The following is a 46470-nucleotide window of genomic DNA, read 5'->3' as shown; positions in this document are numbered from 1 at the left end:
CGGGCTTCGGGCTTCGGGCTTCGGGCTTCGGGCTTCGGGCTTCGGGCTTCGGGCTTCGGGCTTCGGGCTTCGGGCTTCGGGCTTCGGGCTTCGGGCTTCGGGCTTCGGCAGCAAGCTTAACCTATGGCTCGCAGCTCGTAGCCCGCCGCTCGTGGCCCGTCACTTACCCTTTCTTGCGGATTCCCTGCCCCGGCAGCCGTTCGCGGTCGTGCAGGCGCTCGAAGTCGAGCAGCGGCCCTTTCGGCACGATGCGAGTCGGGTTGATGGTGTCGTGGCTGTAGTAGTAGTGGCGCTTGATGTGTTCCATATTCACCGTCTCGGCCACGCCCGGCCATTGGTACAGCTCGCGCAGGTAGTTCGAAAGGTTGGGATAGTCCTCAATGCGCCTGAAGTTGCACTTGAAGTGGCCGTAGTAGACGGCATCGAAGCGCACCAAGGTGGTGAACAGGCGAACGTCGGCTTCGGTGAGCCACTCGCCGGCCAGGTAGCGGTTCTCGGCCAGGCGCGCCTCGACGCGGTCGAGCGACTCGAACAGCGCCGTCACATGCTTCTCGTAAACGGCCTGCTCGGTAGCGAAGCCCGACTTGTAGACGCCGTTGTTGATGTGCTCGTAGACATCCTCGTTGACCGCATCGATGGTCTTGCGCAGGTCTGCGGGGTAGAAGTCAAACCGGTTACCGGTCACTTCGTCGAAGGCCTCGTTGAAAATACGCACCAGTTCGGCCGATTCGTTGTTGACGATGCGTCCTTCCTGCTTGTCCCACAACACCGGCACCGTGACCCGGCCGGTGTAGTGCGGATCGGTCCGGGTATAGAGTTCGCGGTGGTACTCGATGCCGTTGACCGGATCACCGCTGGAGCCTTCCCCCTCATGGTAGGTCCAGCCCTGGTCGAGCATCAGCGGGCTGACGTAGGAAACACCGATCAACTCGTCCAGCCCCTTGAGCTTGCGCATGATCAGGGTGCGGTGTGCCCAGGGACAGGCCAGCGAGACATAGAGATGAAAGCGCCCCGCTTCGGCCGGCACGGCGCGCTGCCCGTCGGGACCCGGGCTGCCGTCACGGGTCACCCAGTCGCGCAGCTTGGCCGATTCGCGCACGAACTCGCCGCCATGCGTCTTGGTGTCGTACCACTGGTCGTGCCACTTGCCGTCGATCAACAGGCCCATCACGTCCTCCAATAGCGGGTCATGTAGCTAGCCAGGGTAAACCGACCAGCCTATCGCTCAAGCGCAGTTTTTCCGCCCTTCACATCGAAAAAAGCGAACGATCACTCCTGCCCCGGACAGGTACTGGCCACCGCTTCATGGAGTGCCCGGGCCATGGCATGGGTCGCAGGCCCCGCCCGATCGCGATCGCGAAAGATCATTTGCATGGGCACTTCGCGGACACCACCGGCCGCAAGCGGCAGCGGACGCAGCACGCCGCTTTCCAGGTCGTCATGGATGCGCGTCTCGGGCAGCCAGGCGAACCCCAGGCCACGCCGAACCATGTCGATGGAAGTCTCGAGATGGCTCACCGTCCAGCGCTGTTCCGCCTTGAGCCAGCCGGCATCCATCGACTGGCGCAGCGCCGAGTCGCGTACCACCAGCTGACGATGACGCTGCAGATCGCGCAGATCGAGTTCGCGATCGAGCGCGTGCAGCTCGTGCTCGCGATGGGCCACGGCAATGAAGCGAATCGTGACCAGCGGCTCACCGAGAAAGCCCTGCGCCGCCAGCCCCGAGATGGCCAGGTCGGCACGGCCGTCATAAAGCATTTCGATACCGCCATTGAGCACCGTCTCGTGGAGCTGCACGCGAACATAGGGGTAGTCGGCAGAGAAACGGCTCAACGCTGCCGCCAAGGCACCGGTGGGAAATATCTGATCGATCGACAATACCACTTCGGCCTCGAGCCCTTCGGCGAGGCGACCGGCAACGTCCTCCAGCGCCGCGGCGCTCTCGATCAGCTGGCGCGCCCGGCGCAAGAGCATCTCGCCGGCCTCGGTCAGACGCACCCGGCGCCCCACCGGCTCCAGCACTCTGACGCCGAGTTGTTCCTCGAGCTTGTGCACGGCATGGTTGAGGGTCGAGGGGCTCTTGTGGACCGCCTCGGCGGCCCGGGCAAAGCCACCATGGTCGACGACCGCCGCAAGCATCTGCCACTGGGCCAGGGTGACACGAGACATATTCGACTTCCTCGAATGAAAACTGCAAAACGTTGCGCTTCATCTTCGAAAAATACGGTCTAGAATGCCAGATATTATCCACTTCGGGAGACCAGACCATGGTCACCAGCCCCAGCCTTCGGCGCATCGAAGGCCTGATCCAAAGCCACCCCAGCCAGGATGGCGACGGTGTCCACATCCAGCGAATTCACCGCTTCGACGGTGAACTCGACCCCTTCCTGATGCTCGACGAACTCGGCTCCGACCGGCCCGACGACTATATCGGCGGTTTTCCGCCGCACCCACACCGCGGCATCCAGACGCTCACCTACATCATCCATGGCGGCATCACTCACGAAGATCACCTGGGGCACAGCAGCACCATCCAGGCCGGCGACGCCCAGTGGATGCACACCGGCCGCGGCATCGTCCACTCCGAAATGCCGCTGACCGACAGCCAGGGCCTGCATGGTTTCCAGCTGTGGCTCAACCTGGCGGCGCGGGAAAAGCTCAGCGAGGCACGCTACCGTGACGTACGCAGCGGCGAGATGCCGCGGCTGGAAGAAAGAAGCGCCGAACTGATTGCACTGGGCGGCAACTGGACGACGCAGCGTGGCGATAGTATCGCGGGTCCACTGGACTCTCTGGCGGGTGATGGCGCCGTGGCCCATGCTCGGTTCGGGGCCGGCGGAGAAATGACGCTCGTGGCAAGCAGTGAGACGCTGGCCGTGTACGTCTTCGAAGGCACACTGCAGATCGCCGGCGAGGATGTTGCGCCCGGCCAGCTGGCCCGACTGGGAAGCGGCGATACGCTGGCTCTCTCCAGCCGTAATGGTGCGCAGTGCCTGGTGCTTGCCGGCACACCCCATGGTGAACCGATTGTCCACTACGGGCCCTTCGTGATGAACCACACGCACGAAATCGATCAGGCACTGCGCGATTATCGCAACGGCACCTTTACCGGCTGAGCGTCCCCTTCACCCGACACTTTTTTACCAAAAGGGGTTGCCTTGCCCCTTTTCTTCACGTTCAATGAACAATTGTTGAACAGTGTTCGACAATGCAGTTACGGCCCAGAACCTAGCGAGAGAAGTTCTGGGCTGCACCTTGCTGTATGCATGTACAGTCTAGGCAGGCCATATATCATGGGTTAAGGTTCCCGTGCCTTTTTATATTCTTGTCATCTTTTTTTATGGCCGATACACATGTTGCGAATCCTCCATTCGCTGCCTCGCACACATAAGTTACTACTGTTACCCGTCGCCACCATGGTGACCGTGCTAGGCGTGCAAAAGATCGTTACCGTCGTCGAGAATACCCAGCGACAGGGCCAAGTGCCCGAAACCGTTCTCTTTCCCCTGTCGCCAGAGGCCCATCCCGGCCTCCCCGCTCTCAACAGCGAACGCTACTCCGTCGCCGATGCCATCGAAATCGCCACCCAGGCCATCGACGCCACCCGTGACTACATTCCTCTCTCTCAGCTGAAGCCGAGCGAGATCGTCGACCTTTCCGGGGTCACCGTGGCCCAGGCAGGGCCAACGGCGACGCCCGCTCCGGCCGCTATCGAGCTCGATGCCGCTACCGCTCGCCTTCCCGCCACAACCAGCGATGACAGCGGTATCGAACTGGTAACGGAGCTGGATCCTGGCGCACTGCACATGGCCATGGTGATCGGCACCCTGGCCAGCGGCATGCTCGACGATACCTATACCGACGATGAGGCGCTGGCTGCCGACGCGACCTCCTACGAAGATTATCCGGACGAGGAGCTGGCGCTGTTCGAAGATGGGCCGATCCATTTCGACCATGAGATTGCCGCCGCCGAACCCTACGTGCCGGAGTGGCGCACCTACACCGTACAGCAGGGCGATACCTTCGCCGTGCTGGCCCAGAACGAACTCGGCCTGGGCTACAGCGAGGCGATGCGCCTGCTCGACAGCATGCCCGACAAGCGCCTGCTTACCCACTGGCGAGTCGGCAATACCTTCGAATATCAGCTCGACGAGCAGGAACGCCTGCTCGCCATGCGAATCATGAAGAACGCCCGCGAGGGCTTCATGCTCGAGCGTGACGAGGATGGCTTCGACGTTGCCACCATCGAGCGCGCCGGCGAGGCCACCCAACGCCTGTTCGCCGGCAGCGTGAGCGGCAGCTTCGCTCGCTCCGCCCAGGCCACCGGCCTCTCCAGCACCGAAGTGGCACAAGTGTCACGCCTGCTGGAGAAGAAACTCGATTTCCGCCGCGACACCCGCCGCGGCGACGAATTCCAGGTGCTGATCGAATCCGACATCATCGACGGAGCGAGCTTCGACGCCCGTGTGCTGGCCATCCAGTATCAGGGCGCTCGCATGGACCTGACGCTGGTGCGCAACAGCGCCGACAACAATTTCTATACCCCCGATGGCCAGAGCCTCGACCCCGCCTTCAGCCGCTATCCGTTCGAAGGCAGCTACCGCATGAGTTCCAGCTTCAACCCGCGCCGTACCCATCCGGTGACCGGTCGCGTGAGCCCGCATCGCGGTACCGACTGGGCCATGCCCATCGGTACACCGGTCATCGCCCCGGCGGACGGTCGCGTCGAAAAGGTCGGCAACCACCCGGTGGCGGGTCGCTATATCGTGGTGCGCCATGACAACGGGTATCGCACGCGCTACCTGCACCTTTCGCGTGCGATGGTGAATCGCGGCGATCGCGTCTCGATGGGCGAGCGCATTGCCTTGTCGGGCAATACCGGGCGCAGCACCGGCCCTCACCTGCACTATGAAGTCATCGTCAACAACAACGCCGTCGATGCCATGAAGGTCGAGCTGCCGGAAAGCCAGAGCCTCGAAGGCGAACGCCTGATGGCTTTCCAGCGCGAAGCAGAGCCGCTGCTCGCCGCACTGCGTTCCGGCCAGACCGGGCCGGTAGTGGCCCAGGCCTCGGCCGACGACGAACGCGACGACGACTGATCAGCGCGGCTACATCGCAGCATGCCACATGACGCCCTGCTCTTCAGCAGGGCGTCGTTTCTTGAACGGAGCCCTTGCCCACCCAACCCATGCGCCGCACCTCTCCTGCTCCACCGCCGCCCAACGGCAGCCGCATCGCGGCCTTCTTCGGCGTATTCCGCTACAGCCGCCGTGCGCTGACGCTGGTATGGCAGACCTCACGCGCGCTCACCCTCGGGCTTGCAGTCTGCACCTTGATCGCCGGGGTACTGCCGGCGGTGGCCGCCTGGCTCGGCCAGTTGATCGTCGACTCGGTGGTCGAGGCCATGGCCTATCACCGCGAGACCGGTGCCGCATTGACCTTCGAGAGCGCCTGGCCGGTGATGCGCTACGTGCTGGCGGAAGCCGGCGTTATCGCCGCCATCGCCCTGGCCCAGCGCGGGCTCTCGGCACAGCAGTCCTTGTTGAGGGCGCTGCTGGGGCAGAAGGTCAACGTCATGATCCTGGAGAAGGCGGGTACGCTCTCGCTCACCCAGTTCGAGGACTCCGAGTTCTACGACAAGCTCACCCGGGCACGCCGCGAGGCCTCGATTCGCCCGCTGGGCCTGGTCAACAAGACCTTCGCGCTGCTGCAGAACGCCATCTCGCTGGTCAGCTTCGGCGTGCTGCTGGTGCAGTTCTCACCCTGGGCGATCCTGATCCTGGTGCTCGGCGCCCTGCCGGTGTTCGTCTCCGAGGCCAAGTTCTCCGGCGATGCCTTCCGTCTGTTCCGCTGGCGCTCGCCCCAGACCCGCATGCAGATCTATCTGGAAACCGTGCTGGCCCGCGAAGACAGCATCAAGGAGGTCAAGCTGTTCGGGCTGGAGCCGCTGCTACTCGAGCGCTACCGCAAGATCTTCGATACTCTCTACGGCGAAGACCGCCGCTTGACCATCCGCCGCGAGACCTGGGGCTTCCTGCTCGGCCTGCTGGGCACGCTGGCATTCTACGGCGCCTATGCCTGGGTCGTGGTGGAGACGATCACGGGTACGCTGACCCTGGGCGAGATGACCATGTACCTGATGGTGTTCAAGCAGGGCCAGGCAGCACTCTCCGCCAGCCTCACCTCGATCAGCGGCATGTACGAGGACAACCTCTACCTGTCGAACCTCTACGAATACCTGGAGCAGCCGGTGGCACCCGAGGGTGGCACCCTGAGCGAAGGCGCACGGCCCGGCGACGGCATTCGCTTCGAGCGGGTCGGCTTCACCTATCCCGGTGCCGAACAGCCGGCCCTGCATGACATTTCCCTGCATGTGGCGCCGGGGCAGAGCCTGGCCCTGGTCGGCGCCAACGGCTCCGGCAAGACCACGCTGATCAAGCTGCTGACTCGCCTCTACGAACCCAGCGAAGGCCGCATCCTGCTCGACGGCAGCGACCTGCGCGAGTGGGACCTGGCCACCCTGCGCCGGCGCATCGGCGTGATCTTCCAGGACTTCGTGCGCTATCAGCTCAAGGTGGGCGAGAACCTCGGTGCCGGCGACGTCGAGGCCTTCGCCGACGAAGCACGCTGGCGGGAGGCCGCCGAGCGCGGCCTGGCAGACGAATTCATCCGCACCATGCCCGGCGGCTACCACACCCAGTTGGGGCGCTGGTTCAAGGGCGGCCAGGAACTCTCCGGCGGCCAGTGGCAGAAGATCGCCCTGGCGCGGGCCTACATGCGCGAGAGCGCCGACATCCTGGTGCTCGACGAGCCCACCGCAGCGATGGACGCCGCCGCCGAAGCGGCGGTCTACGCCGACTTCCGCGAGCATCGCCGCGACAAGATGACCATCCTCATCTCGCACCGCTTCTCCACGGTGCGCGCCGCCGACCAGATCCTCGTGATCGACGACGGTCAAGTCATCGAGCGCGGCGACCACGACAGCCTGATGGCCCAGAACGGGCGCTATGCGCGGCTGTTCCGGCTGCAGGCCGAGGGCTATCGCTAGGCTCTACCCGAATATCGCCTCCATCCGTTGACGCTTGTTGAGCGATTGGCTATAACGGAAGAGTCGCATCGTCGATGCGGCACAATCCCAACCAATCCCCTCAATCGAGACGCGTTCCTCATGCGGCTACTTCCAGGCAACAAGGCAAATTGGCAACATCGCGTATTCATTAACGCGATGCGTACCTGTTTGCTGCTGCCGTGGGCCGGCCGTCGAAACGACGACATTTGAAGGACGCTGGCCGCGGCACTTGTCGCGGCCAAGCCTGGATAGCACTTTTCCCACCCGTCGCGCACAAGTTCCCGGCCTCCACTCAAGGAGACCGAGATCATGGCAGCACTACACATTACCCGTCGCCTGCTTCGCGCCGTACGCAGCTTCTACGCCAATCGTCAGCGCGATGCCCTGCTGCGCGACTGCGACCCACGCATGCTCAAGGATATCGGCCTGCGCTGGGAACGCGGCAAGCTGGTGCCGATCAACCCGGAACGCTTCACCCCCAAGAGTAGAGCCGTTGCGGCTTCCAGCACCGCACCCGGTGAAAGCGAAAGTCCCGGCGAGGTCTGCCCGCGCTGTGGAGCGCGCCTGGCTTAGCCAAGGCCCCGGTCACAGGAAGTGACCGGGGCCCGCCCCCTTGCCCGCTGGCTCAAAGTGCCAGCGGGCGATCCAGCTCGCGCAGCAGCGCATCGTCACGCTCGTAGATGTCGGGACGAAACGAGAGTTCTCCATCGTCGCCGGGATTCACCGTCCAGTAGTGGATGATGATGGGCATGCGATGGGTCAAGCGCACGTTCTGTGTTTCCTCGCTCTCTATTCGCCGTTCGACGTCATGGCCGCTGCGGGTGTCGTCGAACAGCAGTTGGCCCAGCTCGCGAATGTTCTCCACACGGATGCAGCCGGAACTGAAGGCGCGCTGCTCGCGAGAGAAGAGACTCTGGGCAGGCGTGTCGTGGAGGTAGACCATGTGATCGTTGGGAAAGCGGATCACCAGGCGGCCCAGGGCGTTCTGCGGCCCCGACGCCTGGCGCAAGACGATGTTGCCGGGGTTGTTCCAGTCGACTTCCCAAGGATCGAGAGGCGCGCCCGACGGGCTCAGCACCTGAATCCTCTCGCGCCACAGATAACCGAGATCCTGCCGCACCCGGGGCAACACGTCCTCGCGCTTGATCGTGGGCGGTATCGTCCAGGTGGGGTTCACCGTCATGTGGGTGATTTCCGAACGTAGCGAGGGCGTGCGCCGATAGGGCTGACCCACCACGATACGCGAACGCCAGATCTGTCCGTCAGGGCGATAGTAACTGAGCCGGTAGCCGGCAATGTCGACCAGCACGAAAGACTCCGGCAACCCGTGCAACAACCAGCGTGCACGCTCCATGTTGAGGCGGATCTGGTCGATACGCCGCGCCACCGGAACATTGAGTGCAGCCTGGGTCCGGCGCCCGACGATGCCATCCGGTTCCAGCAGATGCCGACGCTGGAAGCGCTTTACCGCGGCCTCGAGGCTGGCATCGTAGCGGCGCGGGTCAGGCGCCTCGAGCACCCCGCCGGGTAAGATGTCGGTAGCGGCGACCATGATCTCGAGCTCACCGATGACCGCCAGACGCTCACGCAGCAGCAGGACATCATCGTCGACGTCTCCGGGACGCAGTGCCCCCTCGCGCGCCGGCAGGCGCGTCCAGCCACCTAGCCTCTCAATGTTGCGATAGCGCGCCAGCCCCGAGCGCAGCCGCTGGTAGGGGACGAAATCCGGCCGCACTTGGCCGATCAGCGCCTCGAAGCGCTGTTGGTCCACGGCCCCGGATACTGCTGCCAGGGAAAAGTCGGGGGGCGCCACCGGCACTTCCCAGCCGGTATCGAGCGCTTCGGGGTCGACCTTGCCGCGCTGCAGATGATCGAGTGCCATCAGCAGCATGCGGGTGGCAAACAGATCGTACTGCGCCTGCACTTCGTCATCGGCGCCATCCTCGTAGGCCACTCGATGCCGATTCCGCAACTCATCCGGGCGATAATCCTGGGGGTGGAGCCCATCGCTTTCGAGGGTATGCAGTGCCGAAGTGAACGCCGCCACGGCGTCGGCATCCTGCCATGCCGGGCGATAGTCACGCAGGGCATAGAAGTCCTGTATCCGCGGCGCCTCCGAAGCCACCTGACGAGCCAGCTCTCCCACCACGCCCGGCTCGTCTTCCCATGTTTTTGCTGCCTCGCCCTGTTCCGCCCAGGCCAGTGGCGCGAGGCCGAGCAGCAGCAACATCCCCATCCTTGCAATAAGCCGCATTTCAGACTCCTGATCCGTTGATAGCCGGTCTGGCCTTCCTGGCCACTCTCTTCATAATAGTGCCTGGCAAATGGCTGTAAGCCAGCCGGGTCCGTTCACCTTGTTTACGATCATCTTTTTCCGCGGGCGGCGCCTGCCGCATGCGGTGTCAACGTCATAGGCATGCCGATGCGCTTTCTACCGACCCTGCGACTTCCGCTATCGACCCTGACCGCTTCCTTGCTGGCCGCCCTGCCCGCCGCCCTTTCCACCACCGTTCACGCCGGGAATTTCCTCGCCCAGGCAGGCCTCTCTTACCCGGCCTCCGCCCCATTGAGCCAGACCCTGACCCGCCTCGCGCCTGGCGCCGACCCGCAGGTGCTGGCGCTTGCCGCCAGCGCCCTGGCCTGCGCCGAGCCCAACGCCGAGCGGCTGGCTGTCATCGACTTCTCGCGACCTTCCACCGAGCCGCGCCTGTGGGTCTTCGACCTGGCGGAAGAGCGGCTGATGTTCGAGGAGTTGGTCTCCCACGGCCGTGGTTCGGGCGACGCCGAGGCGACCGTATTCTCCAACACGCCGGAGAGCTACCAGTCGAGCCTGGGGTTGTTCCGCACCATGAACAGCTACTACGGGAGCAACGGCTACTCGCTGCGCCTGGAAGGGCTGGAAGCCGGCGTCAACGACCTGGCCTACCAGCGCGCCATCGTGATCCATGGTGCCGACTACGTCAGCGAGGCGTTCATTCGCCAGACCGGCAGACTGGGACGCAGCCACGGTTGCCCTGCAGTACGCCAGGAAGTGACCTATCCCCTGATCGACAGCATCAAGGAAAATCATTACCTGTTCGCCTACTACCCCGACCCCGAGTGGCTGGAGAGTTCCGCTTTCCTCAGCTGCGACCGGGCTCCCGCGCAGCTGGCCATGTACTGAGCCTTCGCACCCTTCATTCTGCGCCTCCCTGGCACCATCCTTTGCATTATCCTTCCGTACGCCTCGCATAGCGCCTGTCGCCCCCTGAGCACCAGCAGGGGGCATGTTTCTGCCGCGCTGCACCATTCTCGCCATGCCAGCGACCTCGACCAGCCACTCTCTACGCCATCACTCAAGCCACAACGCTATGTTTTGAAATAATAAATGAAAAATATGGCAAACAGATTGCTTGATATGAACCAATTGCCGGGTAGGCGTGGACCAGGCTTCTCGAGAGAAGTACGAGTGCGTCAGACCTGACCTTCAACGGAGAAGGGCGAACTCATGTATCGACAATCCGTACGAGGTCACACACCATGGAAATTCTCAACAAGGCGAACCGCATTCGCCTCCTGAGCCTGCGCACGCCCCAGATGCGCGCCTTCCACTTCTCCTGGTTCGCCTTCCACATCTGCTTTTTCGGCTGGTTCGGCATTGCCCCGCTGATGGCGGTGGTACGCGAGGACCTGGCCCTGACCCAGACCCAGATCGGCAATACCATCATCGCCTCGGTCTTGATCACCGTGATCGTGAGGCTGCTGATCGGCGTGCTGTGCGATCGCCTCGGCCCGCGCAAGACCTATACCGGGCTGCTGCTGCTCGGCTCGATCCCGGTGATGAGCATCGGTTTCGCCAACAGCTTCGAAACCTTCCTGCTGGCCCGCCTGGCCATCGGTGCCATCGGCGCCTCCTTCGTCATTACCCAGTACCACACCACCATGATGTTCGCCCCCAACGTGGTGGGTACCGCCAACGCCACCAGTGCCGGCTGGGGCAACCTGGGCGGCGGCACCACCCAGATCGTGATGCCGCTGATCTTCTCCGGCCTGCTGATGCTCGGCGTCAGCGAGACGCTGGGCTGGCGGCTGGCCATGGTGGTGCCGGGCGTGGTGATGTTCGTCACCGGTATCGGCTACTGGCTCTACACCCAGGACGCGCCGAACGGCAACTTCAGTGAGCTGCGTGCACGCGGCGAGCTGCCGCAAGCCGATGGTGAGAACAGTGCCGGCAAGAGCTTCCTCGCTGCAGCCAAGGACATCCGCGTATGGGCGCTGTTCGTGGTCTATGCCCTCTGCTTCGGCGTCGAGCTGACCATCAACAACATCGCCGCCATCTACTTCTTCGACAACTTCGACCTGACGCTGGCCACCGCCGGCATGATTGCCGGCCTGTTCGGGCTGATGAACGTTTTCGCCCGCACCCTGGGCGGCGTGTTCTCCGACCTCTTCGCCCGCAACGGTGGACTCAAGGGCCGCGTGCGCTGGTTGTTCATCGCGCTGATCTGCGAAGGCATCGCCCTGGTGGCCTTCTCACAGATGCACATACTGTCGTACGCCATCGGCATCATGCTGGTGTTCAGCCTGTTCGTGCAGATGGCCGAAGGTGCTACCTATGGCGTGGTGCCGTTCATCAACAAGAAAGCCCTGGGCGCGGTGGCCGGCATCGTCGGTGCCGGCGGCAACGTCGGTGCCGTGGCCGCCGCCTTCCTGTTCCGCAGCGAAGCGATCACCTATCAACAGGGGCTGTTCTATCTCGGCCTGGTCGTGCTGGTACTGGCTTCCTGCGCGCTGCTGGTGCGCTTCTCCGACGAAGTGGAAACCGTGGAAGCCAAGGCCTATCGCGATGCCGTGGGAGAGGATACCGGGGCCGGAGCGCTGTCGCTGCGCTGACCCATGTTGCCCGGCAGCCTGACTTGCCGGGCCTCGCCCGCAACCCGGCCGCCGCCCTCAGGGCGGCGGCCCTCGTGTGAGCAAGAGGTGAACCATGACACCCGCCGAACGCCTGCTACTGACAGCCAAGCGCTGTGAAATCGACGACCTCGAACACCTCACCGCAGCCTGCGACATCGTCGGCGACGTCAGCCACTTCGTTCATGCCCTGCAGAAGGAGCGTGGCGCCTCGAACGTCTACCTGGCATCAGGGGGACAACGCTTCGCCGAGCGGCGCCACGAGCGCATCGATGAATGCCTGGCGACCGAACAGGCCCTGCGCATGCGCCTCGACGCCCTGGGCGATACCGCCGGGCGCCCCGCCACCACTGCCCGCCTGCTCAGGCGCATCGCCTACGTATGGCATGCCCTCGACGGCCTGGAAGCACTGCGTAGCAACATCGAGGCGCTCCAGACCAGCCCCGATGATGCCACCCAGGCCTTCAACCAGTTGATCAGCGCCCTGCTTTCGGTCGTGTTCGAAGTCGCCGATACGGCCGGCGACCCCGAAATCACCCTCGCTCTGGTAGCCATCTTCCACCTGATGCAGGGCAAGGAGCTGGCCGGCCAGGAGCGCGCCTGCGGTGCCTTCGGCTTCACTTGCGGTGGCTTCGACGATGCACACCGCCAGTTGCTGCTGCACCTGATCGACGCCCAGCAGCGCTGCTTTGATACCTGCCTCGAGTTCACTACCGAGGAGGGGCGGGAACAATGGCAGCGCGAGATGCCCAGCCGCACCCAGGACGGCGTCCAGCAATTGCGCGAAATGGCCAGTGGCTCCACGCCGCTACCCAAGAGCGCCAGCCCTCTGGGCGAGACCTGGTACGAATTGACCACTCGGCGCATCGATGCCATTCAGCGGGTGGAAGCCTTCCTGATCGGCGAGCTGTCGAACCTGTGCCTGGCGAAGACCCTCGACGCGCGCCACAGCCTGTCACGCCACGACGACCTGTTCCGTGAGTTGGGCAATGCCTCGCCGGCCGTTTGCCAGCAGCTCGTGGAACTGTTCGATGGCAGCGCCACCCATGAGTTGGGCGAAGTGACCGCCCGAGTCGTGGGTTCCTCGCTGAACCGTTCATTGGTGGAACTGATGTGCGCCCAGGCGAGCCGCCTGCAGGCCCTGAGCGATGAATTGGAGAGCACCCGCCGAGCGCTGCGTGAGCGCAAGCTGATCGAGCGCGCCAAGGGGTTGATCATGGCCCACCAGCAGATGAGCGAAGAGCAGGCCTACGCCTTCCTGCGCAAGATGGCCATGGACCAGAGCAAGAGCATGGCCGAGATCGCCCAGACCGTACTGGGGCTGGCCGACATACTGAAGCCTTCCACAGAGAAGCCTTCCACAGAAGAGCTTCCCGCAGAGGTACGGCATACGGATCGCGCAACCAGCTGAGCGGACGCTTTATGGTGCAGCGCACAAGCGCTGCGCACCTTCTCGGCGCCCGGCGATGACCGAAATGATTTGATCGACATCATTCAACAGATAGTAACTATTTGTTTTTACAGTAATAACCATACAAATTTAACGCCATGGCACCCAAGCTGCAAAGCCTGATCGTCCGCTGAGTCAATGACGGTTCAGCGCTTTCAAGCAGCACTCGGACCAGACAACGGCGTCTGCCCAGGTTCCCGTGACGATGTCATGCGAATCGGGGCAGGCGCCGTTTTTTGTCGCCGGATCCTTCCTCCTGGGAGCCATACCAATGAACAAGACCAACAAGGGACACTCGCTCGATCGGCGTCGTTTTCTCAAGCAAAGTGCAACCGTCCTCGGGGGCTCGGCCGTGCTCGGCAGCCTGCCCGCCAGCTGGGCCCTGGCCAGCGGACGGCCGGAAACCACCTCGGCCAAGCTCGGCTTCATCGCCCTGACCGATGCCGCCCCGCTGTTCGTCGCACTGGAGAAGGGCTTCTTCGCCGCTCACGGCATGACCGACGTGGAGGTGCTCAAGCAATCCTCCTGGGGCACCACCCGCGACAACCTGGTACTGGGTTCGCAGCGCAACGGCATCGACGGCGGCCACATCCTCACGCCCATGCCCTACCTGATCGCCAGCGGTGCCATGACGCCCAACAACGTGCCGGTGCCGATGCATATCCTGGCGCGCCTCAATCTGGGAGGACAGTGCATCTCCGTGGCCCAGGAGTATCTCGACCTCGAGGTCGGTGTCGATGCCGGCGAGTTCCGTCAGGCGCTTGCCGACAAGCGCGCTGCCGGTAACGAGGTGCGCGCCGCCATGACCTTCCCCGGCGGCACCCACGACCTGTGGATCCGCTACTGGATGGCGGCGGCGGGCATCGATCCCAACGGCGATATCTCCACCATCGTGGTGCCCCCCGCCCAGATGGTGGCCAACATGCGCGTGGGCAGCATGGACACCTTCTGCGTATGCGAGCCTTGGAACGAGCAGCTCATTCACCAGGGCATCGGCTATACCGCCCTGACCACCAGCGAGCTGTGGCACAACCATCCGGAGAAGGCCTTCGCGATGCGCGCCGACTACGTCGAGGCCAATCCCAACGCCACCCGGGCGCTGCTGATGGCCATCATGGAGGCGCAGATGTTCTGCGAGGAGCCGCAGAACAAGGAGGAAGTGGCACGTATCTGCTCGCGGCGGCGCTGGATCAATGCCCCCTACGAGGACATCGTCGAGCGCATGAAGGGCAACTTCGACTACGGCACCGGCCGCGTCGTCGAGGACAGCCCGCATCAAATGCGCTACTGGAGCGACTTCGCCTCCTATCCCTTCCAGAGTCACGACTTGTGGTTCCTGACCGAGAACCAGCGCTGGGGCTACCTGCCGGCCGACTTCGACAGCCAGACGCTGATTCGCCAGGTCAACCGCGAGGAGCTGTGGCGCGAGGCCGCCGCGGCCCTCGGCGTGGACGGCACCGACATCCCCGACGCTTCCTCACGCGGTATCGAGACCTTCTTCGACGGGACGACCTTCGACCCCGAGAATCCCCAGGCCTATCTCGACAGCCTGGCGATCAAGCGCCTCGCCTGAGGCAAGGAGAACGAGCATGAAAAGCATGCAGAGTCACGAGCGCGAGCCACGGGTCGCGAGTGCCGCCTGGTCCGGCCATGTCCAGCGGGCGGGCCAGCTGTTCAGCCAGCGAGTCCTGCCGCCGGTGGTGATCATCGGCCTGCTGCTGGCCCTGTGGGAGATCCTCTGCTCAACCCCGGGAGCCAGCCTGCCGGCTCCGTCGCAGATGCTGCGCGATACCTGGGACTTGATCGCCAATCCCTTCTACGACTACGGGGGCAACGACGTAGGCATGGCCTGGCAGATACTCGCCAGCCTCGAGCGGGTGGCCTACGGCTACTCCCTGGCCGTGGTGGCCGGCATCGGCCTCGGCGTTCTGGTGGGCCAGTCTACCTGGGCCATGCACGGCCTCGACCCGGTGTTCCAGGTACTGCGCACCGTGCCGCCGCTGGCCTGGCTGCCGATCTCGCTGGCCGGCTTCCAGGACAGCAATCCCTCGGCGATCTTCGTCATCTTCATCACCGCGATCTGGCCGATCATCCTCAACACCTCGGTGGGCATCCGCAACATTCCCGAGGACTACCGCAACGTGGCCCGGGTGCTGCGTCTCAACGGCATGGAGTATTTCACCCGCATCATGCTGCCTGCCGCCGCGCCCTACATCTTCTCGGGGCTGCGCATCGGCGTCGGTCTGTCGTGGCTGGCCATCGTGGCCGCCGAGATGCTGATCGGCGGGGTGGGCATCGGCTTCTTCATCTGGGACGCCTGGAACGCCTCGATGATCAGCGACATCGTGCTGGCGCTGATCTACGTCGGCATCGTCGGCTTCGCCCTCGACCGCCTGGTCGCCTTCATCGGCAACCGCGTCACTCGCGGCACCGCCCAAGGCTGAGGAGAACAAGCATGGCAACGCACTACCTGAGCATCGAGAACGTCAACATGACGTTCACCGCCAAGGGCATGGAGAGCCAGGTTCTCAAGGGCATCGACCTCGCCGTGGAGCGCGGCGAGTACATCTCCATCATCGGCCACTCCGGCTGCGGCAAGTCGACCCTGCTCAACATCGTCGCCGGACTCATCGAGTCCACTTCCGGCGCGGTGATCCTCGACGGCAAGGAGGTCAACTCACCAGGGCCGGAACGCAGCGTGGTATTCCAGAACCACTCGCTGCTGCCCTGGCTCACCGTCTACGAGAACGTGGCGCTGGCGGTGAACAAGACCTGCGCACGCACCAAGAGCAAGGCCGAGCGTCACGAGTGGATCATCAAGAACCTGGAGATGGTCGGCATGGGGCATGCGCTGGACAAGCGCCCGGCGGAGATCTCCGGCGGCATGAAGCAGCGCGTGGGCATTGCCCGGGCACTCGCCATGGAACCCAAGGTGCTGCTGCTCGACGAGCCCTTCGGCGCGCTCGATGCCCTGACCCGCGCCCACCTGCAGGAGGAGGTGATGCGCATCCAGGACGAGCTGGGCAACACCATGATCATGATCACCCACGACGTCGACGAGGCGGTGCTGCTCTCGGATCGCATCGTGATGATGACCAACGGCCCCTCGGCGCGCATCGGCGAGGTACTCGACATCGACCTGCCTCGCCCCCGCGACCGCATCGCCCTGGCCGATGACCCGCGCTACAACCACTACCGCCAGGAGGTGCTGCGTTTCCTCTACGAGAAGCAACGCAAGGTGGAGAGCCTGGCCCAGCGGCGCGGCGCCGGCGGCGAGAAGGAGAAAGCCAAGGAGAAACGCATGGCCAAGGCGTGAGCCTCGCACTCCCCCAGCACAAACGGGCCACCCTTGGGTGGCCCGTTTTGCGTGCCGGGCGTCTCCCTACGCCTTGTCGTTCTCAACCACTACGCTCATGCCCAGCAGCAGGAACGAGAGCGTCTTGCCGTGGCCATCCAGGTTGAGGGCGCCGTTGACCCCACCCTGCAGCACGTCGTCGATCACCAGGTTCATGCCGGCCAGGCCCGGCATCAGGTAGCGGCGTACGCGGCTGGCCCCGCGATGGGCGAACAGCGCCAGCACCCGCTCCTCGGTGACCTGTTCCACCAGCGTTTCATAGTGGCGTGGGTCGTAGGCGAACAGCGCCAGGTTGAGCCGGTCGCCCTTGTCGCCGGCGCGGGCATGGGCCAGGCAATGCAGTGGCATCTCGCGCCCATCGATTGGGCTCGCGGCCGCGCTCGTTTCAGCGAGTGACATCGGCAACCCTCCTCTCGTCAGCCATTTTCGTCTTGAAAAGAGTGGCCTCGAAAAGTGTGGCGAACGCTTCCACGTCGCTGCGCTTGACCAGGTAGGAAGCCGTGCATACGCGCCGCTGGAACTGGCGGCGCACCCCGCCGCCGCCGGCCGGGCCGGCGCAATAGAGCGCTAGCAGTTCCTGGGTGGCGCGCTCCACCCAGCGCCGCTCGGCGTGTTCGGCAGCCAGGCGCAGGCGGTAGTCGCCGCCGGCCGTGGACGGCATCGTGCGCTGCAGGTCACCGGCATCGCTGTCGAACACGCTGGCGTGGCCGACGATGTCCAGCCGCGAGCGCAGCTCCGGCGGGGCACGAAACGTCAGCCGCTCGCGCAATATCTCGGCGGCAAGCTGGGCCCTGGCCAGGGCGTTGGGTCCGGCATAGGAGATCTCCGCCTCGCCCTGCCAGCCGCCCTCGTAGCAGACGGTGGTCTTGAGCCGCTGCGGGGCGGGCTTGCCGCGGATGCCGGTTACCGCCACCCGGTCGGGGCCGAGCTCCTTCACCTGCACGGAGGAGAGATCCACCACCACGTCGGGGGTCAGGTAGTTGGCCGGGTCGTGCACTTCGTAGAGCAACTGCTCCTTGACCGTGCGCTCGGTGACCATGCCGCCGGTGCCGGCGGGCTTGGTCACCACCAGGCTGCCGTCCTCCTCCACCTCGATGATCGGATAGCCGACCCGAGCCAGGCCCGGCACCTCCTTGCAGCCGGGGTCGGCAAAATAGCCGCCCGTGACCTGGGCACCGCATTCGCCCAGATGGCCGGCCATCATACCCGCAGCCAGGCGGTCCCAGTCGTTCCAGGCCCAGCCGAAGTGATGCACCAGCGGGGCCAGGAACAGCGCCGGGTCGGCCACCCGGCCGCTGACCACCACCTCGGCGCCGAGCCCAAGCGCCTCGACCAAGGGCGCCGCGCCCAAATAGACGTTGGCCGAGATCAGCGCCTCCTCACCGGGCAGCTCGCGGCTCTCCGCTTCCCAGCGTTGCAGGTCCAGTTCCCCGAGGCGTGCGCGGATGTCGTCGCCGTGCACTCGGCCAATACTCGCCCCGCCCCGCTGCGTGCGCGCGGCCAGCTCTGCCACCACATGGCAGGCGCCGTCCGGGTTGGCCGCGCCAAAATTGCCCAGAATGGTAATGCCGTGCTTGAGGCAGTCGTCGAGCACCGGAGCGAGCAGCTCTTCCAGCAGCGGCTCGTAGCCCGCCGCAGGGTCGTCGCGCATGGCGCGATGGGCCGCCGCCAGGGTGCGCTCGCCCAGGGTCTCGAAGAGCAAGGCAGCGGGCTGGCCGCGACGGATCAGCTCTGCCACTACCGGAATGGCCGCATCGGTGCGGTCGCCGGAGAAGCCGGCCCCACTGCCCAACAGGAAGGTCATGATTGGGTCTCCTTGGCCGGCATGCCGTGGCTATTCGGTGTCTTCTCGCGTGTGGCATCCACCGCCAGGCGCTGGCGTCTTCGGGCGAAGAGCGCCACCAGCACCAGCAGCGCGCCGGCCGTGGTCAGCCAGCCGGGGATCAGCGCCAGCCCCACCACCAGTGCGAGCCCGGCCACGTCCAGCAGCCGGTTGCCGGTGATCGCCACCCGCGACATCAGCGAGGCGAAGGCGAGCACGAATACCACGCCCTGGGAGCTGGCCAGCAGGATATCCGGGGCACTGCCGAAGCCGGCCAGGGCCGGATAGATCAGCAACAGGAAGGGAATCACGTAGATCGCCGCCGCCAGGCGCACGGCCTCGCCCGCTGCCGGCAGCCAGTTGGTACCGGCGATACCCGCCGCGACGAATACCGCCACACACACCGGCGGCGTGATCACCGACAGGGTGGCGAAATAGAACACGAACAGGTGGGCGATCAGCGGCTCGACGCCGATGGTGGTGAGCGCCGGGGCCAGCACCGAGGCCACCAGCACGTAGGCCGCCGTGGTGGGAATGCCCATGCCCAGGATCAGGCACACGCCGCCGACGATGAAGGCCACCAGGAACAGCGACTGGCCCCCTACGTTGACGATCAGGCTGGCCAGGGTCACGCCGATGCCGGTCATGCCGATCATCGCCACCAGCATCTGCGCCCCGGCCAGCAATACGCCGATGATCACCATGCCCTTGCCGGCATCGATCAGCCCCGAGAGCAGCTTGCCGGCGATCTCGCGCAGCGGCCGGCGCGCCAGCAGAGCAAAGGGAACGAAGGTCAGCACCGTCATCAGGATGCCGTAGAACGCCGCCATCTGGATCGAGCGCCCCGACAGCACGCCGTAGAAGAGCCCACCCAGCGCCGCCAGGATCGGGATGATCCGCTCCGGACGCAGCACCTCGGGCCACGTTGGCAGCTCGTCATCGGGCACCACCTGCAGGTTGCGGCGCCTTGCCACCAGGTGGATGGTCAGGAACACGCCGAGATAGAACAGAATCGCCGGCAACAGCGCGGCGAGCGCGATGCGCAGGTAACTCTCGCCGAGGATCTCGGCCATGATGAAGGCCGCCGCCCCCAGGATCGGTGGCGCGATCTGGCCACCGGTGGAGGCCACCGCCTCCACCCCCGAGGCAAACGGCGCCGGGTACTTGAGCCGCTTCATCATCGGAATGGTGAAGTTGCCGGTGGTGGCCACGTTGGCCACGGCGCTGCCGCTGACCATACCGAACAGCCCCGAAGCCACGGTGGCGACCTTGGCGGCACCGCCTGGCGAGCGCCCACTGATGCGCAACGCCAGGTCCATGAAGGTCTGGCCGCCGCCAGTGTGCAGCAGCAGGCAGCCGAACAGCACGAAGGCGGCGATGGTGGTAGCGGCCACCCCGACCAGCATGCCCCACACGCCCAGGTCGCCGAGATAGAGCGTCTCGGTGATGTAGTAGAGATCGAAACCGCGGTGCCCCAGCGGCCCGGGGATCATGGCGCCGAGCCAGGCATAGGCAAGCCCCGCCAGCACCAGCAGCGGGAAGATCACGCCAATGGCGCGGCGGGAAAGCTCCAGTACCGTCACCACCAGCACGCCGGTGAACAGCATGTCCCGCGGCGTGGCCCAGGGCAGCTCGACGAGAATCCGCTCGTGGTTCATCGCCACGTAGCCGCAGGCCAGCACCGTGCCGGTGGCCAGTGTCAGGTCGACGCCAAGCCCCAGCGGCCGCCAGCGCTTGCCGGCGCCCAACGGGTAGAGGGTCAGCCCCAGCAGGATCACCAGCGCAAGAAAGATGCCCCGCTGGATCAGGCTCTCGAAGGGGCCGGTCGCCGAGGTGTAGAGGATCAGCCCGCCCAACATGAGGGCCAGCAGCTTGGTCATATTCTCGCGCATGGAAATCGTCTCCCTGGGTCGTTACTCGACGGGCCGCAGGGCGTCGGGAATCTCCAGGCCCTGCTCTTCGAAGTAACGTGCCGCACCGGCATGCAGCGGCACGGTGCCGACCTCCAGGGTCATCTGCGCCAGGTCCTCGTCGCGTACCGCCGAGAAGGCGTTGGCCTGCGGCTCGGGGTTCTCCATCACCGCCTTGACGATTTGGTAGGCGGTCTCCTCGTCGAGGTCCGGGTGGGCGTGCACGGCAACGCCGAAGGCCCAGGTGGTATAGGCCGGGATGCCCTCGCCAGCCCCCTCGGGCACGTCGACGATGGCCACGTCGGGCATTTCCGCACGCAACGTTTCCGCCTGCTCGTCGCTAAGCGAGATCACGCTGATCGGCGTGAAGGTGGCAATATCCATGCTCGAGCCGTCGAGCTTGTTGCCAACCCCCGACTTGGCCGAGCCCATCACCCGGCCATCCTTCATGGCATCGACGATATCGGTGGTCGAGCCGCGTACGTAGTCGGGCGAGATGCCGAGGGTACGCATGACCGCCTCGGTGGTCTTCTCGGTGGCCGAGCCGGTGATACCGGGATTGAAGCGCACGCCCTCGAGTTCCTCCAGGGTGGAGACGCCGGCATCCTGGCGCATCACCACGTTCTGGGGCGCCACGGTATAGACCCACAGCAGGCGGCTGTCGACCGGGCGCCCGTCGAAGTCCTCTTGGCCGGCATAGGCGTGGTAACCGGTGTTGGTGGTGACCAGCCCCATGTCGATCTGGTTGCGACCCAGGCGGCGCAGGTTGTCGACGGTGGCGCCGGTTTCGGCCACCGAGGCGCTCACCCCCTCGACCTGGCTGTTGATGATCTGGTTGACGGCGACGAAATAGCCGTAGTGGCTCGACGAACTGGAGGTCGAACCGATCAGCAGACGCTCGTTGGCCTGCACCGTGGCCGCGGAAGATAGAAGAGTGGCGCTGGCTGCCATGGCGGCCAGCAGAGTCTTGAGAGTTGGCTTCATGAGTGGCTCCTTGGGCCCGGCTTGCGGGCTTGTTGTTGTCGTGTTGCACGTGGGTAGCCCCACGCAGTCAGCATGGTGCGGCCCCTATGTTTTGTATATTGAATAGTTTTTAACTTGTGTTTTACTTTCTAAATGAAACCGAGCATCAAGCAACTGCACGCCTTCGTTGCCGTGGCACAATCGAGCAGCCTGGCCGAAGCCAGCGAGCGCATCCATCTCTCCCAGCCGGCGATCTCCATCACCCTGCGCAAGCTGGAGGAGACGGTTGGCGGAGCACTGTTCTCGCGCACCACGCGTCAGCTCAGCCTGACCCCCGAGGGCAAGGCCTTCCTGCCGGTGGCGGTACGCCTGCTCAACGACTGGTCCGAAGCCTTCGAGGACCTCGAGGAACGCTTCTCCAAGCAGCGCGGCAAGGTCACCGTCGCCGCCCTGCCCACCCTGGCGGCGGGGCTGCTGCCGGGCATCATCGCCACCTTTCACGCCCGCTACCCACGCATCAACCTGAGCCTGCACGACGTACTCGCCGAGCAGGTCAGCCAGATGGTGCGCGAGGGCCGCGCTGACCTGGGCCTGTCGGTGGCACCGCACGATACCGAGGAGCTCGCCTTCGAGCCGGTGCTGGTGGATCGCTACGTGGCGGTCTGCCCCATTGGGCATCCGCTGCTCGAACAGCAAAGCGTGAAGTGGGCGCAGCTGGCCGGTCATCCATTCATCGGCATCAACCGTCTCTCCAGCTCACGCCAGGACATCGACCGCATCATGGCCGAGGTGGGTGCGCCGCTGGAGATTCTCTGCGACGCCAGCCAGATCGCCACCGTGGGCCGCATGGTGGCCGCGGGGCTGGGCATCAGCGTGCTGCCGCGGCTGAGCTTTCGCCAGATCGCTACCGAAGGCATCGACTACCGGCCGCTGACGGCACCCGACGTGAGCCGCCCCCTCGGCATCGTCATGCGCCACCGCCATCCGCTCTCGGCTGCTGCCGCGGCGCTACGTATGCTGATGCAGGAGGCAACACTGGATTCGAGCCGCTAGCCCCGCGATAGGCGCTATGCTGGAAATGAACCCTGACCCAGCCCTTCAGGAGCAGCACGTGGCCGAGCCCAATAGCGTGATCGCCTTCTATGACGAGCGAGTACTCACCCACCAGCCCGACTCCGATGCACCTTTTCTACCCGGCCGCATGGACCGTCGAGTGCGCGAGCTGCTCTCGGCACTCAAGGTTCCCTGGGTTTACCCGGAGCATGCCGGACGACTGACCGCCATCCATCACTTGCTGGAACTCGAACCGGTACCCGGCGTTGCCTTCGAAACGGGAAAGGCAGCCACCCGCGAGCAGCTGGGGCGGGTCCATACCAGCTCCTATCTGGACCACGTCTACGACCTGCGCGGCCAGAACGCCTGGCTCGACGTCGATACCACCGCCGTCTCTCCCGGGAGCGTCGAGGCGGCAGAAGTGGCCGCCGGCACCACCATCGCCGCAGTGGAAGCCGTCATCGAGGGGCGAACCCAGAGTGCCTTCGCCCTGGTTCGGCCACCCGGCCATCACGCCGAACCCGTCCGTGCCCGTGGCTTCTGCCTGTTCAACAACGTGGCGGTGGCAGCGGCCCATGCCAGGGCCAAGCTTGGCTGCGAACGCGTACTGATCGTCGACTGGGACGCCCATCACGCCAACGGCACCCAGGACATCTTCTGGGCCGACCCCAACGTGATGCTCTTCGATATCCATCGTGCCTCGCCTTTCTATCCCGGCACCGGCAACCTCGAGGATGTCGGCGTGGGCCTCGGTGAAGGCACCACCGTCAATGTGCCCATGCCGGCAGGAGCCGGCGACCAGGCCTACCTCAAGGCCTTCGAGGATATCCTGGTTCCCGCGGCGAACTGGTTCCAGCCGGACCTGGTACTGGTCTCGGCCGGCTTCGATCCCCATCCGTTCGACCTTGCGCTCAATGTCTCCTATGAGGGCTTTGCCGTCATGACACGCATGCTGCAGACGCTGGCCCACCAGCATTGCGATGGACGGCTGGTCTTCGTACTGGAAGGCGGCTATCACTTGTTCTCACTGTCTCGCGGCGTGAGGACGGTGCTGGCAGTATTGGCCGGCGCAGAAGCCCCCACGCCCGGGCTCATCGGCGTTGCCGAAGCCACGGCAGCGGCCGCCTTCCACCGCCAAGCTTTCATCTCGGAGGATCCCGGCTCACCGACTTGATGGGTGCACACGGCAACGCTCGTATTCGGGCGCCATGAGGCTGCGAACCTTCCCGGCGAAGACTATCCTAGGCCATGATGATCAATCCCAAAGCTCGACGGAGGGAAATTCATGAAAGACGGAATGAATGCACGCGGCAGCTGCTTGTGCGGCGCGGTAAAAGTCGCCGTGGCAGTCAACAAGCAGAACGTCGGCGCCTGCCACTGCGACATGTGCCGTACCTGGGGCGGCGGTCCACTGTTGGCGCTGGAGTCGGTCAGTGACGTCGAGATCGAAGGCGAGGAAAATATCACGGTCTACGCCTCATCGGACTGGGCCGAGCGCGGCTTCTGCCGGCGCTGCGGTACCCACCTGTTCTACCGTCTCAAGACCGGCAACCATTACGCCATTCCGGTCGGCCTGGTCGACGGCGGCGAGGCGTGGAACTTCGATTCCCAGATCTTCATCGATCAGAAACCGGCGTATTACCGCTTCGCCAACGAAACCCGCAACATGACCGGCCAGGAGGTCTTCGACGCCTATCAAGGCAGTTGACCAAGGCTACACTCGGCAACGCACCCGGCCGCCGAATTGCACTACAGTGCCCCCACCGACGACATGATCAGGAGCTGCCAATGCCCATTTCCGTAGGCGACAAGATTCCCGACGTCACCCTCAAGACCAACGGCCCCGACGGCCCCGAGGACGTCTCCACCGGCGAGCTGTTCGCCGGCAAGCGTGTCGTGCTGTTCGGCGTACCGGGTGCCTTCACGCCCGGTTGCTCGAACACTCATATGCCCGGCTTCGTGATCAAGACCGACAAGGTGCTGGAGAAGGCCGACACCCTGGCCTGCATGGCGGTCAACGACGCCTTCGTGATGCGCGCCTGGCAGAAGGACCAGAACGCCGAGGCGATCCTGATGCTGGCCGACGGCAACGCCGAGCTGACTCGTGCCCTGGGCATGGAGAAGGATTCCAGCGCTGCCTGCATGGGCATTCGCTGCCTGCGCTTCGCGCTGATCGCCGAGGATGGCGTCGTCTCCTACGTGGGCATCGATACCGAACGCGGCGTAGTCGACAAGAGCAGCGTCGATACGGTGCTGGCCCAGCTTCAGGGCTGACGCACTCCCCCTCAAGCTTCCTTCCTTTCGGCCGATAACCTGATTGAGGCCGCTTGCGGCACAATGCTCCATCGGGAAAGGAGGAAGCTGCATGGAAGACGTGGCACAGGAAATCGCACCCGCCAGGCTGCTCCTGGTCGACGACGAACCCAACGTGCTCTCGGCCCTGTCACGAATGCTTCGCCATGAGGGGTATGAACTCCACACTGCCGCAGATGGCTCAGCTGCCCTGGCGATTCTCGAACGCGAGCCGATCGACCTGATCCTGAGCGACGCACTCATGCCGGGCATGGACGGTGTCGAACTCCTTGCCCGCGTACAGCAGCAGTGGCCAGAGTGCCTGCGCCTGCTACTGACCGGCCAGTGCGACCTGGCCGCCACCGTACGCGCCATCAACGAGGGCCGCATCTACGGCTACCTGGCAAAGCCCTGGGACGACGAAAGGTTGCGCCTTACCCTGCGTCAGGCGCTCCAGCACCAGCATGCCCAGCGCGAGCAAAGGCGGCTCGAGGCGCTGACTCGCACCCAGAACCTCGAACTCGCCGAACTCAACGCCACCCTGGAGCAACGCGTCGAGGCACGCACCCAGGAACTCAAGCAAACCGCCGACATGCTCGAGCTGGCCTTCAACGAGCTGCGCCAGAGCTACGTCACGGCGACACGCGTCTTCTCGTCGCTGATCAGCCAACGCCTTCCGCCGCGCTTCCAGACCAATGCCAAGGTCGGCGTGCTGGTCCAGGCCTTCGCCGAGGAACTCGGTCTCGACGAATCGCAGCAGCATGACCTGCAGCTTGCCGCCGCCCTCTACAATCTGGGCAAGCTCGCCTGGAACGATCGGCTGATCGGCACTCCGGCCGAGCAACTCTCGGTCCAGCAGCGCGAGAGTTATCACCGCTACCCGGCCACTGGCGAAAGCCTGCTGATGGCACTGGAGCATATGGCAGGGGCGGCAAGGCTGATTCGCCACCACCGCGAGCACTGGAACGGCAGCGGTTTTCCCGACCGCCTGAGGGGCGAAGACATCCCCTACGGTGCACGCCTGCTGGCACTCGCCGTCGATTTCATCGAACTGCAGCGCGGCATGATCCTGCCGCGCCAGGTCACCCGCCCCCAGGCGCTGGAGCTATTGCGCAAGTTTGCGGGGCGCATCTACGATCCGGCCATGTGCCGAGCCTTCGTTACGCTATGTCTCGACAAGGCGCCGGACCTCGAGAACCACGGGCGGCCGGTATTGGCACTGGAGACGCAGCAGCTCAAGCCCGGCATGGTCCTGGCCCAGGACATTCACTCCGTCAGCGGCATACTGCTGCTGCACGAGGGCAAGGAGTTCGACGCCCACCTGATCGACAAATTGAAGCGACTCGAGGAGGTGGAGGACAGGCGCTATACGCTGCTGGTCTATCGCGACGACGAAGACCATGAGTGAATCCCTGGAGCATCAGTTGCATGAATGCCGCCAGCAGGTGGCAACTCTTCAGGCCCGCCTGACGGGACTACTCGACAGCATCACCGACGGCTTCATCACGGTAGATCGCCACTGGCGGTGTACCTACATCAACCAGGCGGCAGAGCGGATCATCGGTCGCTCCCGCGACGAGCTGCTCGATCAGGAGCTGTGGCAGATTTTCCCCAACTCCCTGGGCACGCTCTTCGAAAGGGAGTTTCGCCGCGCCATCGCCGATTCGACTTCAGTCGCCTTCGAGGCGTATTACGCCATTCTCGATCTATGGCTGGAGGTGCATGCCTACCCCTCCGAGGAGGGGCTTGCCGTCTATTTCCAGGACATCGGCCGGCGCAAGCGAGTCGAGGAGCGGCTGGCCTACCATGCCGATCATGATGCCCTGACGGGCTTGGCCAATCGTGCGTTACTCGAGAGACGGCTGCATCAGTGCTGCGGCCCCCCACGGGGGCGCTCTTCCCCCCGTGCCGCCCTGCTCTACATCGACCTGGACGATTTCCAATCGATCAATGACAGTCTCGGCCACGATCTGGGCGACCATGTACTCGTCGAGGTCGCCGCCAGGGTGGTGCAACAGGTGCGCCGCAGCGACACAGTGGCCCGCCTGGGCAGCGACGCCTTCGTCGTGCTGCTGCCCGATCCGGACGACGTGACGATCGTCGTCGAGCGCCTGCTGGCGGTCATTGCCAGCCCCTATCGCTTCGAGGATCGCGAACTGCACCTGACCGCCAGCATTGGCATTGCCACCTACGACGGAGAGGGCCCAGCCGCTCAACTCATCCAGCAGGCCGACCTTGCCATGTACCAGGCGAAGCGCCGGGGTCGCAATACCTACCACTGGTTCTCGCGTGACCTCAACACTCGGGTCAGCCAGCGCGTGGCGCTGCGCAGTGCCCTGCAACGTGCCATTGACGAGCAGCAGTTCGAGCTGCACTACCAGCCGCAGGTCCACGGCACCAGTGGCCGCATCGTCGGGTGCGAGGCGCTGCTGCGCTGGCACCATCCAGAGCGCGGCATTATTTCCCCCTCCGAGTTCATCGGCCTTGCCGAGGAGACCGGGCAGATCATCGCCATCAACGAGTGGGTAGTGCGCACTGCCTGTCGCGATAACCGTCGGCTCAACGACCTGGGGTTGGGCGAGTACCCGATGGCGGTCAACATCTCGCCGGTGCAGTTCCATCGCAGCGGCTTCGTCAAAGGCATCCTGGAGATGCTGGACGAAGCTCGGCTCCCGCCCTCCCTGCTGGAACTGGAGCTGACCGAGAACATCATGCTCGAAAGTACCGACAAGGCCATCGAGACCCTGCATGAACTGCGCCGCCACGGTATTGGCGTGGTAATCGACGACTTCGGCACCGGCTACTCCAGCTTGAGCTACCTGAAGCACCTGCCCATCGACAAGATCAAGATCGACCGTTCCTTCATCAGCGAGGTGATCAGCGACCATCGCGATGCCGCCATCGTCCAGGGCATCATCACCATGGCCAGCCACCTGCAGCTCAAGGTCATCGCCGAAGGCGTCGAGACCCAGGCGCACTATGCCTATCTCAGCAAGCACATGTGCGACCTGTTTCAGGGTTTCTATTTCGCGCGCCCCATGCCTTTCGAGGAATTGCTACCCTTCCTCAAAGTTCACCACGAGGCGGCCAGCGACGTCCGCCCGGACGGACATGGCGTCACCTCGCCGACGATCCTGCTGGTCGATGACGAGCCCAATGTCCTGCGTGCCCTGACCCGTACCCTGCGCCGCGACGGGTATCGCATCCTGACGGCCGATGGCGCGCACCATGCCTTCGAATTGCTGGCGACCCAGGAAATCGCGCTGATCATCAGCGACCAGCGCATGCCGGAGATGAACGGTACGGAATTTCTCAAGCGCGTGAAGGCGCTTTATCCGCAAACCCTGCAGATCATCCTGTCGGGTTATACCGACCTGCAGACCGTGACCGCGGCAGTCAACGAGGGCGGGATCTACAAGTTCCTGACCAAGCCCTGGGACGATGACGAGCTGAGACTCATCGTGCAGCAAGCCGTCAGAGAAGCCGCCATCCAGTTCGCCAGCAACCGCGATCAAGCGCATGATCGCGCCTCCGGCAACGGGTGACACTCACTTTCCCTGACCCAGCACCTCGACGTCGTCACCCAGCACATCCTCCACATAGAGCATCTGCACCGCCACCACGGCGACCACCGCCAACGGCGTGGAGAGGATCACCCCGGCCACCCCGGCCACGGCCGCCCCGGCCAGTTGAACGACCACGGTATAGGCGGGCGGCAGGCGCACCATGCCATCGATCGATACGGCCACCAGAGCGCCGGCAAACACCAGCAGCAGCACATCGAGCAGCTGGGCGGCGAAATAAAGCAGTACCGCCACCAGGCTGGCGAGCCCGATGAAGATCATTGCGCGTCGGGTGAAGTGCGAAATGGAATAGGCGCCACGCTCGAAGTCGTCCATGTCAGCTCCCTGCCATGCGCGTGCGAAAGGGCTTCCTGCCCGCCTGGCGTACGCTCACCAACGGCATACGGTCATTGCCAACAGCCTAGTCGCGATGTGCCGCCAGCGTCCATGTGCCTGAGCCGGCCATGGTCCGCGCTCACTCCATGATCAGGACGAGAATGACCGCGACCAGCAGCGCAGCAGCGCCTTTTCATAACAGCACGGGGTCGCGTTCGGTCAGCGGCGGGCGGGGACTTCTTCAGAACATGGGCTGGGCCGGCTAGTGGAGCAAGATGGGATTCAACGCACCAGCGGCTCGGCGGCAGGCTGCGCCGCGGCCGGGCTGGTCTCGACCATGCGTACCACGCTGCCCACCACGATCAAACAGGGCGAGGGCAGCGGCGAGGCGGCCAGCTTGTGCGGCATGTCGGCCAGGGTACCGATCAATGAGGCCTGCTCGGGCAGGCTGGCATTGGCCACCAGCATGATCGGCCAGTCGTCGGGCAGCCCGGCGCGGCGTAGCCCGGTGCAGATGGCCTCGACCTTGGTCAGGCCCATGTAGAAGATCAGCGTCTCGTCCTGGCGCGCCAGGGTGGCCCAGTCGGGCTCGCCATCCTTGCGGCACAGCTGCGCGGTGATGAAGCGCAGCTGCTGGGCGTGGGCACGATCGGTCAGCGGTATGCCCATGCCGGCCGCGGCCGCCGAGGCGGCGGTGATGCCCGGCACGATCTCGGCCCTCACGCCGGCCTCGGCCAGCGCGGCAAGCTCCTCGCCCATGCGCCCGAACACGCCGGGGTCGCCGCCCTTGAGGCGCACCACCGACTTGCCTTGCCCCGCCAGCTTCACCAGCAGCGCGCCAATCTCGGCCTGGGGCACGCTGTGGTGGCCGCGCTCCTTGCCCACGTAGTAGCGCTCGTGGCCGGCGGGAATCAGCGCCAGCACGTCGTCACCCACCAGGCGGTCGTAGACCACCGCGTCGGCCTGCTGCAGCAGCCGCGCGGCTTTTAGCGTCAGCAGCTCCACGTCACCGCTGCCCGCCCCCACCAGGTAGACCCGGCCGGCCTGGCAATCGCCGTCCAGGGTCACGGTCGGCGCGGCAACGCGAGTGGAACGGCCGAACGGCGAGCGCACGATGTGCCCCAGGCCGTGTAGCCGCGAGAAGGCCGCCTGCCCCAGCACTTTCGACAGCTGCGCCTTCGTTGGCTGCACCTTGCGGAACAGCTCAGGCGACAGCAGTGACTTCAGTTGGCTCAGCGCTCGCATGGGCCCTCTCCTCTTCGATAAGCGATTTCAGCTCGGGAATGCAGCTTCCGCACTGGGTACCGCAGGCCAGCCTGGCGCCCAGCGCCTCGACGCTGTCGTCGCCTTCACGGATGGCTCCTAGGATAGCGCGTTGACCCACTTGATGGCAGCTACAGACCACCGGCCCCTGGTTGGCGGCGCCATCGTCGCAGCCGGCCAACAGGCGCCGGCGATGCGGTGGTGCCAGTCCTTCGCCACAGGCGGCCTCACCGAAGCGCGCGGCCAACCAGGCGAGGTTCGGCAATTCCCTCGGCGGCCCCGACATGAACCACCAGCGCAGTCGGCCGGCCTCATCGACGCCAGCGGCGCGTAGGCGACCGCTGGCCGGGTCGGTGCACCACAGCGTGGGGGCCACCGGCAGCTCGGCCTCCAGCCAGGCCAGCCAGTCGCGTTCCGCTTTTTCCTTAACCCCGCCGCAGGCGCTCTCAACCCCGCTGCTGGGTCTCTCAACCCCGCCGCCGGCCAGCTGCCAGCGCTGGCAATCACCGAGGGGGATGCGCGCCCAGTAGCGGCTCTCGTCGCACCAGGCCGCCTGCGCCACGCCCAGGTCGTCGGCCACCAGCAAAGTGGCTTCCCAGCCTACCCGCAGCGGCTCCAGCGCCACCGCGCCATGCTTGGATTCCGGCTGGCCGGAAACCGGGTCGAGGTGTGCCTCGAGCAGCGCCCCCATGCCCGCCGTGGCGCTGAAATGGCGGCTCCAGTGCATCGGCACGAACACCTCGCCGCGGCGCTGCCCGCGCGACACTCGCACCCGGCCGATGTAGCTGCCACCGGCGCCGTTCAACCTGGCCAGCGTATGCTCTGCCACGCCCAGCTCGGCGGCATCTTCCGGGGCGATCTCGATGAACGGCTCGGCGCGGTGGTTCATCAGCCGTGGCGCACGCCCGGTACGGGTCATGGTGTGCCACTGGTCGCGAATGCGCCCGGTGTTGAGCCGCAGCGGCCGGGCGTCGTCCAACGCCTGGGCCGGTGGGCGCGGGCGCACCGGCAGCATGCGGGCACGGCCATCCGGCGTGGCGAAGCGGCCGTCGGTGAACAGCCGGGCGGTACCGTGGGGGGCACTGGCATTCACCGGCCACTGGATCGGCGCCAGGGCGTCGTAGGCGGCCCGGTCGAGCCCGGCCAGGCCGGAGATATCGAACAGCCTGCGACTCTCTCCTTCATTCTCGAAGCCCGAGAGCCTGGCGTGCTCGTCGAAGATCTCGCTCGGGCGGGTATAGTCGAAGGCCTCGCCAAAGCCCAGCCGCTTGGCCACCTCGCAGACGATCCACCAGTCGTGGCGTGCCTCCCCCGGCGGCGGTAGGAGGCCGCGCTGGCGCGAGATGCGCCGTTCCGAGTTGGTCACGGTGCCATCCTTCTCCGACCAGCTCGAGGCCGGCAGCACGATGTCGGCATAGGCCAGCAGGTCGGCGTCGGCCATGCACTCGGAGACGATCACCAGCGGGCACTTTTCCAGCGCCGCGCGCACCCGGTCGGCCCGCGGCAGGCTCACGGCGGGGTTGGTGGCCATGATCCACAACGCCTGCACCTCGCCGCGCTCGATCGCCTCGAACAGTGCCACCGCCTTGTGGCCGGGGCCATCGGGCAGGCACGGCACCAGCCGCTCGGTGGACCAGAAACGCGTGACGCGATCCCGCGCGCCGGGGGTGTCGTAGTCCATGTGCGCGGCCAACTGGTTGGCCAGCCCCCCCACCTCGCGCCCACCCATGGCATTGGGCTGGCCGGTGATCGAGAACGGCCCCGCGCCGGGCAGGCCGATCTTGCCGCCCGCCAGATGGCAGTTGATGATGGCATTGCCCTTGTCGGTGCCGCTGGTGGACTGGTTAACGCCCTGGGAGAACAGCGTGACCACGTGCAGGTGGCTGGCGAACCAGTAGAAGAAGGTTTCCAAGCGCTCGGAATCGACGTCGCAGTCCGCGGCGATGGCCTCCACGCTGGCATCCTGCTCCCGCGCCGCGGCCAGCGCCTCCTCGAAGCCCTGGGCATGGGCTTCCAGGTAGACCCGGTCGAGCTTGTTGCGCTTGGCCATCCACGCCAGCAGCCCGGTGAACAGTCGGGCGTCGCTGCCCGGCTTCAGCCCCAGGTAGAGGTCGGCGATCTCGCAGGTGTCGGTGACCCGCGGGTCGATCACCACCACCCGCAGCAGCGGGTTGCGCTGCTTGGCTACCTTTAAGCGCTGGTAGAGCACCGGATGGTTCCAGGCCAGGTTGGAACCCACCAGCACCACCAGCTCGGCCTCTTCCAGGTCCTCGTAGCTGCACGGCACGGCATCGGCGCCGAAGGCGCGCTTATGGGCAGCCACGGCCGAGGCCATGCACAGCCGCGAATTGGTATCCAGGTGCGGCGTGCCGAGAAAGCCCTTGAACAGCTTGTTGGCGACGTAATAGTCCTCGGTCAGCAGCTGCCCGGAAAGGTAGGCGGCGACCGCCTGGCGGCCGCGAGTCGCCTGCACCGCCGTGAGCCGTTCGGCCACCGTGGCCAGCGCCGTCTCCCAGTCGACCTCGACGCCGTCGACCCGGGGCCGGGTCAGGCGGCCATGGCTGCCCAGCGTCTCGTGCAGGGCCGAGCCCTTCACGCACAGCCGGCCGAAGTTGGCCGGGTGCTCCGGGTCGCCCTGCACGTCGACGATCTCGCCGTTTTCGATGCTGGCCAGCACGCCACAGCCGACGCCGCAGTAGGGGCAAGTGGTTCGGGCCTCACGCATGGCGAATCTCCTGTCTTGACGCGAAACGACAACGCCCGCCAACGGCCGTCCCCAAGGGGCGGCGGTTGGCGGGCGTCGTTGCCGCTCGGAGCGCTGAACATTGCGCCCCATTGAATTTACCTGATTCATATCAAGCAGAAAGCATGCCATGTGGCGAATAACCGGAGCGTTTCAGCCAGATGCATTTGCCTCCGTTGTACCCCAGGCGTCCTCATTATGCGGCAGCGCACCATGCACCGGCACGGCCGACGGCTGAATGCACCAGACTGGTGCTGGAGAGGCGATTTCCATGCTGCGCCGCAGCAATCACACTCGCGGCAGGCACTGGCCGCGCGGTGGAAGTCGCCTGAGAAGCCGCAATTGGAATGTTTCTTGCTAGAACTTGGTAGACGCCTTAGCCAGGAATGAGCGACGCCACCATGCCATCCCCCTTGAACATTCTACTGGTCGACGACGAGGTGGTACGTGCCGCCATGGTCGAGGAGGCATTGATGGCCGAAGGACACCGGGTCATCTGCCGGCTCTCGAGCCCGGCCAGCCTCAACCAGATGGTCGAGCGCCACCAGCCCGACGTGGTGATCATCGACATGGAGAGCCCCGACCGCGACACGCTGGAAAGCATGGCGCTGCTCAACCGCGAGAATCCGCGTCCGGTAGTGTTCTTCGCCGACCAGCACGACTCCGACATGCTGCAGGCCGCGCTCAAGGCCGGCGTCAGCGCCTACGTGGTCGACGGCCTGGTACCCGAGCGGGTCGAAGCCATCGTCGAGGTGGCCATCGCCCGCTTCGACGCCTTCCAGAGCATGCGCCAGGAACTCGACAAGGCACGCAACCAGCTGACCGAGCGCAAGCGCATCGAGCGCGCCAAGGGCCTGTTGATGAAGCACCAGGACTGCGACGAGGAACAGGCCTACCGCATGCTGCGCAAGCTGGCCATGGACCGCGGCCAGCGCATCGCCGAAGTGGCAGACAACGTCATCGACATTCTCGACCGCTTGAACCCGATATCGCCCCAGGGGCGAGCCGCCGACAAACGGGGATCCCGCTCATGAGCCGCCTGCAACACCACACCACCCCGCCGGAACTCGCGCGCATCACCCTCGGGTTCGTCCCGCTGCTCGACGCCGCCCTGCTGATCGTCGCCCGCGAACGGGGCTGCTTCGCCGCCCAGGGGCTGGATGTCAGCCTGTCGCGAGAGAACGCCTGGGCCACCCTGCGCGACAAGGTCGCCGCCGGCCTGCTCGACGGCGCCCAGATGCTCGCCCCCATGCCGCTGGCCATGAGCCTGGGGCTGGGCCGCGCGCCCTGCGACACCCTGGCCCCGCTGCTGCTCAGCCGCAACGGCAATAGCGTGACGCTCTCCTCGACGCTGAGCGAGGCCTGCGGCGCCGAACTCACCGACAACCCCGCCAACAGCGCCCTGGCGCTGGGCAACTGGCTACGGCGCCAAGGCGGCAACAAACGCCCGCGCCTGGCCATGGTCTACCCCTATGCCTGCCAGCACTACCAGCTGCGCGAATGGCTCACCCTGGGCGACATCGCCCCCGACCGCGACGTGGAGCTGGTCGCCCTGCCGCCGCCGCGCATGGTGGAGGCCCTGCGCGACGGGCAGATCGACGGCTTCTGTGCCGGTGAGCCCTGGGGCACCCTGGCCCGCCATTGCGAGGTGGGCCGGCTGGTGACCACCGGCGCCCAGCTATGGCCCAACCACCCGGAAAAGGTCCTCGGCGTGACGCGCTCCTGGGCGCAGCGCTACCCGGCCACGCTGGCCGCCCTGTTGCGTGCCCTGCGCGATGCCGGCGAGTGGCTTTACGCCTCGCCCGAACACCGCCGCCAGGCGCTCGAATGGCTGGCCCTGCCGCCCTATCTCGATCGCTCGGTTCGACACCTGCAGACCCTCGCCCACGACGATGCGCCCATCCACCAGCAGCTCTGCGGCCCGGACGTGCTGCGCCCCACGCCGCAAGCCGCCCTGCACTTCGCCGCGCCCATCGTCAAACAACTGGAAGAAGCGGGTGGACGCTTCGACCCGGCGCTGCTGGCGGCTTGCTACAGCCCTGTGCATTTCGATGCCGCAACGCACCATTGATGTGCATGGCCAGCGGAAGCCCATACTCCAGCTGGCCATTCCTTCTATTCCAACCCTCTGTCCTCTAAGTAAAACCTCCTCTCTTTCGGCGTTCTGGCCGGGATCTTGAAACGTACCGAGTAACAGCGATCAATGGCGATCGCCGACACATATTCGACAACGACGTCTCTGCGCTTCCCGATTCGATGGCAGATCGATAGGGGCCGCGCCGAGGCGTCGTTGCGTTTTGACCCAGTCACTTATTTTGACCCAGTCACTTAAGCATCGAGAGGAGCTGTCAGCCATGCGCCAGCGACATCCCGCAACGGCACCCAGCGAACATCTGGTCATCGTCGGCAACGGCATGGCCGGCCATCGCCTGGTCGAAGCGCTCCTCGCCCGGCCCGAGCGGCCCGCACGGATCACCGTGATCGGCGCCGAAACGACGCCGGCCTACAACCGCATCCTGCTTTCGCCGCTTCTGGCCGGCGAGATGGATCGCGAAGCCCTGACCCTGCGCAACGCCGAGTGGTACGCCGAACAGGGCGTCGAGCTGGTGCTGGGCGAACGGGTGGAAACCATCGAGCGCACCGCGCGACGCCTGACCACCGATGCCGGCCGTGAACTCGACTACGACCGCCTGGTACTGGCCACCGGCTCCAACCCGGCCCGCCCGCCGGTACCGGGGCTGGACCTGCCGGGCGTTCACGTCTTCCGCGACCTCGGCGACGCCGATGCCTTGGCACGCGCAGCCGAACAAGGCGGCAATGCCGTGGTGATCGGCGGCGGCCTGCTCGGCCTGGAAGCGGCCGAAGGGTTACGTAAACGAGGACAGGGCAAGCGCGGCATGCAGGTAAGCCTGCTGCAGCGCGACGACCGCCTGATGAACCGCCAGCTCGACCTCACCGCCGCGCGCCTGCTCGAGAACGAGCTACGCGGCCGTGGGCTCGACATTCATACCGATGCCCAGCTCGAGCGTCTGGAAGCCGGCGCCGACGGCCAGGTGTGCGCCGCGCATCTGGCCGACGGCACCCGGCTCGCCGCCGACTGCGTCGTCGTGGCCATCGGCATCGTGCCCAACTCGGCGCTTGCCCGCAGCGTCGGGCTAGACGTCAACCGCGGCGTGGTCGTCGACGAGTGGCTGACCACTTCCGACCCCTCGATCCACGCCCTGGGCGAATGCTGCGAGCACCACGGCAACCTCTACGGCCTGGTCGAGCCGATCTGGCGCCAGGTCGAGGTGCTGGCCGAGCGCCTCTGTCTCGACCATGACCACGCCGATGCCGATCCCGCCCAGGGCTACGTCGAGCAGCCGACCGCCACCAAGCTCAAGGTCAGCGGCGTTTCGCTCTACGCCTTCGGCCCCACCGACCCCGAGCCCGGCCATGAGGTGCTCAGCTACCGCGACCCCCAGCAGGGCGACTACCGTCGCCTGCTGCTGCGCGACGGCCGCCTGGAAGGCGCCGTGCTCTACGGCGACACCGCCTCCGGTCCCTGGTACTTCGAACAGGCCCTGGCAGGCCGCGACCTGGCCCCATGCCGCTCGGCCCTGCTGCTAGGCGCCGCCGACGCCCAACTCCTGCTCGACGATGCACTGAACGAATCACCGCAAAGCCCCGCGAAGGAGGCCGCATGAACACGCCCGCTAAACCGCAACTGATCGTCATCGGCAACGGCATGGTCGGCCACCACCTGGTCGAGCAACTGGTCGAACAGGGCGCCACGCAGCGCTATGAAGTCACCGTGTTCGGCGAGGAGCGCCACCTGGCCTACGACCGCGTGCACCTCTCCGAGTACTTCAGCGGCCGCGACGCCGCCTCGCTGGCGCTCTCCACCGCCGACTACTACGCCGAGCACGGCATCGAGCTGCGCCTGCACGAGGCGGTCACCGAGATCGACCGCGACAAGGGCGAAGTGGTGACGCCGCAGGGTCGCTACGCCTACGACCGCCTGGTGCTGGCCACCGGCTCCTACCCCTTCGTGCCGCCGATACCCGGCAACGACCGCGAAGGCTGCCTGGTCTACCGCACCCTGGAAGACCTCGACGCCATCCGCGAAGCGGCCGAGACCGCCACCACCGGCGTGGTGGTGGGCGGCGGCCTGCTCGGCCTGGAAGCCGCCAACGCCCTGCGCGGGCTCAACCTCGACACCGCCGTGGTGGAGTTCGCCCCGCGCCTGATGCCGATGCAGGTGGACAGCGAGGGCGGCGAACTGCTGCGCGAAAAGATCGAGGCGCTGGGCGTGCAGGTACTCACCGGCCGCGCCACCCAGGAGATAGTCGACGGCGAGGCCAGCCGCCACCGCATGGTGTTCCAGGACGAGAAAGTGCTGGAGACCGACCTCATCGTCTTCTCCGCCGGCATTCGCCCCCGCGACGAACTGGCCCGCGACTGCGGCCTGGAGATGGGCGAGCGCGGCGGCGTGGTGATCGACGACAACTGCCTGACCAGCGACCCGGCCATTCTCGCCGTGGGTGAGGTGGCGCTGTGGAACAACAGCATCTTCGGCCTGGTCGCCCCCGGCTACCAGATGGCCAAGGCCGCCGCCTCCACCCTGTTGGAAGGCGGCACAACCTTTGCCGGCGCCGACATGAGCACCAAACTCAAGCTGATGGGCGTCGACGTGGGCTCCATCGGCGACGCCCACGGCGACCGCACCCCCGGCGCGCGGCAGTATCGTTTCCTCGACCCCATCAAGCAGCAGTACCGCAAGCTGGTGGTCTCCAGCGACGGCAAGCGCGTGGTGGGCGCCATGCTGGTGGGCGACAACAGCTACTACGACACCCTGCACCAGTACTACGCCAACCGCATCGACCTGCCCGAGGACCCGGCCGCACTGATCCTGCCCGCCGGTGGCGAAGCCGCCCCCGCCCTGGGGCCGGACGCCCTGCCGGAAACGGCGATGATCTGCTCGTGCCACAACGTCACCAAGGGCGACGTGTGCGCCTCGATTGACGCCGGCGCCGTAGACCTCGGCGCGGTGAAGGGCGCCACCAAGGCCAGCACCGGCTGCGGCGGCTGTGCCGCCCTGCTCAAGAACTTGGTGGACTTTGAGCTCGAGAGCCGCGGCGTGGAGGTCGACAAGTCCATCTGCGAGCACTTCCACTACACCCGCCAGGAGCTCTACGACATCGTGCGGGTGGAGGGCATCAAGACCTTCAGCGAACTGATGGAAAAGCATGGTTCCAAGGTGGGTCACGGTCTCGGATGCGATATCTGCAAGCCGGCGGTGGCCTCGATCCTGGCTTCCTGCTTCAACGAGCCGATCACCGACGCGGCCCACATCCCGCTGCAGGACACCAACGACACCTTCATGGCCAACATGCAGAAGAACGGCACCTACTCCGTCGTTCCCCGCGTGCCGGGCGGCGAGATCACCCCCGACAAGCTGGTGGTGCTGGGCCAGGTGGCGCAGAAGTACGAGCTCTACACCAAGGTGACCGGCGGCCAGCGCATCGACCTGTTCGGCGCCCGCCTGGAAGACCTGCCGGCGATCTGGGGCGAGCTGATCGAAGCCGGCTTCGAGACCGGCCACGCCTACGGCAAGTCGCTGCGCACGGTGAAATCCTGCGTGGGCAGCACCTGGTGCCGCTACGGCGTGCAGGACAGCGTGGGCATGGCGATCCAGTTGGAGCACCGCTACAAGGGCCTGCGCGCGCCGCACAAGATCAAGTTCGGCGTTTCCGGCTGCACCCGTGAGTGCGCCGAAGCCCAGAGCAAGGACATCGGCGTGATCGCCACCGAGAACGGATGGAACTTGTACGTGTGCGGCAATGGCGGCATGCGCCCGCGCCACGCCGAACTGTTCGCCACCGACCTCGACGACGAACAGCTCTACCGCATCATCGACCGCTTCCTGATGTTCTACATCCGCACCGCCGACCGCCTGCAGCGCACCTCGGTATGGCGCGAGAACCTGGAAGGCGGCCTGGACTACCTCAAGCAGGTGATCCTCGAGGACAGCCTCGGCATCGGCGAAGAACTCGACCGGCAAATGCAGGCCGTGATCGATACCTACGAGTGCGAATGGGCCAACGCCATCAGCGACCCGGAGAAGCTCAAGCGCTTCCGCAGCTTCGTCAACGACGCGCGCCCGGACCCGGACATTATCTATACCACCGAGCGCGGCCAGCTTCGCCCGGCTTAAAGGAAATGGCTACGCGAGCGAATCGCGTTGTTGCGCGGCACCCCGAAGGCTCGCCTAACCCCACGTTATGTCTCGCCTTCGGTCCGCCGCGCGCCTAGCGCTTCATCTCGCTCGCCGATTTCCCGATACCATTGCTAGGAATCATCTTATGACAATCGCCAACGCAGCAGCCAAGACCATGACCCAGACCTGGCAAACCCTCTGCACCCGCGCCGACCTGGTGCCCTTCTCCGGCGTCGCCGCCTGGGTGGAAACCCCGGAAGGCCCGGCCCAGGTAGCCCTCTTTTATATTCCAAGCGACCCGAACAAGTCGCAGCTACCCGGTCAGGCGCAGGAACTCTACGCCCTCGATCATCACGACCCCTTCTCCGGCGCCAACGTTATCGCCCGCGGCATCGTCGGCGATCTCAAGGGTCAACTGGTCGTCGCCTCGCCGATCTACAAGCAGCACTTCCGTCTGGAAGACGGCCAGTGCCTGGAAGACGGCAGCGTGCAACTGCGCACCTGGAAGGTAAGCTTCAAGGGCGACGAGGTGTGGATCGAGGCGTGAGGTTTCCGCCTTTTGAAATGAAAAAGCCGCCGACGCTGGGGAAGCGCCGGCGGCTTTGGGTAAGCCCATCCTCTTCTCAACCGCGAAAGGCAGCCTCGATCTTGGCGATGTCGATTTTCTGCATCGTCATCATGGCATCGAACGCCCGCTTGGCGGCGGCGCGGTCAGGACTGGTGAATGCCTTCGTCAGCGCGATCGGCGTAATCTGCCAAGAGATGCCCCACTTGTCCTTGCACCACCCGCATTCGCTCTCGTGGCCGCCATTACCAACGATGGCGTTCCAGTAGCGATCTGTCTCCTCCTGGTCTTCGGTCGCCACCTGGAACGAGAACGCCTCGCTGTGCTTGAACATAGGCCCGCCGTTCAGCCCCAGGCACGCCACGCCCAGTACGGTGAACTCGACCGTCAGAACGCTTCCCTCCTCCCCTGCTGGGTAGTCCCCAGGGGCGCGGTGCACCGCGTCGAGCGAGGAATCGGGGAAGGTCTCGGCATAAAATCGGGCGGCTTCCTCAGCGGCGCCATCGTACCAAAGGCAGATCGTATTCTTTGCCATGTGCTTCATGATCGGCTCCGTTCTCAAGGTGATTGCTGTGAGTGACAATCTAACGTCGAACGGAGCTGGTCGAAATCGACAGGGGTGGTGGCGCCATGCTTTTGTAGCAGAGGCACGTCGGCAGGAGCATCCCTTGCAGGAATTTGTGAGGGCTACGGTGGCAACTGGTATGAGACATTGCCATTATTCACCCTTATATACTTGCGCTGCTCCAAGTCTTTCACAATTGAGCTTAGCTGCTGTTCCGATAGCTTCTCAGTAAATAGCGAATTGATGGTATTGGCGAGCGTCTTGACCTTGCGAGGCCGCGCTTGCCCCCGTCCAGCCAAGTTTTTCACGATGGCGGACACCATGTCGTCGGTAGAGGTAGCCGTGGACATTCTTACTACTGGAATTTCTGCCAAGTCTCGTTCACGTTGGATTTTGATGCCACGCGACTTGAGATGCTTGATTAACGTGTCGAAACCAGTATCGCGGGAGATGATATGAAAGTACGCGCCTGAATCCGTGGCCGAAAACTCACCAATGTAATAGGCAATATGGAAATCAAGAGCGTTTTTTCCGGTGCCGGTGATTTTTATGTACTGCGCTGCATCCCCAAGGGTTTGCATAGCCGCAGCCAGATCGAATGGAATTTTCACCTGATTTTCACCAACGAAAACCACCACCTTGAAAGGATGCTGCTTGAGAACCTCCAGGTTACTCGGCTGCACATTCTCAAAATCTATCAGGACATAGTTTGTTGCCAAGCAGGCTCTCCTGTTGGGGAGTTATCGATGCGTGTTCACTAGAGTGGGGGAAGTCCATGGCGAACTGGTACGCTTTGTTAAGTGCAGATTGTGAATTCATGAGACGAACCCATTGCCTTCTTAAGCCTGAAAAGCAAGTCGTCGGATGAACAAAAAATGTCAATACCCCATGTTTCATCCAGGTTGATATCTACAGTGCCATCTCTCAAGTGATATGTCACGTAGACATCATCTAATGCAGCAGGTGTAGGGAGGCTTTCCTTACGTTCTATTACTTCATTGAACTCCTTCTCAATGACACCACAGCACTTTAAAAACGAACTCCAATCATTTTCATGAAGCCCTAAACTTTTCCTATCGTTGTGCTCTACGAGCTTAACTTTTATCATACGTAGCACTTAACGCGAAGCTAAGCGGCGGCCCGTCAGGGACGTCCGGTGGAGGCCGAAGGCCGGAACGAACTTGAGCGACCTGTTAAATGATTGATGCAACGTCATTTCTCCATGTAGCTCTTGAACTCTTGAAGGCTACCCGCAATTTTAATCGCCGCTTCAGGGGCCATGCCTATTGCTGGCAGGTAAAACACGGCCCCCTCGTTGTTTACCACCAGTAACTCGCCACCACCGTTTCCGCCGAAGGTGATAAACCCTGGAGCGCATTCCTCCAACTCATAATCTCTGTTGATCTCGTCAATCTCATCGGGGCGCCAAAGAACATACCACTCCGGTTCAACCGAAAGCTCTCCCTCTGAGTAACCTTCGGCCAACCACAACTTCAAAGTTCGCCTGATTTCATCCATCGCTGGTGACCATTTAACGTTGGAGTTCAGCGGCCGCGCAAGCCGACGCGGCTTTTGCGGCAGCAAGAGACGTGACGACTTGCACGGTCCGCTGGGACGACGGGTTGGGCAGCTCGGTTCACGAGCTTAAAAGCCACATAATCTATGCCTACCCACGCATGGTTTAGTCATTGCAAACCTGTGGCGTGCAAGGAGCCAGTTGATGAAAGAGAACTTTCCACTGACCGTCCTCGGCGATAGCCGTCACTGCTTCCAAATACCGGCCGCCTCTCTCAAACTCCGATATGTAAGTGGCTATCAGAAAAGCTCCTCGAGTTTGATCCGGAAGCTGCTTCAACGGTGTGATAGCGTGTAGCTCGCGCTTGATCACTTCTCCGAGCGGCCGCCTTTGCGTTTCGTACGCTTGTGCTATGAAGTCGTACTGCATTCGCTCGTGAGCCTCGGAAGCCATCAGCCTCCATGCATCTAAGAACTGATTGGAATCCACAAGGCGCAAATGATCAAGGATGGTGGGTTCCGCGCTCTGGGCCGGAAAAGTCATCTCGACAGGCGCCGGACTTGCCTGACGTTGAACGTAAAGCCAGCTGCCAATCCCGAAGGTTGCGATGACAAAGGTAAGGACGACTATCAACAGTATGAGTCGATATGCTTGAGATTGATCGAGATTGGGGAAGATATTCTTTCTTATGACCTCTCGAAACACCAGCAGCAAAACCCCCAATGCGAGACCACCAATCCCCGCGACTTGACCGACGACTTGTAGTGTCGATGAGTAGTCCATTGTTATTCTCTAGCTGGCATTAACTCTGAGAAGTAGCTGAAATTCTTTCACTAGCATCGGGCGGCTTTGAAGCGGCTCAGTAAACAACGAGAGCAGCAGTCCACGCTTGCATTAAACTAGGGAAGTCAACTTCGTACTGACCAAAGAACGGATCATTGATCGATACGATGCCGAGCGGCCCCATAGGGCTCGGGACCACTCGCATACCAGTTGCGACAACAAAATGCCCTTCACCCTGGCGCGTATGCATGACAATAGGCCCTCGGCGTAGTGCATCGTATAACACAAAACCATTTGCGGGCGGAGCAACGCTAGAATATCTGCCGCCAAATCTGGCGACTAGAGCTTGGATCTCTGTAATATAACCGGGCCGACTACAGAGTGTGGGATTGGCGCAACACGGGGCACCGTACTGCATCTGAAGCATCTCGCACTGGCTTGGGACTGGTCGCCGTCCGAAATACTCACCAACCATCTTCGCGGCTGCAACCCAGCACCATACCATCGTGTCCTGCGAATGGAACGGGACTGCATGGCTAATCGGAGGATACCTGCTGTAGTCGAACTCCGGATACAGCGGCTGCGGATACTGGCTATGGCTGGATGGGGCGACTATTAGTAATGTCGCGAGAATCAGAAATACTTTTGTAGCTTTAAGAAGTATCGTTTTCATCACATCCTCTCCTCATGTCGCCCAGCGCCTGCATCAGATGCCCCAGTGGCGCGGAGCCAGTTGTGGTAAAGTTTGCGAAGCAAACCACAACTGGTGGAGCGTCACTGGGGTCAGCTGGATGCATTTGTTAAGCGCTTGTAGCCTTATAGTAATTTACTTTCTTTCGCCCAATGCTCTTCCGTTATGATAGCCAGGGGTACGCCTTTATCTCTATACTCAACTGCTTTTTCAATTTTTCTACCAAAACTTTCATGCACCCAGCTATCGGTAACGTACGTTCCAAGAACCAAATAATTAAGTGATTTGGTCACATTCTTGGCATTAACCCCACCCAGCGATTCTATGGCTTGCTGACATTGCTTTCTTGTACCGTAAGCACATGTGCCCGTAAACAGAAACGTTTTCTCTTCAAAAGAGACCGGAGGTAGCGGGTCGTCTACTGGCAAAGACGATGTTTTCGCGAGCTCCCCGATCTCTGATTCCTCACCAGTGATCTTTCGCAAGATTCCAAAAAGCTCAGCGGCTTCCTCTCCATCCAGGATACCATCCTCAAGCATTGCGCCAACTTTCTCGAGGAGATTGATTATTATTAAGTTATCGGTGCAACTTTGGCTTTGAATCAGCCACGTCAACAGAAACTCAGCCTCTTCTTGAACTACTTTTCCATCAGCGATTAACCCTTTACTTATACCAATCAAGGTATCGATCTGCCGATCCTCAATATTTTTTCTATTAAATTTTGTTAATAGCTCCATTTTCTCTCCTTTCGACTCTGATGCTGATATCGCTTAACGCCCAGCACACGCGAAACTGCGCCGGCCCAGTTTTCGCCGTGATGCTGCTTGTTAAGCAATTACGACGCATCCCACTCATAAACAGAGAGCACTGATGACCCGCCAGTGTGGATAGGATCATTGAATGCTATTGCCTTAGCGGATTCCAAGTCTCTCGCCGCAATTAGGTAAGCGCCACCGGTTTTATCGGTAAACGGCCCCGCAAGTTCCAGGGAGCCCTGCTCCTTAAGCTGAGACAAGTACTCTTTATGCGCTTCAATAACCGACTGTTGAAATTGTGGTGTGCGCATAGCCATAACTAAATATCGCATCAGGATTCCCTTTGCTTAACGCCCAAAGCAGCGGCACATTTATGCGTCCGCCTGCCTTTGCTTGTTAGCAGTGTCCTCTTCAACAGCTACCATCAGTGCCCGACCAGTTTTAAGAAACTCACTTATTAATTGAGCAAGGCTATTGCTTTGATCTGAACTGGTGCCGATCCAGCCACGATTGACCATTCCAGAGAATTCAGTATTTGTTAGATACCTTGGTGAATTTTTGAAGGTAATAAGTCTTCCGCCTCGCTCACCTTTCGGACCATCACCTCCAAGTAAAAACTTCATATAGCTATTAGTAATGTACATTCCCGAAATTAGTTTTTCCGTCGCGGCCTGCAACCCCTTATTTGGGACCAGCTTGTATAGAAAACCGTCATAATTAAGTCTAAATCCGTCGTGACCCGATATCTCTGAATTTATTCTCACTTTATCTTGAAACTCGTCTATACGGCCCACTTCTTTATCTAGTTGTTCATCAGGCCTATAATAAAACCCTTCGGCATCACTCTTTTCTTTCATCAATTTATACTGAACCAGAACAAAAGAGTGAAAGCTCTTGTTGTAGTAGATTAGGTCAACACCTAGCGTGTGCTCTAAAGGGTTTTTGTTAGCATAGACAACTTCCAGGACTCTACTCCCTTGCTCGAATTTTGAAACACCCATGTTATGTAAAGAAGCTTTCTCATTCTCCCAATTGAATAGATCATGCTGAATTGCAGACTCTTCTTGGATATAACGCCCTGGAATGCCAGATAAAAATGACACTGAACTGTCTTCAGGAAGATTTAAATCAGCCTCCATAGCGTCATAATCGTAATTATCTACGTTATCTAGCTTAGGTGCCCATGACTTAAGGACGTCCTTCCTAAGCTCGTTATGACCACTAAAAATATCAAGCGCTGCACCTAAAGCTTCACGTTCTTGAACGAGGGCTTCTGCGACCTTACCTCTTAATCGGTATTTTGAAACTGCGGTTATTGAAATTAGCCTCTCGATTTCATCAACCAAACTTGGGCGGATTTCTTTTATGGCTTTTATGGTTTCCGACCACGTTTTCTCTGGCAGCCTTCCTCCTCTACCCGTTGAACTCTTCATAAAGTGCAGTTTTGTATTGGGAGATAGCAAACCCTCTACTTCACGAAGGGGGATTGAGTCCAAGTCAACTAAGTCAGAAAACTCAACTCGTGACTTACCAGTAACCACTCGACTTCCTTTTGTGGCTAGCGCTATAAAGTCAATTGTGCGCCCAGTAAAGGATAGCAACACGACTTGAACCTGTTTAATTTCCCAGTCATGAACGCTTAATGCATCAGAAAAACGATGGCCCCTTCGTTCTTCACTCAGTAGATAGTTTCTCTGATCTTCATCAAAGTGAATTATTAGTCCTACTGATTTCGACATATCGATCCTTTTTAAGTACTGCTAACGCCTTGAATAAGCCGCCGATTTGGAGCGGCAGCGGAAAAACGGTGGACTTCCCCCAACAAAGTGGACACGCCACCATCAGTTAATCTCCTCGAACTCTATCGGAGTCCGGTAACCAAGGCCACTGTGCAGCCGATGGCTGTTATAGTAGCCATCAATATAGCCCCTGATATGTTTTCGTAACTGACGCAACGTCATGAAGCTCGTGGCATGGAGCAATTCTCCCTTCAGCGTTTTGAAGAACGACTCCACTTCGGCATTATCAGTGCATTGTCCCGGACGGTTCATGCTGTGCCGTACCCGGTGATGATTCAGCAGCGCCTGGGTCTTGTGAGCCCGGTACTCGATGCCGCGATCCGAATGGAACAGCAGGTCAGGTGCTGGATTCCGGCTTGTGAAGGCCTGTAATGCCCCCCTGGTTTCTGCACACCCTACGCAGCTAATGCTGGGTGTGCTCGGGGTGCCACGTAGCCCAGAGACTGGTGTGGCCGTTCTTCGTTGTAGTACCGGATCCAGCGGCCGATGATCGCTCTGGCTTGGCCCAGCGACTCGAACCGATGCAGCCAGATGCATTCTTCCTTCAGCGAGCGGAAGAAGCGCTCGACGAGCCCGTTCTGCTCGGGCGTGTACGGCGTCGTGAACTCCTGAGTCAGCCCATACGCCTTCACTGTCGCCGTGTAGTGCCGGCTGCTGAAAACCAAACCGTTGTCGGATCTCAGCGGCAGCGGCTGATAAATCCGCCCCAGGGCGCCAAATCGATGCACCAGGGCCTCTTCCAGTGCGGCTTCGGCTGTCTTACTGCTGCCATTGTCGGATAATCGCCAGCCGAGGATCTCCCGCGTGCAGCAATCGATGATCACCGCCAGGCTGCCCCGTCGATCCTTGCCACACCAGACGTGTGTCAGATCGGTGGCCCATCGCTCA

At 63.2% G+C, this 46470-nt stretch carries 41 protein-coding genes; 21 read left to right on the top strand and 20 right to left on the bottom strand.

Annotation, left to right across the window (positions count from 1 at the left end; all coding sequences use genetic code 11):
- Positions 1–163: 163 nt before the first annotated feature.
- Entirely contained in the window at positions 164–1168 is a 1005-nt protein-coding gene (locus tag ACUY1T_RS21135; protein WP_446025542.1) for a glutathione S-transferase family protein, read from the bottom strand.
- A gap of 101 nt (positions 1169–1269) precedes the next feature.
- The gene (locus tag ACUY1T_RS21130; RefSeq protein ID WP_446025541.1) at positions 1270–2169 is read right to left on the bottom strand and encodes a LysR family transcriptional regulator; all 900 of its coding nucleotides are present in this window, start codon (positions 2167–2169) and stop codon (positions 1270–1272) included.
- Between the two features lie 98 nt (positions 2170–2267).
- Here ACUY1T_RS21130 and ACUY1T_RS21125 point away from each other — a divergent pair, with 98 nt between their 5' ends.
- The 4 genes from ACUY1T_RS21125 to ACUY1T_RS21110 all read left to right on the top strand — a co-directional run bounded on the left by ACUY1T_RS21125 (position 2268) and on the right by ACUY1T_RS21110 (position 7642).
- The gene (locus ACUY1T_RS21125; protein WP_446025540.1) at positions 2268–3116 is read left to right on the top strand and encodes a pirin family protein; all 849 of its coding nucleotides are present in this window, start codon (positions 2268–2270) and stop codon (positions 3114–3116) included.
- A 237-nt stretch (positions 3117–3353) separates the two neighbouring features.
- Positions 3354–5099 carry a peptidoglycan DD-metalloendopeptidase family protein gene (locus ACUY1T_RS21120; RefSeq protein ID WP_446025539.1) on the top strand — a complete coding sequence of 582 codons (1746 nt, stop codon included), beginning with the start codon at positions 3354–3356 and terminating at the stop codon, positions 5097–5099.
- 89 nt (positions 5100–5188) lie between these two features.
- Positions 5189–7048 carry an ABC transporter ATP-binding protein gene (locus tag ACUY1T_RS21115; protein ID WP_446025544.1) on the top strand — a complete coding sequence of 620 codons (1860 nt, stop codon included), beginning with the start codon at positions 5189–5191 and terminating at the stop codon, positions 7046–7048.
- A gap of 330 nt (positions 7049–7378) precedes the next feature.
- Complete coding sequence (locus tag ACUY1T_RS21110) at positions 7379–7642, top strand: hypothetical protein (protein ID WP_446025538.1); 264 nt, start codon at positions 7379–7381, stop codon at positions 7640–7642.
- 52 nt (positions 7643–7694) lie between these two features.
- On the opposite strand, the gene ACUY1T_RS21105 is transcribed toward ACUY1T_RS21110, so the two are convergent.
- On the bottom strand, positions 7695–9323 hold the full coding sequence (locus ACUY1T_RS21105; protein ID WP_446025537.1) for a L,D-transpeptidase family protein: 1629 nt from the start codon (positions 9321–9323) through the stop codon (positions 7695–7697).
- A 168-nt stretch (positions 9324–9491) separates the two neighbouring features.
- On the opposite strand from ACUY1T_RS21105, the gene ACUY1T_RS21100 reads away from it, so the two are divergent.
- From ACUY1T_RS21100 to ACUY1T_RS21075, 6 genes are all read left to right on the top strand, one after another.
- On the top strand, positions 9492–10232 hold the full coding sequence (locus ACUY1T_RS21100) for a murein L,D-transpeptidase catalytic domain family protein (protein ID WP_446025536.1): 741 nt from the start codon (positions 9492–9494) through the stop codon (positions 10230–10232).
- A gap of 356 nt (positions 10233–10588) precedes the next feature.
- Positions 10589–11941, top strand: coding sequence for a NarK family nitrate/nitrite MFS transporter (locus ACUY1T_RS21095; RefSeq protein WP_446025535.1), 1353 nt, complete (start codon positions 10589–10591; stop codon positions 11939–11941).
- 94 nt (positions 11942–12035) lie between these two features.
- The gene (locus ACUY1T_RS21090) at positions 12036–13370 is read left to right on the top strand and encodes a nitrate- and nitrite sensing domain-containing protein (RefSeq protein ID WP_446025534.1); all 1335 of its coding nucleotides are present in this window, start codon (positions 12036–12038) and stop codon (positions 13368–13370) included.
- A gap of 310 nt (positions 13371–13680) precedes the next feature.
- Positions 13681–14982, top strand: coding sequence for a CmpA/NrtA family ABC transporter substrate-binding protein (locus ACUY1T_RS21085; RefSeq protein ID WP_446025533.1), 1302 nt, complete (start codon positions 13681–13683; stop codon positions 14980–14982).
- Positions 14983–14998: 16 nt separating this feature from the next.
- Complete coding sequence (ntrB, locus tag ACUY1T_RS21080) at positions 14999–15853, top strand: nitrate ABC transporter permease (RefSeq protein ID WP_446025532.1); 855 nt, start codon at positions 14999–15001, stop codon at positions 15851–15853.
- Positions 15854–15864: 11 nt separating this feature from the next.
- Positions 15865–16725 (top strand): ABC transporter ATP-binding protein, encoded by an 861-nt coding sequence (locus ACUY1T_RS21075; RefSeq protein ID WP_446025531.1) that lies wholly within the window; start codon positions 15865–15867, stop codon positions 16723–16725.
- Between the two features lie 66 nt (positions 16726–16791).
- Here ACUY1T_RS21075 and ACUY1T_RS21070 read toward each other — a convergent pair whose 3' ends face one another.
- From ACUY1T_RS21070 to ACUY1T_RS21055, 4 genes are read right to left on the bottom strand one after another with little or no spacing between them, the layout of a single operon-like run.
- Positions 16792–17163: an AtuA-related protein gene (locus tag ACUY1T_RS21070; protein WP_446025530.1), complete on the bottom strand. Its 372-nt coding sequence runs from the start codon at positions 17161–17163 to the stop codon at positions 16792–16794.
- Positions 17150–18568, bottom strand: a complete 1419-nt coding sequence (locus ACUY1T_RS21065; RefSeq protein WP_446025529.1) for an acyclic terpene utilization AtuA family protein — start codon at positions 18566–18568, stop codon at positions 17150–17152. The genes ACUY1T_RS21070 and ACUY1T_RS21065 overlap by 14 nt, the downstream gene beginning before the upstream one ends.
- Entirely contained in the window at positions 18565–20478 is a 1914-nt protein-coding gene (locus ACUY1T_RS21060; RefSeq protein ID WP_446025528.1) for a TRAP transporter permease, read from the bottom strand. The genes ACUY1T_RS21065 and ACUY1T_RS21060 overlap by 4 nt, the downstream gene beginning before the upstream one ends.
- A 21-nt stretch (positions 20479–20499) precedes the next feature.
- On the bottom strand, positions 20500–21480 hold the full coding sequence (locus tag ACUY1T_RS21055; protein ID WP_446025527.1) for a TAXI family TRAP transporter solute-binding subunit: 981 nt from the start codon (positions 21478–21480) through the stop codon (positions 20500–20502).
- A gap of 132 nt (positions 21481–21612) precedes the next feature.
- Here ACUY1T_RS21055 and ACUY1T_RS21050 point away from each other — a divergent pair, with 132 nt between their 5' ends.
- The 6 genes from ACUY1T_RS21050 (at position 21613) to ACUY1T_RS21025 (ending at position 28349) form a co-directional block, all read left to right on the top strand.
- Positions 21613–22512 (top strand): LysR substrate-binding domain-containing protein, encoded by a 900-nt coding sequence (locus ACUY1T_RS21050; RefSeq protein WP_446025526.1) that lies wholly within the window; start codon positions 21613–21615, stop codon positions 22510–22512.
- A gap of 58 nt (positions 22513–22570) precedes the next feature.
- A complete protein-coding gene (locus tag ACUY1T_RS21045) occupies positions 22571–23686 on the top strand; it encodes a histone deacetylase family protein (protein ID WP_446025525.1) in 1116 nt (371 codons plus the stop codon).
- A 111-nt stretch (positions 23687–23797) separates the two neighbouring features.
- Complete coding sequence (locus ACUY1T_RS21040) at positions 23798–24220, top strand: GFA family protein (protein ID WP_446025524.1); 423 nt, start codon at positions 23798–23800, stop codon at positions 24218–24220.
- Positions 24221–24300: 80 nt separating this feature from the next.
- Positions 24301–24786, top strand: a complete 486-nt coding sequence (locus ACUY1T_RS21035; protein ID WP_446025523.1) for a redoxin family protein — start codon at positions 24301–24303, stop codon at positions 24784–24786.
- 91 nt (positions 24787–24877) lie between these two features.
- The gene (locus ACUY1T_RS21030; protein ID WP_446025522.1) at positions 24878–26212 is read left to right on the top strand and encodes an HD domain-containing phosphohydrolase; all 1335 of its coding nucleotides are present in this window, start codon (positions 24878–24880) and stop codon (positions 26210–26212) included.
- Entirely contained in the window at positions 26205–28349 is a 2145-nt protein-coding gene (locus ACUY1T_RS21025; RefSeq protein WP_446025521.1) for an EAL domain-containing protein, read from the top strand. The genes ACUY1T_RS21030 and ACUY1T_RS21025 overlap by 8 nt, the downstream gene beginning before the upstream one ends.
- A gap of 3 nt (positions 28350–28352) precedes the next feature.
- On the opposite strand, the gene ACUY1T_RS21020 is transcribed toward ACUY1T_RS21025, so the two are convergent.
- The 3 genes from ACUY1T_RS21020 to ACUY1T_RS21010 all read right to left on the bottom strand — a co-directional run bounded on the left by ACUY1T_RS21020 (position 28353) and on the right by ACUY1T_RS21010 (position 32691).
- A complete protein-coding gene (locus tag ACUY1T_RS21020) occupies positions 28353–28703 on the bottom strand; it encodes a hypothetical protein (protein ID WP_446025520.1) in 351 nt (116 codons plus the stop codon).
- Between the two features lie 282 nt (positions 28704–28985).
- Complete coding sequence (gene cobA / locus ACUY1T_RS21015) at positions 28986–29948, bottom strand: uroporphyrinogen-III C-methyltransferase (RefSeq protein WP_446025519.1); 963 nt, start codon at positions 29946–29948, stop codon at positions 28986–28988.
- Positions 29908–32691 carry a nitrate reductase gene (locus ACUY1T_RS21010; protein WP_446025518.1) on the bottom strand — a complete coding sequence of 928 codons (2784 nt, stop codon included), beginning with the start codon at positions 32689–32691 and terminating at the stop codon, positions 29908–29910. Before ACUY1T_RS21010 ends, cobA begins: the two co-directional genes overlap by 41 nt.
- A 419-nt stretch (positions 32692–33110) precedes the next feature.
- On the opposite strand from ACUY1T_RS21010, the gene ACUY1T_RS21005 reads away from it, so the two are divergent.
- The 5 genes from ACUY1T_RS21005 (at position 33111) to nirD (ending at position 39455) form a co-directional block, all read left to right on the top strand.
- The gene (locus ACUY1T_RS21005) at positions 33111–33743 is read left to right on the top strand and encodes an ANTAR domain-containing response regulator (RefSeq protein ID WP_446025517.1); all 633 of its coding nucleotides are present in this window, start codon (positions 33111–33113) and stop codon (positions 33741–33743) included.
- A complete protein-coding gene (locus ACUY1T_RS21000) occupies positions 33740–34780 on the top strand; it encodes a CmpA/NrtA family ABC transporter substrate-binding protein (RefSeq protein ID WP_446025516.1) in 1041 nt (346 codons plus the stop codon). The genes ACUY1T_RS21005 and ACUY1T_RS21000 overlap by 4 nt, the downstream gene beginning before the upstream one ends.
- A gap of 283 nt (positions 34781–35063) precedes the next feature.
- Positions 35064–36395 (top strand): NAD(P)/FAD-dependent oxidoreductase, encoded by a 1332-nt coding sequence (locus ACUY1T_RS20995; protein WP_446025515.1) that lies wholly within the window; start codon positions 35064–35066, stop codon positions 36393–36395.
- Complete coding sequence (nirB, locus tag ACUY1T_RS20990; RefSeq protein WP_446025514.1) at positions 36392–38905, top strand: nitrite reductase large subunit NirB; 2514 nt, start codon at positions 36392–36394, stop codon at positions 38903–38905. Before ACUY1T_RS20995 ends, nirB begins: the two co-directional genes overlap by 4 nt.
- A gap of 148 nt (positions 38906–39053) precedes the next feature.
- Complete coding sequence (gene nirD, locus ACUY1T_RS20985) at positions 39054–39455, top strand: nitrite reductase small subunit NirD (protein ID WP_446025513.1); 402 nt, start codon at positions 39054–39056, stop codon at positions 39453–39455.
- 76 nt (positions 39456–39531) lie between these two features.
- Here the strand turns inward: nirD and ACUY1T_RS20980 are convergent, their stop codons facing one another.
- From ACUY1T_RS20980 to ACUY1T_RS20935, 10 genes are all read right to left on the bottom strand, one after another.
- The gene (locus tag ACUY1T_RS20980; protein WP_446025512.1) at positions 39532–40017 is read right to left on the bottom strand and encodes a VOC family protein; all 486 of its coding nucleotides are present in this window, start codon (positions 40015–40017) and stop codon (positions 39532–39534) included.
- A gap of 143 nt (positions 40018–40160) precedes the next feature.
- The gene (locus ACUY1T_RS20975; protein WP_446025511.1) at positions 40161–40757 is read right to left on the bottom strand and encodes a PIN domain-containing protein; all 597 of its coding nucleotides are present in this window, start codon (positions 40755–40757) and stop codon (positions 40161–40163) included.
- 493 nt (positions 40758–41250) lie between these two features.
- A complete protein-coding gene (locus ACUY1T_RS20970) occupies positions 41251–41556 on the bottom strand; it encodes a hypothetical protein (protein ID WP_446025510.1) in 306 nt (101 codons plus the stop codon).
- A gap of 163 nt (positions 41557–41719) precedes the next feature.
- Positions 41720–42337, bottom strand: a complete 618-nt coding sequence (locus ACUY1T_RS20965; protein WP_446025509.1) for a DUF4019 domain-containing protein — start codon at positions 42335–42337, stop codon at positions 41720–41722.
- A gap of 76 nt (positions 42338–42413) precedes the next feature.
- Positions 42414–43010, bottom strand: a complete 597-nt coding sequence (locus ACUY1T_RS20960) for a papain-like cysteine protease family protein (RefSeq protein ID WP_446025508.1) — start codon at positions 43008–43010, stop codon at positions 42414–42416.
- Positions 43011–43153: 143 nt separating this feature from the next.
- A complete protein-coding gene (locus ACUY1T_RS20955) occupies positions 43154–43765 on the bottom strand; it encodes a BRCT domain-containing protein (RefSeq protein ID WP_446025507.1) in 612 nt (203 codons plus the stop codon).
- Positions 43766–43863: 98 nt separating this feature from the next.
- Positions 43864–44115 carry a YciI family protein gene (locus tag ACUY1T_RS20950; RefSeq protein ID WP_446025506.1) on the bottom strand — a complete coding sequence of 84 codons (252 nt, stop codon included), beginning with the start codon at positions 44113–44115 and terminating at the stop codon, positions 43864–43866.
- Positions 44116–44154: 39 nt separating this feature from the next.
- Positions 44155–45522 carry a hypothetical protein gene (locus ACUY1T_RS20945; RefSeq protein WP_446025505.1) on the bottom strand — a complete coding sequence of 456 codons (1368 nt, stop codon included), beginning with the start codon at positions 45520–45522 and terminating at the stop codon, positions 44155–44157.
- 102 nt (positions 45523–45624) lie between these two features.
- On the bottom strand, positions 45625–45894 hold the full coding sequence (locus ACUY1T_RS20940) for an integrase core domain-containing protein (RefSeq protein WP_446025543.1): 270 nt from the start codon (positions 45892–45894) through the stop codon (positions 45625–45627).
- A gap of 83 nt (positions 45895–45977) precedes the next feature.
- A partial coding sequence (locus ACUY1T_RS20935) for an IS3 family transposase (RefSeq protein ID WP_446025504.1) occupies positions 45978–46470 on the bottom strand: 493 nt, incomplete at its 5' end.

It is taken from the genome of Billgrantia sp. Q4P2, from assembly GCF_052806135.1.
The sequence above is the reverse complement of the archived record's forward strand: the minus strand, read 5'-3'. Positions and strand labels throughout refer to the sequence as shown.

What these genes read in the sequence shown, in the direction of transcription:
- ACUY1T_RS21135 (WP_446025542.1), bottom strand. Translation starts at nt 1,168, where the DNA reads ATGGGCCTGTTGATCGACGGCAAGTGGCACGACCAGTGGTACGACACC.
- ACUY1T_RS21130 (WP_446025541.1), bottom strand. Translation starts at nt 2,169, where the DNA reads ATGTCTCGTGTCACCCTGGCCCAGTGGCAGATGCTTGCGGCGGTCGTC.
- ACUY1T_RS21125 (WP_446025540.1), top strand. Translation starts at nt 2,268, where the DNA reads ATGGTCACCAGCCCCAGCCTTCGGCGCATCGAAGGCCTGATCCAAAGC.
- ACUY1T_RS21120 (WP_446025539.1), top strand. Translation starts at nt 3,354, where the DNA reads ATGTTGCGAATCCTCCATTCGCTGCCTCGCACACATAAGTTACTACTG.
- ACUY1T_RS21115 (WP_446025544.1), top strand. Translation starts at nt 5,189, where the DNA reads ATGCGCCGCACCTCTCCTGCTCCACCGCCGCCCAACGGCAGCCGCATC.
- ACUY1T_RS21110 (WP_446025538.1), top strand. Translation starts at nt 7,379, where the DNA reads ATGGCAGCACTACACATTACCCGTCGCCTGCTTCGCGCCGTACGCAGC.
- ACUY1T_RS21105 (WP_446025537.1), bottom strand. Translation starts at nt 9,323, where the DNA reads ATGCGGCTTATTGCAAGGATGGGGATGTTGCTGCTGCTCGGCCTCGCG.
- ACUY1T_RS21100 (WP_446025536.1), top strand. Translation starts at nt 9,492, where the DNA reads ATGCGCTTTCTACCGACCCTGCGACTTCCGCTATCGACCCTGACCGCT.
- ACUY1T_RS21095 (WP_446025535.1), top strand. Translation starts at nt 10,589, where the DNA reads ATGGAAATTCTCAACAAGGCGAACCGCATTCGCCTCCTGAGCCTGCGC.
- ACUY1T_RS21090 (WP_446025534.1), top strand. Translation starts at nt 12,036, where the DNA reads ATGACACCCGCCGAACGCCTGCTACTGACAGCCAAGCGCTGTGAAATC.
- ACUY1T_RS21085 (WP_446025533.1), top strand. Translation starts at nt 13,681, where the DNA reads ATGAACAAGACCAACAAGGGACACTCGCTCGATCGGCGTCGTTTTCTC.
- ntrB (WP_446025532.1), top strand. Translation starts at nt 14,999, where the DNA reads ATGAAAAGCATGCAGAGTCACGAGCGCGAGCCACGGGTCGCGAGTGCC.
- ACUY1T_RS21075 (WP_446025531.1), top strand. Translation starts at nt 15,865, where the DNA reads ATGGCAACGCACTACCTGAGCATCGAGAACGTCAACATGACGTTCACC.
- ACUY1T_RS21070 (WP_446025530.1), bottom strand. Translation starts at nt 17,163, where the DNA reads ATGTCACTCGCTGAAACGAGCGCGGCCGCGAGCCCAATCGATGGGCGC.
- ACUY1T_RS21065 (WP_446025529.1), bottom strand. Translation starts at nt 18,568, where the DNA reads ATGACCTTCCTGTTGGGCAGTGGGGCCGGCTTCTCCGGCGACCGCACC.
- ACUY1T_RS21060 (WP_446025528.1), bottom strand. Translation starts at nt 20,478, where the DNA reads ATGCGCGAGAATATGACCAAGCTGCTGGCCCTCATGTTGGGCGGGCTG.
- ACUY1T_RS21055 (WP_446025527.1), bottom strand. Translation starts at nt 21,480, where the DNA reads ATGAAGCCAACTCTCAAGACTCTGCTGGCCGCCATGGCAGCCAGCGCC.
- ACUY1T_RS21050 (WP_446025526.1), top strand. Translation starts at nt 21,613, where the DNA reads ATGAAACCGAGCATCAAGCAACTGCACGCCTTCGTTGCCGTGGCACAA.
- ACUY1T_RS21040 (WP_446025524.1), top strand. Translation starts at nt 23,798, where the DNA reads ATGAAAGACGGAATGAATGCACGCGGCAGCTGCTTGTGCGGCGCGGTA.
- ACUY1T_RS21035 (WP_446025523.1), top strand. Translation starts at nt 24,301, where the DNA reads ATGCCCATTTCCGTAGGCGACAAGATTCCCGACGTCACCCTCAAGACC.
- ACUY1T_RS21030 (WP_446025522.1), top strand. Translation starts at nt 24,878, where the DNA reads ATGGAAGACGTGGCACAGGAAATCGCACCCGCCAGGCTGCTCCTGGTC.
- ACUY1T_RS21025 (WP_446025521.1), top strand. Translation starts at nt 26,205, where the DNA reads ATGAGTGAATCCCTGGAGCATCAGTTGCATGAATGCCGCCAGCAGGTG.
- ACUY1T_RS21020 (WP_446025520.1), bottom strand. Translation starts at nt 28,703, where the DNA reads ATGGACGACTTCGAGCGTGGCGCCTATTCCATTTCGCACTTCACCCGA.
- cobA (WP_446025519.1), bottom strand. Translation starts at nt 29,948, where the DNA reads ATGCGAGCGCTGAGCCAACTGAAGTCACTGCTGTCGCCTGAGCTGTTC.
- ACUY1T_RS21010 (WP_446025518.1), bottom strand. Translation starts at nt 32,691, where the DNA reads ATGCGTGAGGCCCGAACCACTTGCCCCTACTGCGGCGTCGGCTGTGGC.
- ACUY1T_RS21005 (WP_446025517.1), top strand. Translation starts at nt 33,111, where the DNA reads ATGCCATCCCCCTTGAACATTCTACTGGTCGACGACGAGGTGGTACGT.
- ACUY1T_RS21000 (WP_446025516.1), top strand. Translation starts at nt 33,740, where the DNA reads ATGAGCCGCCTGCAACACCACACCACCCCGCCGGAACTCGCGCGCATC.
- ACUY1T_RS20995 (WP_446025515.1), top strand. Translation starts at nt 35,064, where the DNA reads ATGCGCCAGCGACATCCCGCAACGGCACCCAGCGAACATCTGGTCATC.
- nirB (WP_446025514.1), top strand. Translation starts at nt 36,392, where the DNA reads ATGAACACGCCCGCTAAACCGCAACTGATCGTCATCGGCAACGGCATG.
- nirD (WP_446025513.1), top strand. Translation starts at nt 39,054, where the DNA reads ATGACAATCGCCAACGCAGCAGCCAAGACCATGACCCAGACCTGGCAA.
- ACUY1T_RS20980 (WP_446025512.1), bottom strand. Translation starts at nt 40,017, where the DNA reads ATGAAGCACATGGCAAAGAATACGATCTGCCTTTGGTACGATGGCGCC.
- ACUY1T_RS20970 (WP_446025510.1), bottom strand. Translation starts at nt 41,556, where the DNA reads ATGGATGAAATCAGGCGAACTTTGAAGTTGTGGTTGGCCGAAGGTTAC.
- ACUY1T_RS20965 (WP_446025509.1), bottom strand. Translation starts at nt 42,337, where the DNA reads ATGGACTACTCATCGACACTACAAGTCGTCGGTCAAGTCGCGGGGATT.
- ACUY1T_RS20960 (WP_446025508.1), bottom strand. Translation starts at nt 43,010, where the DNA reads ATGAAAACGATACTTCTTAAAGCTACAAAAGTATTTCTGATTCTCGCG.
- ACUY1T_RS20955 (WP_446025507.1), bottom strand. Translation starts at nt 43,765, where the DNA reads ATGGAGCTATTAACAAAATTTAATAGAAAAAATATTGAGGATCGGCAG.
- ACUY1T_RS20950 (WP_446025506.1), bottom strand. Translation starts at nt 44,115, where the DNA reads ATGCGATATTTAGTTATGGCTATGCGCACACCACAATTTCAACAGTCG.
- ACUY1T_RS20945 (WP_446025505.1), bottom strand. Translation starts at nt 45,522, where the DNA reads ATGTCGAAATCAGTAGGACTAATAATTCACTTTGATGAAGATCAGAGA.